55 protein-coding genes, 3 tRNA genes, 1 other RNA gene and 1 other annotated feature (2 of these 60 running past the window's edge) are annotated in these 55,945 nt (G+C 57.3%); of the genes, 29 read left to right on the top strand and 30 right to left on the bottom strand.

Features of this window, described 5'->3' with window-relative positions; translation table 11 throughout:
• The 5 genes from eptA to rnt all read left to right on the top strand — a co-directional run.
• Positions 1-937, top strand: the 3' portion of a protein-coding gene (eptA, locus tag K7H94_RS10295; protein WP_222951000.1) for a phosphoethanolamine transferase EptA. 701 nt of this gene lie to the left of the window's left edge; 937 of the gene's 1,638 nt are visible here — the last part of the coding sequence; its start codon lies off the left edge, out of view; the stop codon is at positions 935-937.
• Between the two features lie 39 nt (positions 938-976).
• A complete protein-coding gene (locus K7H94_RS10300) occupies positions 977-1,573 on the top strand; it encodes a TetR/AcrR family transcriptional regulator (RefSeq protein ID WP_031279165.1) in 597 nt (198 codons plus the stop codon).
• 49 nt (positions 1,574-1,622) lie between these two features.
• Positions 1,623-2,720: an alkene reductase gene (gene nemA, locus K7H94_RS10305; RefSeq protein WP_222951001.1), complete on the top strand. Its 1,098-nt coding sequence runs from the start codon at positions 1,623-1,625 to the stop codon at positions 2,718-2,720.
• A gap of 101 nt (positions 2,721-2,821) precedes the next feature.
• The gene (gene gloA, locus K7H94_RS10310; RefSeq protein WP_021314698.1) at positions 2,822-3,229 is read left to right on the top strand and encodes a lactoylglutathione lyase; all 408 of its coding nucleotides are present in this window, start codon (positions 2,822-2,824) and stop codon (positions 3,227-3,229) included.
• 108 nt (positions 3,230-3,337) lie between these two features.
• Positions 3,338-4,006, top strand: coding sequence for a ribonuclease T (gene rnt / locus K7H94_RS10315; RefSeq protein ID WP_021506216.1), 669 nt, complete (start codon positions 3,338-3,340; stop codon positions 4,004-4,006).
• A 53-nt stretch (positions 4,007-4,059) separates the two neighbouring features.
• Here rnt and K7H94_RS10320 read toward each other — a convergent pair whose 3' ends face one another.
• Positions 4,060-4,392, bottom strand: a complete 333-nt coding sequence (locus K7H94_RS10320; RefSeq protein WP_021506217.1) for a Grx4 family monothiol glutaredoxin — start codon at positions 4,390-4,392, stop codon at positions 4,060-4,062.
• Positions 4,393-4,758: 366 nt separating this feature from the next.
• Between K7H94_RS10320 and K7H94_RS10325 the strand changes: the two genes are divergently transcribed.
• Positions 4,759-5,550 carry a C40 family peptidase gene (locus K7H94_RS10325; protein WP_058757687.1) on the top strand — a complete coding sequence of 264 codons (792 nt, stop codon included), beginning with the start codon at positions 4,759-4,761 and terminating at the stop codon, positions 5,548-5,550.
• A 56-nt stretch (positions 5,551-5,606) separates the two neighbouring features.
• On the opposite strand, the gene cydH is transcribed toward K7H94_RS10325, so the two are convergent.
• Entirely contained in the window at positions 5,607-5,696 is a 90-nt protein-coding gene (cydH, locus tag K7H94_RS10330) for a cytochrome bd-I oxidase subunit CydH (RefSeq protein ID WP_021506219.1), read from the bottom strand.
• A 273-nt stretch (positions 5,697-5,969) separates the two neighbouring features.
• Here cydH and purR point away from each other — a divergent pair, with 273 nt between their 5' ends.
• The gene (purR, locus tag K7H94_RS10335) at positions 5,970-6,995 is read left to right on the top strand and encodes an HTH-type transcriptional repressor PurR (RefSeq protein ID WP_021506220.1); all 1,026 of its coding nucleotides are present in this window, start codon (positions 5,970-5,972) and stop codon (positions 6,993-6,995) included.
• Here purR and punR read toward each other — a convergent pair.
• The gene (gene punR, locus K7H94_RS10340) at positions 6,992-7,903 is read right to left on the bottom strand and encodes a DNA-binding transcriptional activator PunR (RefSeq protein ID WP_059011034.1); all 912 of its coding nucleotides are present in this window, start codon (positions 7,901-7,903) and stop codon (positions 6,992-6,994) included. The genes purR and punR overlap by 4 nt on opposite strands.
• Positions 7,904-8,012: 109 nt before the next feature.
• On the opposite strand from punR, the gene punC reads away from it, so the two are divergent.
• Together punC and cfa are read left to right on the top strand one after the other, a co-directional pair.
• The gene (punC, locus tag K7H94_RS10345) at positions 8,013-9,215 is read left to right on the top strand and encodes a purine nucleoside transporter PunC (protein WP_222951002.1); all 1,203 of its coding nucleotides are present in this window, start codon (positions 8,013-8,015) and stop codon (positions 9,213-9,215) included.
• Between the two features lie 310 nt (positions 9,216-9,525).
• Positions 9,526-10,674: a cyclopropane fatty acyl phospholipid synthase gene (gene cfa / locus K7H94_RS10350; RefSeq protein ID WP_088515859.1), complete on the top strand. Its 1,149-nt coding sequence runs from the start codon at positions 9,526-9,528 to the stop codon at positions 10,672-10,674.
• Between the two features lie 48 nt (positions 10,675-10,722).
• On the opposite strand, the gene K7H94_RS10355 is transcribed toward cfa, so the two are convergent.
• On the bottom strand, positions 10,723-11,376 hold the full coding sequence (locus K7H94_RS10355; RefSeq protein ID WP_222951003.1) for a riboflavin synthase subunit alpha: 654 nt from the start codon (positions 11,374-11,376) through the stop codon (positions 10,723-10,725).
• A 198-nt stretch (positions 11,377-11,574) separates the two neighbouring features.
• Here K7H94_RS10355 and K7H94_RS10360 point away from each other — a divergent pair, with 198 nt between their 5' ends.
• The 6 genes from K7H94_RS10360 to K7H94_RS10385 all read left to right on the top strand — a co-directional run bounded on the left by K7H94_RS10360 (position 11,575) and on the right by K7H94_RS10385 (position 15,646).
• Positions 11,575-12,948 carry an MATE family efflux transporter gene (locus K7H94_RS10360; RefSeq protein ID WP_222951004.1) on the top strand — a complete coding sequence of 458 codons (1,374 nt, stop codon included), beginning with the start codon at positions 11,575-11,577 and terminating at the stop codon, positions 12,946-12,948.
• A gap of 153 nt (positions 12,949-13,101) precedes the next feature.
• Positions 13,102-13,178 (top strand) — tRNA-Val (locus K7H94_RS10365).
• Between the two features lie 3 nt (positions 13,179-13,181).
• Positions 13,182-13,258 (top strand) — tRNA-Val (locus tag K7H94_RS10370).
• Positions 13,259-13,270: 12 nt separating this feature from the next.
• Positions 13,271-13,347: transfer RNA gene (locus tag K7H94_RS10375), tRNA-Val, on the top strand.
• 344 nt (positions 13,348-13,691) lie between these two features.
• A complete protein-coding gene (pykF, locus tag K7H94_RS10380; protein WP_215800176.1) occupies positions 13,692-15,104 on the top strand; it encodes a pyruvate kinase PykF in 1,413 nt (470 codons plus the stop codon).
• A 305-nt stretch (positions 15,105-15,409) separates the two neighbouring features.
• On the top strand, positions 15,410-15,646 hold the full coding sequence (locus tag K7H94_RS10385; RefSeq protein ID WP_007374746.1) for a major outer membrane lipoprotein: 237 nt from the start codon (positions 15,410-15,412) through the stop codon (positions 15,644-15,646).
• A gap of 75 nt (positions 15,647-15,721) precedes the next feature.
• Here K7H94_RS10385 and K7H94_RS10390 read toward each other — a convergent pair whose 3' ends face one another.
• The 7 genes from K7H94_RS10390 to sufA all read right to left on the bottom strand — a co-directional run bounded on the left by K7H94_RS10390 (position 15,722) and on the right by sufA (position 22,392).
• The gene (locus K7H94_RS10390) at positions 15,722-16,759 is read right to left on the bottom strand and encodes a L,D-transpeptidase family protein (RefSeq protein ID WP_058780649.1); all 1,038 of its coding nucleotides are present in this window, start codon (positions 16,757-16,759) and stop codon (positions 15,722-15,724) included.
• A 62-nt stretch (positions 16,760-16,821) separates the two neighbouring features.
• Positions 16,822-17,238, bottom strand: a complete 417-nt coding sequence (sufE, locus tag K7H94_RS10395; protein ID WP_021506228.1) for a cysteine desulfuration protein SufE — start codon at positions 17,236-17,238, stop codon at positions 16,822-16,824.
• 20 nt (positions 17,239-17,258) lie between these two features.
• Positions 17,259-18,482 (bottom strand): cysteine desulfurase SufS, encoded by a 1,224-nt coding sequence (sufS, locus tag K7H94_RS10400; protein WP_058769697.1) that lies wholly within the window; start codon positions 18,480-18,482, stop codon positions 17,259-17,261.
• Positions 18,479-19,756, bottom strand: coding sequence for a Fe-S cluster assembly protein SufD (gene sufD / locus K7H94_RS10405; protein ID WP_059012320.1), 1,278 nt, complete (start codon positions 19,754-19,756; stop codon positions 18,479-18,481). The genes sufS and sufD overlap by 4 nt, the downstream gene beginning before the upstream one ends.
• Entirely contained in the window at positions 19,731-20,477 is a 747-nt protein-coding gene (sufC, locus tag K7H94_RS10410; protein ID WP_021506231.1) for a Fe-S cluster assembly ATPase SufC, read from the bottom strand. The genes sufD and sufC overlap by 26 nt, the downstream gene beginning before the upstream one ends.
• A 39-nt stretch (positions 20,478-20,516) precedes the next feature.
• Positions 20,517-22,010, bottom strand: coding sequence for a Fe-S cluster assembly protein SufB (sufB, locus tag K7H94_RS10415; RefSeq protein WP_222951005.1), 1,494 nt, complete (start codon positions 22,008-22,010; stop codon positions 20,517-20,519).
• A 7-nt stretch (positions 22,011-22,017) separates the two neighbouring features.
• On the bottom strand, positions 22,018-22,392 hold the full coding sequence (sufA, locus tag K7H94_RS10420) for a Fe-S cluster assembly scaffold SufA (RefSeq protein WP_010616252.1): 375 nt from the start codon (positions 22,390-22,392) through the stop codon (positions 22,018-22,020).
• Positions 22,393-22,782: 390 nt separating this feature from the next.
• On the opposite strand from sufA, the gene K7H94_RS10425 reads away from it, so the two are divergent.
• A complete protein-coding gene (locus tag K7H94_RS10425) occupies positions 22,783-23,187 on the top strand; it encodes a hypothetical protein (RefSeq protein ID WP_021506233.1) in 405 nt (134 codons plus the stop codon).
• Between the two features lie 30 nt (positions 23,188-23,217).
• On the opposite strand, the gene ydiJ is transcribed toward K7H94_RS10425, so the two are convergent.
• Positions 23,218-26,271: a D-2-hydroxyglutarate dehydrogenase YdiJ gene (gene ydiJ, locus K7H94_RS10430; protein WP_222951006.1), complete on the bottom strand. Its 3,054-nt coding sequence runs from the start codon at positions 26,269-26,271 to the stop codon at positions 23,218-23,220.
• Positions 26,272-26,475: 204 nt separating this feature from the next.
• Between ydiJ and ydiK the strand changes: the two genes are divergently transcribed.
• Together ydiK and rprA are read left to right on the top strand one after the other, a co-directional pair.
• Positions 26,476-27,588 carry an AI-2E family transporter YdiK gene (gene ydiK, locus K7H94_RS10435; RefSeq protein ID WP_021506235.1) on the top strand — a complete coding sequence of 371 codons (1,113 nt, stop codon included), beginning with the start codon at positions 26,476-26,478 and terminating at the stop codon, positions 27,586-27,588.
• Positions 27,589-27,918: 330 nt separating this feature from the next.
• Positions 27,919-28,026: antisense sRNA RprA (rprA, locus tag K7H94_RS10440), an RNA gene on the top strand.
• A gap of 140 nt (positions 28,027-28,166) precedes the next feature.
• On the opposite strand, the gene ppsA is transcribed toward rprA, so the two are convergent.
• Complete coding sequence (gene ppsA / locus K7H94_RS10445; protein ID WP_058757679.1) at positions 28,167-30,554, bottom strand: phosphoenolpyruvate synthase; 2,388 nt, start codon at positions 30,552-30,554, stop codon at positions 28,167-28,169.
• A 447-nt stretch (positions 30,555-31,001) separates the two neighbouring features.
• Here ppsA and ppsR point away from each other — a divergent pair, with 447 nt between their 5' ends.
• The gene (gene ppsR / locus K7H94_RS10450; RefSeq protein ID WP_021506237.1) at positions 31,002-31,829 is read left to right on the top strand and encodes a posphoenolpyruvate synthetase regulatory kinase/phosphorylase PpsR; all 828 of its coding nucleotides are present in this window, start codon (positions 31,002-31,004) and stop codon (positions 31,827-31,829) included.
• Positions 31,830-31,978: 149 nt separating this feature from the next.
• Positions 31,979-33,025, top strand: coding sequence for a 3-deoxy-7-phosphoheptulonate synthase (locus K7H94_RS10455; protein WP_222951007.1), 1,047 nt, complete (start codon positions 31,979-31,981; stop codon positions 33,023-33,025).
• 6 nt (positions 33,026-33,031) lie between these two features.
• On the opposite strand, the gene K7H94_RS10460 is transcribed toward K7H94_RS10455, so the two are convergent.
• The 15 genes from K7H94_RS10460 to K7H94_RS10530 all read right to left on the bottom strand — a co-directional run bounded on the left by K7H94_RS10460 (position 33,032) and on the right by K7H94_RS10530 (position 46,910).
• Positions 33,032-34,471: a protein adenylyltransferase SelO gene (locus K7H94_RS10460; RefSeq protein WP_058776256.1), complete on the bottom strand. Its 1,440-nt coding sequence runs from the start codon at positions 34,469-34,471 to the stop codon at positions 33,032-33,034.
• Positions 34,472-34,568: 97 nt separating this feature from the next.
• The gene (locus tag K7H94_RS10465) at positions 34,569-35,312 is read right to left on the bottom strand and encodes an EAL domain-containing protein (protein WP_222951008.1); all 744 of its coding nucleotides are present in this window, start codon (positions 35,310-35,312) and stop codon (positions 34,569-34,571) included.
• Positions 35,313-35,628: 316 nt separating this feature from the next.
• Entirely contained in the window at positions 35,629-36,087 is a 459-nt protein-coding gene (locus K7H94_RS10470; RefSeq protein ID WP_021506241.1) for an NlpC/P60 family protein, read from the bottom strand.
• A 64-nt stretch (positions 36,088-36,151) separates the two neighbouring features.
• On the bottom strand, positions 36,152-36,898 hold the full coding sequence (gene btuD / locus K7H94_RS10475; RefSeq protein ID WP_222951009.1) for a vitamin B12 ABC transporter ATP-binding protein BtuD: 747 nt from the start codon (positions 36,896-36,898) through the stop codon (positions 36,152-36,154).
• On the bottom strand, positions 36,898-37,443 hold the full coding sequence (locus K7H94_RS10480; protein ID WP_021506243.1) for a glutathione peroxidase: 546 nt from the start codon (positions 37,441-37,443) through the stop codon (positions 36,898-36,900). Before K7H94_RS10480 ends, btuD begins: the two co-directional genes overlap by 1 nt.
• 39 nt (positions 37,444-37,482) lie before the next feature.
• Entirely contained in the window at positions 37,483-38,466 is a 984-nt protein-coding gene (gene btuC / locus K7H94_RS10485; RefSeq protein ID WP_222951010.1) for a vitamin B12 ABC transporter permease BtuC, read from the bottom strand.
• A 133-nt stretch (positions 38,467-38,599) separates the two neighbouring features.
• Positions 38,600-38,902, bottom strand: a complete 303-nt coding sequence (ihfA, locus tag K7H94_RS10490; RefSeq protein ID WP_021506246.1) for an integration host factor subunit alpha — start codon at positions 38,900-38,902, stop codon at positions 38,600-38,602.
• 4 nt (positions 38,903-38,906) lie between these two features.
• Complete coding sequence (pheT, locus tag K7H94_RS10495) at positions 38,907-41,294, bottom strand: phenylalanine--tRNA ligase subunit beta (RefSeq protein WP_222951011.1); 2,388 nt, start codon at positions 41,292-41,294, stop codon at positions 38,907-38,909.
• Positions 41,295-41,308: 14 nt separating this feature from the next.
• Positions 41,309-42,292, bottom strand: coding sequence for a phenylalanine--tRNA ligase subunit alpha (gene pheS / locus K7H94_RS10500; protein ID WP_021506248.1), 984 nt, complete (start codon positions 42,290-42,292; stop codon positions 41,309-41,311).
• A 71-nt stretch (positions 42,293-42,363) separates the two neighbouring features.
• Positions 42,364-42,489: a sequence feature (Phe leader region), on the bottom strand.
• Positions 42,440-42,484 (bottom strand): pheST operon leader peptide PheM, encoded by a 45-nt coding sequence (pheM, locus tag K7H94_RS10505; protein ID WP_121626058.1) that lies wholly within the window; start codon positions 42,482-42,484, stop codon positions 42,440-42,442. (Overlaps the previous feature by 45 nt.)
• Positions 42,490-42,604: 115 nt before the next feature.
• Entirely contained in the window at positions 42,605-42,961 is a 357-nt protein-coding gene (rplT, locus tag K7H94_RS10510; RefSeq protein ID WP_010616241.1) for a 50S ribosomal protein L20, read from the bottom strand.
• Between the two features lie 168 nt (positions 42,962-43,129).
• Positions 43,130-43,327, bottom strand: a complete 198-nt coding sequence (gene rpmI, locus K7H94_RS10515; protein WP_006118955.1) for a 50S ribosomal protein L35 — start codon at positions 43,325-43,327, stop codon at positions 43,130-43,132.
• Positions 43,328-43,426: 99 nt separating this feature from the next.
• Positions 43,427-43,969, bottom strand: coding sequence for a translation initiation factor IF-3 (infC, locus tag K7H94_RS10520; protein WP_058757673.1), 543 nt, complete (start codon positions 43,967-43,969; stop codon positions 43,427-43,429).
• A 4-nt stretch (positions 43,970-43,973) separates the two neighbouring features.
• Positions 43,974-45,902, bottom strand: coding sequence for a threonine--tRNA ligase (thrS, locus tag K7H94_RS10525; protein WP_021506250.1), 1,929 nt, complete (start codon positions 45,900-45,902; stop codon positions 43,974-43,976).
• A gap of 246 nt (positions 45,903-46,148) precedes the next feature.
• Entirely contained in the window at positions 46,149-46,910 is a 762-nt protein-coding gene (locus K7H94_RS10530; RefSeq protein WP_031279185.1) for a DUF481 domain-containing protein, read from the bottom strand.
• A gap of 332 nt (positions 46,911-47,242) precedes the next feature.
• Between K7H94_RS10530 and ghoS the strand changes: the two genes are divergently transcribed.
• Positions 47,243-47,533 carry a type V toxin-antitoxin system endoribonuclease antitoxin GhoS gene (gene ghoS / locus K7H94_RS10535; RefSeq protein ID WP_058757672.1) on the top strand — a complete coding sequence of 97 codons (291 nt, stop codon included), beginning with the start codon at positions 47,243-47,245 and terminating at the stop codon, positions 47,531-47,533.
• A gap of 90 nt (positions 47,534-47,623) precedes the next feature.
• Entirely contained in the window at positions 47,624-48,517 is an 894-nt protein-coding gene (locus tag K7H94_RS10540) for a fructosamine kinase family protein (RefSeq protein WP_058769688.1), read from the top strand.
• Positions 48,518-48,521: 4 nt separating this feature from the next.
• Here the strand turns inward: K7H94_RS10540 and K7H94_RS10545 are convergent, their stop codons facing one another.
• Entirely contained in the window at positions 48,522-49,058 is a 537-nt protein-coding gene (locus K7H94_RS10545) for a YniB family protein (RefSeq protein WP_021506254.1), read from the bottom strand.
• Between the two features lie 144 nt (positions 49,059-49,202).
• On the opposite strand from K7H94_RS10545, the gene hxpB reads away from it, so the two are divergent.
• The 4 genes from hxpB (at position 49,203) to K7H94_RS10565 (ending at position 52,820) form a co-directional block, all read left to right on the top strand.
• The gene (gene hxpB, locus K7H94_RS10550; RefSeq protein ID WP_127833963.1) at positions 49,203-49,871 is read left to right on the top strand and encodes a hexitol phosphatase HxpB; all 669 of its coding nucleotides are present in this window, start codon (positions 49,203-49,205) and stop codon (positions 49,869-49,871) included.
• Between the two features lie 200 nt (positions 49,872-50,071).
• The gene (locus K7H94_RS10555; RefSeq protein WP_021506256.1) at positions 50,072-50,659 is read left to right on the top strand and encodes a metal-dependent hydrolase; all 588 of its coding nucleotides are present in this window, start codon (positions 50,072-50,074) and stop codon (positions 50,657-50,659) included.
• A 186-nt stretch (positions 50,660-50,845) separates the two neighbouring features.
• Complete coding sequence (locus K7H94_RS10560; protein ID WP_021506257.1) at positions 50,846-52,237, top strand: L-cystine transporter; 1,392 nt, start codon at positions 50,846-50,848, stop codon at positions 52,235-52,237.
• Between the two features lie 196 nt (positions 52,238-52,433).
• Positions 52,434-52,820: a DUF6515 family protein gene (locus K7H94_RS10565; protein WP_031279187.1), complete on the top strand. Its 387-nt coding sequence runs from the start codon at positions 52,434-52,436 to the stop codon at positions 52,818-52,820.
• Positions 52,821-52,874: 54 nt separating this feature from the next.
• Here the strand turns inward: K7H94_RS10565 and osmE are convergent, their stop codons facing one another.
• Entirely contained in the window at positions 52,875-53,210 is a 336-nt protein-coding gene (osmE, locus tag K7H94_RS10570; protein ID WP_021506259.1) for an osmotically-inducible lipoprotein OsmE, read from the bottom strand.
• Positions 53,211-53,402: 192 nt separating this feature from the next.
• Here osmE and K7H94_RS10575 point away from each other — a divergent pair, with 192 nt between their 5' ends.
• The 3 genes from K7H94_RS10575 to cho all read left to right on the top strand — a co-directional run.
• On the top strand, positions 53,403-54,593 hold the full coding sequence (locus K7H94_RS10575; RefSeq protein WP_222951012.1) for a multidrug effflux MFS transporter: 1,191 nt from the start codon (positions 53,403-53,405) through the stop codon (positions 54,591-54,593).
• Positions 54,594-54,710: 117 nt separating this feature from the next.
• Positions 54,711-55,538, top strand: coding sequence for an ammonia-dependent NAD(+) synthetase (gene nadE, locus K7H94_RS10580; RefSeq protein ID WP_021506261.1), 828 nt, complete (start codon positions 54,711-54,713; stop codon positions 55,536-55,538).
• A gap of 111 nt (positions 55,539-55,649) precedes the next feature.
• Positions 55,650-55,945: the 5' end (the start) of an excinuclease Cho gene (cho, locus tag K7H94_RS10585; RefSeq protein WP_058757668.1), read on the top strand. The gene runs 565 nt beyond the window's last position; 296 of the gene's 861 nt are visible here — the first part of the coding sequence; its start codon is at positions 55,650-55,652; the stop codon falls past the right edge of the window.

The raw sequence follows: 55,945 nt of genomic DNA on the forward strand, positions 1-55,945 counted from the left end.
GACGCTGGTGGTGCTGGTGGTGGGCGAAACTGCGCGCGCGGAGAACTTCTCCCTCGGCGGCTATGCGCGCGACACCAACCCACAGCTGAAAAAGCAGCAGGTGATTTATTATCCCAACGCCAGCTCCTGCGGCACGGAAACCGCCATTTCGGTGCCGTGCATGTTCTCGAATATGCCGCGCGAGCATTATGACGCGAACCTCGCCCATCATCAGGAAGGCGTGCTGGATGTGCTGGCCCATGCCGGAGTCAGCGTGCTGTGGCGCGAAAACGACGGCGGCTGCAAGGGTGCCTGCGACCGCGTGCCGCATACCGATATGACGCAGTGGCAGCTGCCACAGTACTGCCACGATGGCTTCTGCCTCGATGACGTCCTGCTGCATCGCTTTGATAACTATGTCGACAGCCTGCACAATGACGGCATCATCGTACTGCACCAGATGGGCAGCCACGGTCCGGCTTACTTTAAGCGCTATCCGGCCGCGTTCCAGCGCTTTACGCCCACCTGCGACAGCAATCAGATACAGGATTGCGATCACCAGGCGCTGGTCAACACCTACGATAACTCGCTGCTGTATACCGACGATATGCTGAGTCGCACCATCGATAAGCTGAAGGGCCTGAGCGATCGCTTTAACGTGGCGCTGGTATACCTGTCCGACCATGGCGAATCGCTGGGCGAACACGGCATGTATCTGCACGGTGCGCCGTACCTGTTTGCGCCGTCGCAGCAGACGCACATCCCGCTGCTGCTGTGGATGTCGCCGGGCTACGCCGCGGCGTATCACATTGATCAGGCCTGTCTGCGCCAGCAGGCGGCAGAGACAGCGGTGTCGCAGGATAATCTGTTCCACACGGTGCTCGGCCTGTTCAACATCCAGACGCAGCAGTATCAGCCGCAGCTGGATATGATCAAATCGTGCCAGAATCGTGTCTGAGGATTGCATTAGACCGACTGGTCTAATACTCTGCCTGCCATGAACAAGACAGTGCAACGCAACGAAACCCGTGAACATCTGCTCGCCACCGGCGAGCAGGTCTGCCTGCAGCGCGGTTTCACCGGCATGGGGTTGAGCGAAATGCTGGCGCTGGCGGAAGTGCCGAAAGGCTCGTTTTACCACTACTTCCGCTCAAAAGAAGCGTTTGGTGTGGCGCTGCTTGAGCGCTACTTCGTCAATTATCAGCAGCAGGTTGAACAGCAGCTGACCCAGCCCGGCGTTACTGCGCGCGAACGCTTACTGCAGCATTTTCGCTACGCGGAACGGCTGTTTATCGAGCAGGGTCACATCGTCGGCTGTCTGGGCGTTAAGCTTTCCGGCGAAGTGTGCGATCTGTCAGAACCGATGCGCGATGCGCTGCAGCGCGGTGCCACGGCCATTACGGCGGCTTACGCACGCTGTCTGACGGAGGTCGCAGCCGAACAGCCGCTGCCCTATGGACAAAGCCCGCAGCAGCTGGCGCAACGCTGTTATCTGCTGTGGCTGGGTGCCAGCCTGCAGAGCAAGATTTCACGTGAGCCCGGGCCGATTAGCCTGGCGCTCGACACCATCGAACAGTGGCTTAATCACCGCTGATTTTTAAAAACGGCAATTTCTAGACGACCGGTCTATTACAGGAGTCATCATGGCGAGTAAACAGCTGTTCACCCCGCTGAAAGTGGGCGCGATTACCGTACCTAACCGTGTCTTTATGGCGCCGCTGACGCGTCTGCGCAGCATTGAACCGGGCGATATTCCTACCCCGCTGATGGCGGAGTATTATCAGCAGCGCGCCAGCGCCGGTCTGATCATTACCGAAGCCACCCAGGTTTCGTTCCAGGCGAAAGGCTACGCTGGTGCGCCGGGTTTGCACACCGCGGAGCAGATTGCTGCGTGGAAAATGATTAACGAAGGCATTCACGCCGCGCACGGTCATAGCGCCGTTCAGCTGTGGCACACCGGCCGCATCTCGCATAATAGCGTGCAGCCGGATGGCAAAGCGCCGGTCGCACCGTCCGCGATCGCCGCTGGCACCCGCACCTCGCTGCGCGCCGCCGACGGCAGCGTGTATCGCGAAGATACCTCCATGCCGCGTGAACTGAGCGTGGCAGAAATTCAGCAGATCGTTAAAGACTTCGGTCAGGCGGCAGCCAATGCGCGTGAAGCAGATTTTGATCTGCTGGAACTGCACTCTGCGCACGGCTATCTGATGCATCAGTTCCTCGCACCGGGTTCTAACCAGCGTACCGATGAATACGGCGGTTCGATTGAGAAGCGCGGCCGTTTCGCGCTGGAAGTGGTCGATGCGGCAATTGCTAACTGGTCAGCCGATCGCATCGGTATCCGCATCTCGCCAATCGGCGCCTTCCAGAATCTGGAAAACGGTCCGGATGAAGAAGAAGCGGCACTGTGGTATATCAGCGAACTGGGCAAGCGCGGCCTCGCCTACCTGCACCTGTCTGAGCCAGACTGGGCGGGCGGTAAGCCTTACACCGATGAGTTCCGCCAGAAAGTGCGTGCCGCCTTCCCGGGCGTGATTATCGGTGCCGGTGCCTACACCGTGGAAAAAGCGGACGATCTGATTGCGCGTGGCCTGATTGACGCGGTGGCCTTTGGCCGTGACTTCATCGCCAACCCGGACCTGGTAGCGCGCCTGCAGCAGGATGCACCGCTTAACTCGCAGCGTCCGGAGAGCTTCTACGGCGGCGGCGCGGAAGGTTACACCGACTACCCGACACTGTAAGTCAAACGCGGCCGCAGCGGATGTGCGGTCGCGTGCTTTCTTCAGGGCATTCCCTCGCTATACTAAGCGGGTTCCCTGATGACTTTTAAAAAGAGGATGTTATGCGTTTACTTCACACTATGTTACGCGTTGGCGATCTGCAGCGCTCCATCGATTTTTACACCCGCGTGCTGGGCATGCGCGTGCTGCGTCAGAGCGAAAACACCGAATACAAATACACCCTGGCTTTCGTGGGTTACACCGAAGAGAGCGAAGGTGCGGTCATTGAGCTGACCTACAACTGGGGCGTGGATAAATACGACCTCGGCAATGCCTACGGCCACATCGCGCTGGGCGTGGATGATGTCGCGGCGACCTGCGACCGCATCCGTCAGGCGGGCGGTAACGTCACGCGTGAAGCCGGCCCGGTCAAAGGCGGCAGCACCATCATCGCTTTCGTGGAAGATCCGGACGGCTACAAAATCGAGCTGATCGAAAACAAACACGCCGGTCACGGCCTCGGCAACTAATGCCGTTAGTCAGCCTGCTAATTTGCGGGCTGACTTCCCTCTCCTGCTGCACCCTGCGCCGATTTTTGCCATAATGCGCGCTGCCCCATTTCCTGCAATGAGATCCTGATGTCTGAATCGAACGCCTTAAACGCTCTCCATCAACGCTTCCGTGGTTTTTATCCTGTGGTGATTGACGTTGAAACCGCCGGTTTTAATGCGCAAACCGATGCGCTGCTGGAAATCGCCGCCACCACGTTAAAAATGGATGAGGATGGCTGGCTGCACCGCGATGAAACCCTGCATTTCCACGTGGAGCCGTTCGAAGGGGCGATTCTCAATCCCGAAGCGCTGGCGTTTACCGGCATCGACCCCAGCAATCCGCTGCGCGGCGCGGTGAGTGAATATGAGGCGCTGCACGCCATTTTCAAAATGGTGCGCAAAGGTACCAAAGACAGTGGCTGTAACCGGGCGATTATCGTGGCGCACAATGCCACCTTTGATCATAATTTTCTGATGGCGGCAGCAGAGCGCACCGGCATGAAGCGTAACCCGTTCCACCCGTTCGCCACCTTTGACACCGCCGCGCTGAGCGGGCTGGTGCTGGGACAAACGGTGCTGGCGAAGGCCTGTAAAGCGGCGGGAATAGATTTTGACAGCACTCAGGCGCACTCGGCACTGTACGATACCGAACAGACCGCCACGCTGTTTTGCGAACTGGTGAATCGCTGGAAACGCCTCGGCGGCTGGCCGCTGGCGGTGAGTGAAGAGCCGGCCGAAGACGATGCCTCAGCCTGAGGCCCGTCAGACCGCAGCCAAAAAAAAGGCCGACACTGCTGTCGGCCTTTTTCTTATTCTGCTTCTTTGTGCTTCTCAGCGGTCTCTTTGATCAGCGGTTGCAGTTCGCCGCGCTGGAACATCTCAACGATGATGTCACAGCCGCCGACCAGCTCGCCATCCACCCACAGCTGCGGGAAAGTTGGCCAGTTGGCGTATTTAGGTAACTCAGCGCGGATATCCGGATTTTGCAGAATGTCTACGTACGCAAAGCGCTCCCCACAGGCAGACAGCGCCTGTACCGCCTGCGCAGAGAAACCGCAGCTTGGCAGTTTCGGCGAACCTTTCATGTACAGCAGGATCGGGTTTTCTGCGATCTGGCGCTGAATTTTTTCAACAGTACTCATTTTTGCCTTCCTTAATCCTTCACTTCGTGTTTGTTTATTGTAGCGACTTCGCCCCGCGACTGAAAACGGGATTTTGCCTTAGCCGGCGCATATCGCCATGTTTGTTAAGTTCGCGCGCCACGAATAACATTTTCATATCATCAATAAGCATTAATCAATTAATAATTAGCAATAATTCCGCTGGGTTAAACAGCTGAAATCGCTCATTTTTGCCCCACTTTCAGTACCGTGACAGATTAATGGAAAAAGACCTTACCTTTTGCAAAAAAAGTGGATTAGAATTGCCCCGGTGCTGATCGTCGATCAGATTTTTCTAACTTTACCGCGGTCTGGCTTCCTGCCGACGGCTTAACCTGTAACCGGACTATGCGTTTACTGATTACGCTTTTCATACTGGCTTTTGCCCAACTGTTCTTTAATGTGGCGGCGGCTTCTCCGCATGCGCCGGTTAATGCCAGTTTGCAGAAAGCGGAGAAAAAGAACGCGCGTGAAGATGAGCGTCGCAAACGACGCCCGGTGAAAACCACCAGCAAAAAGTCACGCCTGACGTCGGTACAGAAGTTCAGGCTGAAAAAACAGCAGAAAAGCGAAACGGTACTTCAGCACACCACCCAGCGCAAATCCTCACTTAAGCTCAGTGCGAAAAAATATGGTCATCAGCGGCTGGCGAAAAAATCGCGTGACGTTGCCGTTGATGATGAAGTGCAGCAGCTGAGCGGCATTAAAATGAGCAAAGCCCACCGCCTGCGCTATCAAAAAGCACGTGAAACCGCGATGACGAAACTGATGGGCCAGCTGGGTAAACCGTATCAGTGGGGAGGCACCTCACCGCACACCGGTTTCGACTGCAGTGGTTTAGTGTGGTACGCCTACAAAGATCTGGTGAAGTTTAAATTTCCCCGTACCGCTAATGAGATGTATCACCTGCGCGACGCCGCGCCGATCAAGCGCGAGATGCTGGAGAAAGGCGATCTGGTGTTCTTCCGCATCAACAACCGCGGCACCGCCGACCATGTCGGGGTTTATCTGGGCAATGGTAAATTCATTCAGTCTCCGCGCACCGGGAAGGATATCCAGATTAGCGCGCTGGGCGAGGATTACTGGCAGAAGCATTACGTTGGCGCACGCCGTATGATGACGCCGAAAACCGTGCGCTAATCTCAGTGTTGCGCAACAAAAAAGCCGGTGGCTGTTCAGCAGCACCGGCTTTTTTATTAATGCAGAATGGCGGTAAAGCTAAAGGCAATAATCATCAGCAGAGCAGCGGCGGTGGTGGTCAATGCCAGTTTTAAATCGGTACTCATCACAACTCCTTAGTCACACAGTTTGCATGGTTAAATAATTTTCGCACAGTGATGGGCAAAAATCTCGTGTTATCCGCCCCGGCTTGCTAGAATCGCCGCCTTTCGTTGCGCAACAGATTTAGCGCATGCTGCATTGACAGCCTGCTGAAGGATGTTTCCCTGCCCGATTAAGCAGATTAGCCCTGATATTCAGGGCGCAAAACCATTAGCAGACGCAAACGTTTAACAATATACTTATCAGTAAGTTGCGATAAGCCCAGGAGTACCATTTTCATGGCAACCATTAAAGATGTGGCGAAACGCGCCGGGGTCTCAACCACCACGGTTTCGCATGTCATCAACAAAACGCGTTTCGTCGCGGAAGAGACGCGTAACGCCGTATGGGAAGCGATTAAAGCGCTGCACTATTCACCGAGCGCGGTGGCCCGCAGCCTAAAGGTGAATCACACCAAGACGCTGGGCCTGCTGGCGACCTCCAGCGAAGCGCCCTACTTCGCCGAAATTATTGAAGCCGTGGAGAATCACTGCTTTGAGCGTGGTTACACGCTGATTCTCGGCAACGCGCATAACGATCTGCAAAAACAGCGTGCCTATTTGTCAATGATGGCGCAAAAGCGCGTCGATGGCCTGCTGGTCATGTGCTCCGAATATCCCGACGATCTGCTGCAGATGCTGGAAGAGAACCGCAATATCCCGATGGTGGTCATGGACTGGGGCGAATCGCGCGGAGACTTTACCGATACCGTGCAGGACAATGCGTTCCACGGCGGTTACCTCGCCGGGCGATACCTGATTGAGCGCGGCCATCGCGATATCGGTGCTATCCCTGGCCAGATGGAGCGCAACACCGGTGGCGGTCGTCATGCGGGTTTTCTGCAGGCGATGCAGGAAGCGGGCATCAGCGTCCGTCCCGAGTGGATTGTGCAGGGTGACTTCGAACCGGAGTCAGGTTATCAGGCAATGCAGCAGATCCTGAACCAGAAACAGCGCCCGACGGCGGTATTCTGCGGCGGCGATATCATGGCGATGGGCGCGATTTGCGCGGCCGACGAGATGGGACTGCGCGTGCCGCAGGATATTTCGGTAATTGGCTATGACAATGTGCGCAACGCGCGCTACTTCACCCCGGCGCTGACAACCGTGCACCAGCCGAAAGCCCAGCTGGGGGAAAAGGCACTGGAGATGCTGCTGGACCGCATCACCAGCAAACGCGAAGAACCGCAGACCATTGAAGTGCAGCCCACGCTGATTGAGCGCCGCTCCGTGGCCGATGGCCCGTTCCGCGATTACCGCCGTTAAGCCGCCTTCTCGCTGAGCCACTCGTGGTTCAGCGTCTCCGCATCGCCCAGATATTCCAGCAACCACGCCAGCGCCGGTGACGCGCGCTGCTCAGACCAGCTGACGCAACACGGGCTGTCCGGAAACGGCTGCGGCAACGCCAGCTCCACCAGCGCGCCGCTGTCCAGCAGCGGGCGCGCCAGGTGGCCCGGCACCATGCCCACGCACAATCCGGCCTGCAGGCAATCCAGCCCGGTTTCCCACTCCGGCACCACCAGCCGCCGCTGGTTATCCAGCGTCCACGTCATGCGGCGCGGCAGCGCGCGCGACGTATCTTCCAGCACCAGCGACGGCCAGGCGCGCAGGGTTTCGTCGTCCAGCTGCGGACTGTGAGCCAGCGCATGCTGCGGACTCACCACGCAGCGCCAGTTGAGCGCGCCCATATCCTGAAAGGCGAAGCGGCCGCCGACCGGAATAGCCTGGGTGGCACCAATCGCCACATCGACACGACCATCAGCCAGTGCGTCCCACACGCCGTTAAATACTTCGTAGCTGATGATCAGCTCCATATCGGGGAAATGACGGTAAAAATCCTTTACCAGCTGGCGGGTGCGCTGCGGTTTGACGATGCAATCTACCGCGATACTGAGCTGACCGCGCCAGCCGTTGGCCAGCTGCTGACACTGACGGCGCGTGGCCAGCATTTTTTTGATAACAGAACGCCCTTCACGCACAAAATGCTCGCCTGCTGCCGTCAGCACCACTTCGCGATGCTGCCGCTCAAACAGCGGTACCGCCAGCCAGCCTTCCAGCTGGCGCACGGTATAGCTGATGGCAGAGGGCACGCGGTGCAACTCCTGCGCCGCCGCGCTAAAACTGCCGGTGCGCGCTACCGCGTCCACCACCTCAAGTGCATATTCCGACCACATAGTTTTCCCATCAAAAATTTTAACAGCACCCTGCAAATATTAGCGTTTCACAAAGCCCGCTGCACCCTTTTACACTCCCCGCCGTTCAACCTGCCGAATGAGAAAAACCATGCTGTCATCCAAAGGATTTCTGCCTTACCTTGCCGTGCTGAGCATGCTCGGCTTTCTGGCCACCGATATGTATTTACCCGCCTTCGGCGCCATGCAGCGCGACTTTGCTTCCGCACCGGGCACCATCAGCGCCAGCCTGAGCCTGTTTCTGGGCGGCTTTGCCTGTGCGCAGGTGCTGTGGGGCGTGCTGTCGGACCGCTTCGGCCGCAAGCCGATTTTACTGGCTGGCCTGAGCGTGTTTGCGCTGAGCTGTCTCGCCATGCTGTGGGTGACTAACGTCTGGCTGATGCTGGCGCTGCGCTTTGTGCAGGCGGTAGGCGTGTGCGCCGCAGCGGTGAGCTGGCAGGCGCTGGTGGTTGATCGCTATCCGCAGGCCAAAGCCAACAAAGTGTTTGCCACGATTATGCCGCTGGTGGCGCTGTCGCCGGCGCTGGCACCGCTGCTCGGTGCCTGGCTGATGGCCCATTTTCACTGGCGCGCCATCTTCCTCGCGCTCACGCTGGTGACGCTGGTGCTGCTGTTCGGCACGCTGAAGCTGACCAGCGCGCCGCGTGCGCGCCACGACAGCGCGCCACAGCCGGGCTGGCTGACGCTGCTGGCGACGCGTGTTTACAGCGGTAACGTACTGATTTATGCCGCCTGCTCCGCCAGTTTCTTCGCCTGGCTGACCGGCTCGCCGTTTATCCTCGCCGCCGCGGGTCTGAGCCCGGCGGACATTGGCCTGAGCTATATTCCGCAGACCATCGCCTTCCTGCTGGGCGGATTTGGCTGTCGCGCACTGCTGAATCGCTTTCAGGGTGCGCAGCTGCTGCCGTGGTTGCTGATGATTTACAGCCTGAGCATTCTGGGCCTGTTTGCGGTGGCGCTGATGACTACGCCGCCGCTGGTGGCTCTGCTGCTGCCGTTCTGCGGCATGGCGCTGGCCAATGGCGCGATTTACCCGATTGTGGTGTCCACCGCCCTCGCCCCGTTCCCGCAGGCCACCGGCAAAGCGGCCGGCCTGCAGAATCTGCTGCAGCTGGGCTTATGCTTCCTCGCCAGCCTTATTGTATCCGCCGGTCTGCAGCAGGCGCTGTTACATACCACGCTGGTCATGGTGGCGACAGTGATCCTCGCGTGGGCCGGTTTCCTGTGGCAGCGCAGCGCCAGCGCACAAAGTGATATTGCTCACGCTTCCCGTCCCTGCGAAGATAATTGCTAAGGCAACGATTATCGTTAGCAAACTAACGATAAGCCATTGAATACTGACCTGCGTGAGCATATACTCAGTAGGTCAGCATTTCTGCAACAAATCAATAACATAATGAGCGTATTTTTTAGCGACACTGTCGCTGGGATGGCGTCTGCACGATATTCACCTCCGGAGTTGTGGCAGACATTTCTATTCAGATTCATACCTCTGTAATACGTCGGCTATCTGGCGCACGGATTTTCCGTGAGTTCTCTCACAGGCCTGAGGAATTTGACTATTCTTTTTCTCAGGTTCAAATCGGAAAGGTGATGGAGAAGCTATGAGTTCATCGTGTATAGAAGAAGTGAGCCTTGAAGAAAACCAATGGTTTCGTATCGCCCATGAATTACTGGAGCGGGCGGACATTCACATCAACGGCACACGCCCCTGGGATATTCAGGTCAGACATGCGGATTTTTTCAAACGGGTCCTGCAGGAGGGATCGCTGGGCCTCGGTGAAAGCTACATGGACGGCTGGTGGGAGTGTGAACGTCTGGATATGTTCTTCCACCGCGTGCTGAAACATCATCTGGATAAGCAGTTACCGCACCATTTTAAAGATACGCTGCGCATTGCCGCGGCGCGCCTCACCAATCTGCAGTCAAAGAAACGCGCCTGGATTGTTGGTAAAGAGCACTACGATCTTGGCAACGACCTGTTTTCACTGATGCTCGATCCGTTTATGCAGTACTCCTGCGGCTACTGGAAAAGCGCGGAAACGCTGGAGCAGGCACAGCAGGACAAGCTGGATATGATCTGCCGCAAGCTGCAGCTTGAGCCGGGCATGACGCTGCTGGATATCGGCTGCGGCTGGGGCGGACTGGCGGAATTCGCCGCGCGTCATTACGGGGTGAAAGTGCATGGCGTGACTATCTCTGCCGAGCAGCAGAAAATGGCGCAGCAGCGCTGTGCCGGTCTGGATGTGACCATTCTGCTGCAGGATTACCGTGATTTGAACCAGCAGTTTGACCGCATCGTGTCGGTGGGCATGTTCGAACACGTCGGGCCGAAAAACTATGCCACCTACTTCGATGTGGTTGATCGTAACCTGAAACCGGAAGGCCTGTTTTTGCTGCACACCATTGGGGCGATCAGAACCGACATGAACGTCGACCCGTGGATCGATAAATACATTTTCCCGAACGGCTGTTTACCGTCGGTACGGCAGATCGCCGATGCCAGCGAATCTCACTTCATCATGGAAGACTGGCACAACTTTGGCGCGGATTATGACACCACGCTAATGGCCTGGTACGAGCGATTTCAGGCGGCATGGCCGCAGCTGGCGGAGAAGTATGGCGAGCGTTTCAAACGGATGTTCAGCTATTACCTCAACGCCTGCGCCGGTGCGTTTCGCGCGCGCGATATTCAGCTGTGGCAGGTAGTTTTCAGCCGCGGCGCTGAAGGCGGTTTGCGCGTGGCGCGTTGATTTCCGTGCAATGCTAAAAGGCGCTTACCGCGCCTTTTTTATTCGCGATTACTCCGCGTCCGGCAGCGTTTGTGCCACCAGCGCGGCCGCGGCATCACGCTGCGCCAGCACACGTTCGACGGTGTCGACAATCGCCTGGGTATGCGGATCGATTTCGATATTGACCCGGTGCCCCAGCTTCTTCGCGCCCAGCGTGGTGCGCTCCAGCGTTTCCGGGATCAGGTGCACGCAGAACTTACTTTTGGTGACATCACCAACCGTCAGGCTGATACCATCGATGCCGACGAATCCTTTATGCAGAATATATTTGATCTGCTCAGCGTCCTGTAATTTAAACCACACTTCGCGGTTATTCTCTGACTGGATAATTTTACAGATTTCGGCGGTGGTCATAATATGGCCGGACATCAGGTGTCCGCCAATTTCATCGCTGAATTTCGCGGCGCGCTCAATATTCACGATGTCACCAACCTGTAATTCACCAAGGTTGGTGATGCGCAGCGTCTCTTTGATAAGATCGAAGCTGACGCGATCGCCGTCAATGGCGGTCACCGTCAGGCAGCACCCGTTGTGCGCTACCGAGGCGCCCAGCGCCAGGCCGGGCAGCAGCTCAGCAGGCAAGCGCACGTTGTGGGTGCGGAACAACTCTTTTTCTTCAATGGCGACAATTTCTGCCGTGCCCTGCACAATTCCGGTAAACATAATTTCAGCCTCTGCGAAGTTTGTGGCAGTTTATCACAGCTTGCGCCGCAAGGTTTAATTTGCCGGCGCGCAAACTTTACACAAATGGCGCAACCAATTGCGATCAATGTTTGGCGGAAGTGCGGGCTACCGCTACACTAGGTCGCGCATTCTTTGGGGATTCCGCCCCGCTCTCTTCTTAAATAACGCAGGTGATACGTGCAGAAGTATTTAACAGAAGCGCGTCAATTGCTGGCCCTCGCGATCCCGGTCATCCTTGCTCAGGTGGCACAGACCGCGATGGGATTTGTGGATACCATAATGGCCGGTGCGGTGAGCGCCACGGATATGGCCGCCGTTGCTGTCGGCACCTCTATCTGGCTTCCCGCCATTTTGTTTGGTCATGGTCTGCTGCTGGCATTGACGCCAACCGTTGCGCAACTCAACGGATCCGGGCGACGCGAACGCATCGCAGAACAGGTGCGCCAGGGTTACTGGCTGGCGGCGGGCGTGGCGCTGCTGATTATGGTGGTGCTGTGGAACGCCGGCTACCTGATTCACACCATGCATGACATTGATCCTCAGCTGGCGGCCAAAGCAGAAGGTTATCTGCACGCGCTGCTGTGGGGCGCACCGGGCTACCTGTTTTTCCAGGTGGCACGTAATCAGTGTGAAGGGCTGTCGAAGACTAAGCCGGCGATGCTGCTGGGTTTCCTCGGCCTGCTGACCAACATTCCGCTGAACTATGTGTTTATTTACGGCCATTTCGGTATGCCTGCGCTGGGCGGCGTGGGCTGTGGCGTCGCCACCGCGTCGGTTTACTGGGTGATGTATCTGGTGATGCGCTTCTGGCTGAAGCGCATGCCGGCCATGCGCGATATTCGCATGCATAACCGCTGGTCGCCACCGTCGCGCGCCATCCTGACGCGCCTGTTCACGCTGGGATTACCGGTCGCGCTGGCGCTGTTTTTCGAGGTCACGCTGTTTGCCGTGGTGGCGCTGCTGGTGTCGCCGCTCGGCATTGTGAAAGTTGCTGGTCATCAGATCGCGCTCAACTTCAGCTCGCTGATGTTTGTGCTGCCGCTGTCGCTCGGCGTCGCCACCACCATTCGTGTCGGCTACCGTCTGGGCCAGGGCTCGGCCGAACAGGCCCGCATCGCCGCGTGGACCGGTCAGTGCGTGGGTATCACCATGGCGGCGATCACCGCGCTGTTTACCGTGACCTTCCGCCACGATATTGCCGCGCTCTATACCGCGAATCCGGAAGTGATTACCCTGGCGGCGCAGCTGATGCTGCTGGCGGCCATCTACCAGTTCTCGGATTCGATTCAGGTGATCGGCAGCGGTATCCTGCGCGGCTATAAGGATACGCGCTCGATCTTCTTTATTACCCTGATCGCCTACTGGGTGCTGGGGCTGCCGGTGGGTTACGTGCTGGCGCTGACCGACTGGGTGGTGGCACCGCTGGGGCCGGCCGGTTTCTGGTGCGGATTTATCGTCGGTCTGACATCGGCGGCGGTGATGATGATCTGGCGCATCCGCCGTCTGCAGCGTTTACCGGCGCAGGTGATTCTGGCGCGCGCCGCGCGCTAAGTGGCTGAGCGGGCGTTTATTTGGCCCGTAATGGCGAAAAAAACGACGCATAGCACAGTTGCTGGTCAGTCGTCAGGAAAAATCACTTTTCCGCTTGCCAGCATCACGGCCTGCCGTTAATATTCGTCCCCGCTGTCGCCCTGACAGCGTGTTGCGCTCTTAGCTCAGTTGGTTAGAGCACCACCTTGACATGGTGGGGGTCGATGGTTCGAGTCCATTAGAGCGCACCAAGTGCGTCCGTAGCTCAGTTGGTTAGAGCACCACCTTGACATGGTGGGGGTCGGTGGTTCGAGTCCACTCGGACGCACCAGATTTCTGAAATGCGCTCTTAGCTCAGTTGGTTAGAGCACCACCTTGACATGGTGGGGGTCGATGGTTCGAGTCCATTAGAGCGCACCACTTTTGCTGTTATCTCCCTTGCGCAACTCGCCTTTCCTTGATCTGAGTCGGTTTTCTCCCTCTGCTTTTATATTGGTTTTCGCATACTTAGCGACTATACTATGCCGCGTTGTTCCACCTGAAAGGTTTCAGCGCTAACGTGCCTATGCCAGCCACTTACATCATTTGCGCAACGCCGTCGCTACGGTCTCTCCGCCCGGCGCATAACTTCTCTGCACGCTTAGCCGTCGTCACCTATTCTTACTTCTGTGTCAAACGTACCAACACCAAACAGATTTTTACTTCGGTGCCAGGCGCATCGAACCCCGACCTTTATCATCCATCACAACTTACAGAAATCTGACATGAAAAAGACCAAGATCGTTTGTACTATCGGTCCGAAAACCGAATCCGAAGAGATGCTGACTCAACTGCTGGAAGCGGGCATGAACGTCATGCGCCTGAACTTCTCTCACGGGGATTATGCCGAACATGGTCAGCGCATCACCAATATGCGTGCCGTCATGGAAAAAACCGGTCGCCAGGCCGCGATTCTGCTGGACACCAAAGGCCCGGAAATCCGTACCATGAAACTGGACGGTGGCAACGATGTGTCCCTGAAAGCTGGCCAGACCTTCATCTTCACCACCGATCAGTCAGTGATTGGTAACAGCGAGCGCGTTGCCGTTACTTACGCCGGTTTCACCGAAGACCTGAAAATTGGTAACACCGTGCTGGTCGACGATGGTCTGATCGGCATGGAAGTCACCGAAGTCACGGAAAACACCGTGGTGTGTAAAGTGCTGAACAATGGCGACCTTGGCGAAAACAAAGGCGTCAACCTGCCGGGCGTGTCCATTCAGCTGCCGGCGCTGGCGGAAAAAGACAAACGCGATCTGATCTTCGGCTGCGAGCAAGGCGTGGATTTCGTTGCGGCTTCCTTCATCCGTAAACGTTCTGACGTGCTGGAAATCCGTGAGCACCTGAAAGCCCACGGCGGTGAGCACATTCAGATCATCTCCAAGATCGAAAACCAGGAAGGCCTGAACAACTTCGACGAGATCCTGGAAGCCTCTGACGGCATCATGGTCGCGCGTGGTGACCTCGGTGTGGAAATCCCGGTTGAAGAAGTGATCTTCGCGCAGAAGATGATGATCAAGAAGTGTAATAAAGCGCGCAAAGTGGTAATCACCGCGACGCAGATGCTGGATTCCATGATCAAGAACCCGCGCCCTACCCGTGCTGAAGCCGGCGACGTGGCCAACGCCATCCTCGACGGTACCGACGCGGTGATGCTGTCCGGTGAGAGCGCCAAGGGTAAATACCCGCTGGAGTCGGTCACCATCATGGCGACCATCTGCGAGCGTACCGATCGCGTGATGAAATCGCGCATCGATTCCCTGCAGGATTCGCGCAAGCTGCGTATCACTGAAGCAGTGTGCCGTGGCGCCGTTGAGACCGCTGAGAAACTGGAAGCGCCGGTGATTGTGGTGGCGACCGAAGGCGGTAAGTCGGCTAAATCCGTGCGTAAATACTTCCCGGATGCCACCATTCTGGCCCTGACCACTAACCAGACCACTGCGCGTCAGCTGATCCTCAGCAAAGGGATTGAAACGCGTCTGGTGAGCGAAATCGCCTCGACCGATGATTTCTACCGCATCGGCAAAGAGATGGCGCTGCAGAGCGGCTACGCGCAGAAAGGCGATGTCGTGGTGATGGTTTCGGGTGCGCTGGTACCGAGCGGAACCACCAACACCGCGTCGGTGCACGTACTCTGATCGAGCCGATGATGTTTATTTAAAAGAGCGCCTTTCGGGGCGCTTTTTTTATTCCGCGCCTAAGACAGAAAGCGGAAAATTCCAATCGATAATAACTATTCAATATCCCGCAGAATTAAGGTTAATCCGATTAAATCTCTCTGTTTTCGCTAAATATTTTCATCATGTTCTGCGAAACGCTGCTTCTTTGAGCGAACGATCAAATTTAAGCATGTTCTCATCAAAAATTTATTCTCAACTTAAAAAGCTTTGTGTAATACTTGTAACGCTACATGGAGATTAACTCAATCTAGAGGGTATAAATAATGAATCGTACTAAACTGGTACTGGGCGCGGTAATCCTGGGTTCAACTCTGCTGGCTGGTTGCTCAAGCAACGCTAAAATCGACCAGCTGTCTTCAGACGTTCAGACTCTGAACGCTAAAGTTGACCAGCTGAGCAACGACGTGAACGCAATCCGTTCTGACGTTCAGGCTGCTAAAGACGACGCAGCTCGCGCTAACCAGCGTCTGGACAACCAGGCTCACTCTTACCGTAAGTAAGAGTTCTGGTTTGAAAAATGGTGCCCTTGTGGCACCATTTTTTTTGTCCGGATTCTGCCGTCCGCTGGCCCTGGATCACGGTGTCGCAGCGGCTTCGCCCTGCGCCTGACTGATGGTGGCTTGCGCACCGCCTGTTGCCCCCTGCTGCGTCTGCAGCACTGCCGGCAGCGGCGTCGCCTCATTCACCGGTTCCCCACTGCTCACCAGCACCGGCATGCCTGAACGACGTTCAATCGCCGCCTTTATCAGCGCACTGTCGCTCTTCGCACTCTTTATAAAGGCTTTCAGAGGCGCGCTCAGCGCAATTGGCATGGTCTGCGGATCGTCCTGTTCATTACGCGACAGCGGCTGGTGTACCTCGATGTAGCGTTTGCCGTCCGGTTCGATGGCATATTTGATCGGCTGGTTAATCACCTGTACGCGTGTACCCTGCGGCACGCTATTGAACAGCGCTTCGATATCGTCCGGGCGCAAACGAATACAGCCGGAGCTGACGCGCATCCCGATGCCGAAGTCGGCGTTGGTGCCGTGAATCAGATACTGGCCGCTGCCGCGCGCCAGACGCAGCGCAAACAGCCCCATCGGGTTATCCGGCCCGGCAGGCACCATCGCGGGCAGCGTGATGCCCTCTTTGGCGTAGCGTTTGCGGATATTGACGGTGGGCGTCCAGGTGGGGTTAGGGATTTTCTGGCTGATACTTGTCACCATGCTCGGCGTGGCAGCACCCAACTGGCCGATGCCGATTGGATAAACCACGACGCGATTTTCCCCTTTGGGATAATAGTAGAGACGCAGTTCGGCCAGGTTGATCACGATGCCTTCACGCGGCGCATCCGGCAGCAGCATCTGCAGCGGCACGGTAAGCTGCGTTCCGGCTTTCGGCAGCCAGGGGTCGACGCCCGGGTTGGCTTCCAGCATGCCAAGCATGCCTATCTTATAACGCGCGGCAATGCTCTCCAGCGGCCGTTTGTCATCCGGGACGGTGGTCAGGGTGTTTTCGCCAATCAAACGGCTATCAGCGGCTGGCAGGGGGTATTCCGTAGCAAACGCAGGTGCAGACAGTCCGAAACAGGACAACAGCAATGCACCGGCTAAACGAAGCGCAGGTTTCATGCAATTTTCTCTTTGTCGGATGGAACAGACCCCGGTCATGGCCGGGGTCTGGAGAGTGTAACTTAGCTGAGAGACTGTGCGTTATGCCGGATCGCGCGAATCATCGCTTCCAGCCCCTGCGAACGCGAAGGGGTGAGGTGTTGCGTCAGGGCCAGTTCGCCAAACCAGTGGGCGACATCCAGTGCCAGAATCTCTGGCGCTTTCAGACCCTGATACAGGCTAAATACCACGGCAATCAAGCCCTTAACGATGGCGGCATCGCTGTCACCTTCAAAAGCAATGGTGCCGTCAGCCTGTGGGGTCATGCGAATCCATACCTGACTCTGACAGCCGGAAATGACGTACTGCGGCTGATGCAAGCTTTCAGAGGATTCTGGTAATTTTGCCCCGAGTTCAATGATGTAGAGGTACTTCTCTTCCCAGTTGGCGCAACGATTGAAGTTGCGCACCAGTTTCTCTTTTTCTGGCAGGTTTGCCATGCATAACTCCTGAAATCTGCTCAACCGCCCAGCAGACGATGAATACGCGTCAGGCCAGCCGCCAGGCGATCGGCTTCCTCTTCGCTGTTATAGAGCGCGAAAGAGGCGCGACACATCGCGGGCACCGCATAATGACGCATTAGCGGCATGGCACAGTGGTGGCCGGTGCGGATGGCAATGCCGTACTGGTCGAGGAAGCTGCCAACGTCAAACGCGTGGTGCTTACCGAGATTAAACGCTACCACGCCGCTGCGCTCGGCCGGGCCGTAAATAACCAGGTCCGGTACCGACGCCAGCTTGTCCAGCGCGTAACGCATCAGCTGGCTCTCGCGCTGATGGATGGTCTCCAGACCGAGTTCGCTGATCCACGTCAGCGCCGCGCCGAGACCAATGATGCCGCCGGTGTTCGGCGTGCCGGCCTCAAAGCGCCACGGTGCGCCATTCCAGGTGGTGCCGGTAGGCAGCATGACCTGATCGATCATCGAACCGCCGCCTTCCCACGGTGGCATGATCTCCTGCAGCGCCTTACGCGCGTACAGCACGCCAATCCCGGTCGGCCCATAGATTTTATGGCCGGAGAACACGTAGAAATCGCAGCCGATATCCTGCACGTCAACAGGGTGGTGCATCACAGCCTGAGCGCCGTCTACCAGCGTCACCACGCCCGCGGCTTTCGCCTGCGCCACGATGGCTTTCACCGGGTTAACCGTGCCGAGCACGTTGGAAACGTGCGTCACGGCCAGCAGGCGCGTACGGCTGTCGATCAGCCCCGCCAGCTGTTCCAGCGCCAGCTCGCCGTTGTCGTTAAGCGGCAGCACACGGATTTCCGCACCGGTACGCTGGGCCACCATCTGCCACGGCACGATGTTGGCATGGTGCTCCATCTCAGTGACGATCAGGTTATCGCCCGGCTGCAGCTGACTGCCGCCCCAGCTGTTGGCCACCAGATTGATGCCTTCGGTGGTGCCTTTAACAAAGATGATCTCTTCGGCTGCCGCGGCATGCAGAAAACGCGCCGCCTGGGCGCGCACGTTTTCCATATCGCTGGTCGCCTGCGCGCTCAGCGAGTGAATGCCACGGTGCACGGCCGCATAGCCGTGCTGATAGAAGTGACTCTCCGCGTTGATCACCGCGAGCGGGCGCTGTGCGCTGGCCGCGCTGTCAAGGTAGGCCAGCGGATGTCCGTTGACCTCACGACTCAGAATCGGAAACTCCGCTCTGACTCGTTCGAGATCGAAACTCATGACTCAACTCCCGGGAAACGGTCGGTAATACGTTGCAGTACCACCTGGCGCAGCGCGTCATCTTCCAGCGCTTCCGTCAGTTCAGCGGCGAAAGCATGGATGATCATCTGCTGCGCCGCGTCTTCGGCGATGCCGCGCGAGCGCAGGTAGAACATCTGCTCATCGTCGATGCGACCGATAGTCGCGCCGTGGCTGCACTTGACGTCATCGGCGTAGATTTCCAGCTGCGGCTTGGTGTCCACTTCCGCCAGGCGACCGAGCAACAGGTTGTTGTTGGTCATCTGGCCATCAGTTTTCAGCGCGTGCTGTGCCACTTTGATGTGGCCGTTAAACACCGAGCGCCCTTTGTCACGCGAAATGGTTTTGTGCAGCTGGCGACTCAGGCAGTGGCCTTTGTTGTGCTCCAGATAGCTGCGCGTATCCGCCACTTCGCTGCCTACCGGCAGCACCAGGCTGTTCAGCGACAGCTGGGTGTTCTCACCGTTCAGCTGCACGCTGGTGTTGTGACGCGACAAACCGGCACCCAGCAGGAAGCTGGTGCTGCTCACCTGCGCGTCACGGCCAATCACGATGTCGTTGTGCGCAAAGTGATAGCTGCTGCTCTCTTCAAACGCCAGCTTGGTATGCTTCAGCTGCGCATTGTCGCCCACCGCAAAGGTAAAGCGCGCGCCGGTGAAGTGGGCGCTGCCATTCAGCGTCACGTAATGCTCGATCACCTGCGCTTCCGCGCCGGACTCCAGCTCCAGATGGTGACGATGATGCACCGTGTTAAGCGCATCCGCCTGGCCGCTGGTAATGTGCAGCAGATAGAGCGGCTGCGCCGCAGCTTTGCCGCGCGGCAGACGAATCGAGGTCACCTCTTCCGCCAGACTTTCCGTCAGGTGCAGGAACACCTCCGGCTGTACCGCAGCCGGTAACGGACGTCGCTCAGCGGCACGGCTGTGCTGCACGTCAAACAGACCGGTGTCACGCGCGCTCAGCTCAGGCTGGAAGCGGCCGTCGACGAACACCAGGCAAATCGCGTCCAGCGGCAGCGCCAGCGCAGCCACCTGCTCAGCGCTCACGCCTGGCGCTTCCGCCTGCACGAACTGCTGTGCCAGCAGGCTGTCCAGCGCGGTGTATTTCCAGTTTTCATGCTTGCGCGTCGGCAGGCCAACACGCATCAGTTGCTGCCAGTGCTGCTGTGCCTGCAGCGAACGCTGTTCGCCGCGTGACTCAAACAGGTGATGCCACTGCTGCAGCGCGTTATCACTCCTGGTCGGTAAGCCAGCCATAGCCTTGCTCCTCCAGCTGTTTCACCAGCGTAAAGTCGCCAGACTTCACGATTTTGCCCTGATACAGCACGTGCACGTGATCTGGCTTGATGTAATCCAGGATGCGCTGGTAGTGCGTTACGATGATGAATGAGCGCTTGCCGTCGCGCAGGCTGTTAACGCCTTCAGCAACGATTTTCAGCGCATCGATATCCAGACCGGAGTCGGTTTCATCGAGGATGCACAGCTCAGGCTCCAGCGCCGCCATCTGCAGGATGTCGTTACGCTTCTTCTCACCGCCGGAGAAGCCGACGTTGACGGAACGGGTCAGCAGATCTTCCGGCATCTTCAGCAGCTTGATCTTGTCTTCGATGAAGTCCTGGAAGTCGAAACGGTCCAGCTCTTCCTGCTCACGGTATTTACGTACCGCATTGACCGAAGTCTGCAGGAAAAACTGGTTACTGACGCCCGGGATCTCGACCGGGTACTGAAACGCCATGAAGATGCCCTCACCGGCACGCTCTTCCGGCTCCAGCTCCAGCAGGTCTTTGCCTTTAAAGGTCACGGAACCGCCGGTGATTTCATAATCTTCACGACCGGCCAGCGTGGCAGACAGGGTGCTCTTGCCGGAACCGTTCGGGCCCATGATGGCATGCACTTCGCCCGGCTTAACCTCGAGGTTCAGACCGCGCAAAATCTCTTTGTCTTCAACGCTAACCTGTAAATCTTTAATGCTTAACATACTCTTTCCTTCACATTGCTTCCGGCAACGCGTGTGGCATCAGCCGACACTGTGCTCAAGGCTGATCGCTAACAGTTTTTGCGCTTCCACGGCGAATTCCAGTGGCAGCTCGGAGAAAACGTCTTTACAGAAGCCGTTGACGATCATCGAGATCGCATCTTCTTCGCTAATGCCGCGCTGCAGGCAGTAGAACATCTGATCTTCACCGATGCGCGACGTCGTGGCTTCGTGCTCAAGCTGCGCGCTGTTGTTGCGCGTTTCCACGTACGGGAAGGTGTGCGCACCGCAGTCCGGCCCAATCAGCATCGAGTCACACTGGGTGAAGTTACGCGCGTTAGTCGCAGTCGGCATGATTTTCACCAGGCCGCGGTAGGTGTTCTGGCTCTTACCGGCGGAGATACCTTTCGAGATGATGGTCGATTTGGTGTTTTTACCAATGTGAATCATCTTGGTACCGGTATCGGCCTGCTGGCGACCGCTGGTCAGCGCGACGGAGTAGAATTCGCCCACTGAGTAATCACCGCGCAGGATGCAGCTCGGGTATTTCCAGGTAATGGCTGAGCCGGTCTCGGACTGCGTCCACGACATTTTGCTATGCTCGCCTTCACACAGCGCACGCTTGGTCACGAAGTTGAGGATACCGCCCTCGCCTTCTCCGCCCGGGAACCAGTTCTGCACCGTGGAGTATTTCACTTCGGCGTTTTTGTGGATGATCACTTCGACGACCGCTGCGTGCAGCTGGTAGGTGTCGCGCACCGGCGCTGAACAGCCTTCGATGTAACTGACGTAGCTGTCTTCATCAGCAATCAGAATGGTACGTTCGAACTGGCCGGTTTTCGCCGCGTTGATGCGGAAATAAGTCGACAGCTCCATCGGGCAACGCACGCCTTTCGGGATGTAGACGAAGGTACCGTCGGACGCCACCGCCGAGTTAAGCGCAGCAAAGAAGTTATCGTTGTACGGCACCACGGTGCCAAGATACTTCTGTACCAGCTCCGGATGATCGTGGATCGCTTCACCGAAGGAGCAGAAAATAATGCCCTGCTCAGCCAGCTTGTCACGATAAGTGGTCGACACGGACACCGAGTCGAAAATGGCGTCCACCGCCACTTCTCTGCCTTCACGCACCGGCACGCCCAGCTGGTTAAACGCGTCTTCCACTTCTTTGGTCAGGTAATCGCTGGAGGCGACGCTGCCGGACGTCTGGGTGGCACCCGGTTCAGAGGCACAGCTGTCATCGCAATTGCCGCAGGACGGCGCGGAATAGTAGCTGTAATCCTGATAATCGAGTTTGTCGTAGTGCGCTTTCAGCCAGTGTGGCTCTTCCATCTCCAGCCAGGCGCGAAACGCCTTGAGACGGAACTCCAGCATCCACTCGGGTTCGTTACGTTTGGCCGAAATGGCACGCACCACATCTTCATTGATGCCGTGTGCCAGTTCGTCGGTTTGCAGCTGGGTGAAGAAGCCTTCTTTATAGTTCAGGCTGCCTTCCCAGGTTTGTACATCGTCAGATGCTTCGCTGTGTCGTGACATATTTCACTTACTCGACGCCAAAGCTTTCACCGCACCCGCAGGCGTGCTGAGCTTTAGGGTTGTTGAATTTAAAAATCTGGTTCAGGCCTTCGCGGACATAATCCAGCTCGGTACCGTCAACAAACGGCATCGCCTGAAGCGGCACAAACAGTTTTGCGCCATATTGCTCGAACTGCAGGTCGTCATCGGCAGGCGCTTTCACCAGGTCCATAACGTACCCAAAACCGGCACAGCCGGACTGTTTCACACCCAGTTTCAGGCCCTTAACTTCCGGGTCCTGTTCCACCAGGCTGAGAATCTGTTTCGCTGCCGACTCGGTCAGCGTGAGCCCTTTCCAGACGAATTCGTCAGGTGAAAAAGACGCTGCATTTACTGATGACATAGTGCTACCTCGTAAGTCTGGGCCTTTTCAGGCTATCCCCCTATGGTAGTGATATCAGATATCACTTCAACCTCTTGTTTTGCAGGGATAATCATCTCGTGCTGTTTTTTACTGCTGCTTTATTAAGCATAGTCCCTTCCCACCAGCTTGTGCGCGCCATTCCCGCGCGCGCCGTCAGAACGTAACCTGTTCATAAGCCGTAAATTTTCCAGTTCGCTTTTTACGTTTATGCTCTGATTGATAGGTTACGCCTTTGCTGAATGTAAAGAGATTGTTATTGCCGATTTTTGTAACAGGCAAAGGAAATCAATAAAATTTCACGGCGGGAATTGCATTCCTGGCGCGGTTTAATATGATAATGATTATCATTAACCTACTTTGGGTGGCGACATGACGCTTTCCGTCTCAGCCTGGTTACAACACAAAATCGACGAATATAAGTTTTCGGTCCGTGATATCACCGTCGACTTCTATCTGGCTCAGGCAAAGCTCAACCGCACCGATTGTTCCATTGAACAACTGCGTCGTTTTAACGATACCTGTCTCGACATGGCCGAAATCTGCCAGCTGAACGGCGACGATCACAGCTACCTGCACGCGATGGGCAAGCTGCACCACCGCTTAGTACAGGAGATGGGCAATGCCGATCGCGATCGCCTGTTCCGTATTCAGGCTTACCAACTGGCGCGCCTGTCGCTGACCCGTTTGTGTCATCAACTGGCGCTCAGCGGCGACTGGGACCAGGCGACCCGCCTGCAAAGTGATTTCGTCCGCCACGCAGGCTGGATATTCTAATCCAGCTTTGTGACGGCTCCTACAATTTGTTTACATCAATTCCAGCAAAGCCTGTAGCGGATGGCGCATACCGTTGCCCTCGGCGCGTTTCACCTGGCTGCGGCAGGAGAAGCCGGTCGCCAGACAGCGCTGACGCGGCAGCTTCTGCAGTTGGGGATGCCACGACAGTTCATAAATGCCCAGCGAGTTGGCCAGGTTTTTACTCTCGTGACCATAAGTGCCGGCCATGCCACAGCAGCCCACGTTGATATTCTCCAGCTTCGCGCCAAAACGGGCAAAAATAGCCTGCCACTGATTAGGCGTTGACGGCAGCGCCGTGACCTCAGTGCAGTGGGCAAACAGATACCAGGCTTCGCCGCTGGCGATCTGCGCGTCGCGCCCGGCCAGCGCGCCGTGCAGCCATTCATGCACCAGCTGCACACTGAACGTGCCGCGCTGCTCGCCCAGCACCTGCTGATATTCGTCGCGATAGCACAATACCGTGGCCGGATCGACACCGACCATCGGCACACCGAGCTGCGCCACCCGGTTGAGGAACTCAGCGGTTTTGCCGGCGGTGCGGGCAAAGCGCTGCAGAAAACCTTTCACGTGCTGCGCTTTCCCGTTAGGTGAGAACGGCAGCAGCACCGGCCGGTAGCCGAGTTTTTCAATCAGCCGGATGAAATCGGTCACCAGCTGCGCTTCGTAATAGCTGGTAAAGGGATCCTGCACCACCAGCACGTGCTGTTCGCGCTGGGCCGCATCCATGGCTTCCAGCTGCTCAAGCGTGACCCGCATCGCCGGGTGGCCGCTCAGCTGCTGCTTCAGGCTGGGCGAGGAGAGCAGCGGCAGATCCACCATGCCGATGTGGCGCTGGCTGAGGTCGCGCATCCACGGCTGTTTCAGGAAGAAGTTGAACACCCGCGGTGCTTTCGCCATCAGCGGCGCATAGCTTTCAACCGACGCCACCAGATGGTCGCTGACCGGGCGCAGATAGCGGGTGTGATAAAGCTGCAGGAAGCGCGATCGGAAGTTCGGCACATCAATTTTAATCGGGCACTGCGTCGAACAGGCTTTACACGCCAGGCAGCCGGACATCGCCTCTTTCACTTCATGCGAGAAGTCATATTCGCCCTGCTTCGCATGCCACGAATTGCGCGTGCGCTGAATCAGACTGCGCAGGCTGGCGCCCTGTGCTGGCAAGGCCTGCTCCAGCTTAAGCGGGTCAACGCCCTGCTCCGCCAGCAGGCGCAGCCACTCACGCGTTAGCGTGGCGCGTCCTTTTGGCGAATGGATACGATTGCGAGTGATTTTCATCGACGGGCACATCGGGCTGCGCACGTCAAAGTTAAAGCACAGTCCGTTGCCGTTACACTCCATCGCGCCGCGCCAGTCATTGCGTACCGTCAGCGGAATCTGGCGATCCCAGCTGCCGCGCGTGGCCGCATCGACCTGCATCATGGGTTCGTCGTTACCCAGCGGCGTACAGATTTTGCCGGGGTTGAGACGGTTATCCGGATCGAACGCCGCTTTGATGCGACGCAGCTCATTAAACAGCGTTTCGCCAAAGAACGCCGGACTGTACTGGGCGCGGAAGCCTTTGCCGTGCTCGCCCCACAGCAGACCGCCGTAGCGCGCGGTAAGCGCCACCACTTCGTCCGAGATCTGCTTCATCAGCATCTCCTGCTGCGGATCGCACATGTCCAGCGCCGGACGCACGTGCAGCACGCCGGCATCCACGTGACCAAACATGCCATAGCTCAGGCCGTGGCTGTCGAGCAGCGCACGAAAATCCACAATGTAATCCGCCAGATGCTCCGGCGGCACGGCGGTATCTTCCACGAACGGAATCGGTTTGGCGCGCCCTTTGGCGTTGCCGAGCAGCCCCACCGCTTTTTTACGCATGTTATAGATGCGCTCAATGCCCGCCAGATCATCACACAGCTGATAGCCCATCACGCCACCCTGCTGCTGCGCCATCAGCTCATCCAGCCGCGCGCACAGCGTGGTCACCTGCTGCGCAATCAGCGCCGCATCGTCGCCGGCAAACTCGACAATATTCAGGCCGAGCATCTCTTTGCCTGGTACATCGGTGATCAGCTCGCTGACCGAATGCCAGACAATATCCTCGCGCGCCAGGTTCAGCACTTTCGAATCCACCGTCTCCACCGACAGGGCCTGCGCCTCGACCATAAAAGGTGCATTGCGCAGTGCGGAATCGAACGAATCGTACTTAATGTTCACCAGCCGGCGCACCTTGGGAATGGGTGTGATATCCAGCCGGGCTTCGGTGATAAAGGCCAGCGTGCCTTCGGCGCCGCACAACAGGCGCGTCAGGTCGAAAGTTTGCAAATCATCACTGAACACATGGCGCAGGTCATAACCGGTGAGGAAGCGATTCAGTTTGGGGAATTTTGCCAGAATCAGTTCACGCTGCTCGCGGCAGCGGTTAAGCACTGCTTTATAGATGCGCCCTTCAGCGGTCGGCGTCGTGGCCAGCTGTTCCGCCAGCGCGGTGGGCATGGCGCGCGTATCAAGAATTTCGCCGCCCAGCAGAACGGCACGCAGGCCTTCGACGTGATCGGAGGTTTTGCCATACACCAGCGATCCCTGACCGGAGGCATCGGTATTGATCATGCCGCCCAGCGTGGCGCGGTTACTGGTCGACAGCTCCGGAGAGAAGAAAAAGCCGTACGGCCTGAGCCAGGCGTTGAGCTGGTCCTTCACCACGCCGGCTTCAACCCGCACCCAGCCCTGCTCGGTGTTGATCTCGAGGATGCGGTTCATGTAGCGCGACATGTCGACCACAATGCCCTGATTGAGCGACTGCCCGTTAGTGCCGGTACCGCCGCCGCGCGGGGTAAACACCAGGCTGTTGAAACGCGGCTCTCCGGCCAGTCGGGCGATCAGCGCCACGTCCGCCGTTGAACGCGGAAACAGCGCCGCATCGGGCAGGAGCTGATAGATGCTGTTATCGGTGGAGAGCGTGAGGCGGTCGGCATAGCTGGTCGCGGTGTCGCCGGTAAAACCTTGTTCTTTCAGCGACTGCAGGAATGTCAGCACCAGTTGAACGAGGCCTGGCGCCTGAGAAATCTGTGGGATCATTATTTCGTGACCGGGATGTTGTAAACGTTTGCGTGGTTAATTTTTTTCAGCTCTTGGTTGTATCACATTTTTTTGCCGCCCGCTGTTTTTTCAGGAAAACGGCCGCGTCGCGCTGCTTTTTCTGTTTAATTTTCAGGAAATAGATCATCATTGTGAAGGCGCCGCGGAGCGCCCTCCTGAAGGATTACTGAGGTCTGTGTTGTGATGAAAAGCCTGCAACGCGGTGTGGATCTACCGCAAATGTTGTTCTCGCTGATGTTTATTTTGCTGATGATCATTGCCTGTCTGTGGGTGGTGCAGCCGTTCATTCTCGGCTTCGCCTGGGCCAGCATGGTGGTGATTGCCACCTGGCCGCTGATGATTCGTCTGCAGCAACTGCTGTGGGGTCGCCGTTCGCTGGCGGTGATCGCCATGACGATTCTGCTGTTGCTGCTGTTTATTATTCCTATCGCGCTGCTGGTCAGCAGCCTGATTGATAACAGCGCGCCGGTGATCGCCTGGGCGACCCAGCGCCATCTGGTGCTGCCGGATCTCGCCTGGCTGCGCGATATTCCCTATGCCGGACGCAAACTCTATTCCAGCTACCATAAACTGATCGACGGCGGCGGCGCGGCGATCATGAGCCAGGTGCAGCCTTATATTGGTCGCACCACCGGCTTTTTTGTCGCCCAGGCCGGACACTTTGGCCGTTTCATGCTGCACCTTGCCCTGATGCTGCTGTTCAGCGTGCTGCTGTACTGGCGCGGTGAGCAGGTTGGTCTCGGCATCCGTCACTTTGCCTACCGCATGGGCGGACGGCGCGGTGACGCCGCCGTGCTGCTGGCCGGTCAGGCGATCCGCGCCGTGGCGCTCGGCGTGGTGGTGACCGCGCTGGTGCAGGGCGTGCTGGGCGGCATCGGTCTGGCGATTTCCGGCATTCCGTATGCCACGCTGCTGACCGTATTAATGATTCTTACCTGCCTGGTGCAGCTTGGACCGTTGATTGTGCTGGTGCCGGCAATTATCTGGCTCTACTGGAGCGGCGACACCACCTGGGGCACGGTGCTGCTGGTGTGGAGCTGCGTGGTCGGCACGCTGGATAACGTGCTGCGTCCGATGCTGATTCGCATGGGCGCCGATTTACCGATGATTCTGATACTTTCCGGCGTCATCGGCGGGCTGATCGCCTTCGGTATGATTGGACTGTTTATCGGTCCGGTCGTACTGGCGGTCTCTTACCGGCTGGTTTCGGTGTGGATGCATGAAGCGCCGGCGCCGGATGACGATCCGGAAACGGCCATCGAAGCACTGGCCGAACACGAAGAGCCGCAGCCGTAACGCGCTTCCGGCGCATAACCGGGCCCCAGGCCCGGTTTGCTTATCCGCTTTTCCCTCTCCGCACCCATCGCGATTTGCATTAGTCAGCCGTGGTTAACACTCATTAATCCGTACCACTTAATTTCGCGACACAATAATTTTTTCCATTAGTGATTTTTAAGAAAAAACGCACTTTTCAGCGTTTAAGCCCGATCGCACCGATAAAATGATTATTTTTCGCACTGATTCCTGTGCCGGATGGGTCATAAAACGTAATGAAAGATTATCAGCTTTAAACTAATAAGAGGATTCTTAAAGACGCCAGCGGCGGCGGTGAATAACATGTTCACTATGTTTTAAATCAAGCCACTGATTTTTAAACAACCTTTTTCCCCTGAGTAAAGTGAAGAATTGCTGTGTGTAGTCTTTGCCCATCCCCTGTGATGGGCTTTTTTTTGCCTGCAATTCAGCGATAAACAGAGCGGACCGGCGGCGAACGCCGTCAGCGCTGGGTTTATGGCAATCTCAGGTGATGAAAAGTAGGATGAGATAACAGACAGGTGCCCGACGGTTGCCGGGCACCAGGCAGGTATAACAGATTACGCTTTGGCCGCGTCCAGCTCAGCCAGGCTCAGCCAGGTTTCCACCACGGTATCCGGATTGAGCGACAGGCTGTCGATGCCCTGCTCCATCAGCCAGGCAGCAAAGTCCTGATGATCGGAAGGCCCCTGGCCGCAGATGCCGACGTATTTGCCCTGCTTCTTCGCTGCCTGAATCGACATCGACAGCAATGCCTTCACCGCATCGTTACGCTCATCAAACAGCGCCGACACCACGCCGGAGTCGCGATCCAGCCCCAGCGCCAGCTGCGTCATGTCGTTGGAGCCGATAGAGAAGCCGTCAAAGTGCTGCAGGAACTGTTCTGCCAGCAGCGCGTTGGACGGGATCTCGCACATCATGATCACCTTCAGTCCGTTCTCGCCGCGTTTCAGGCCCTGCTTCGCCAGCTCGGCTACCACGGCTTCGGCCTGATCGACGGTGCGTACAAACGGCACCATGATCTCAACGTTGGTCAGCCCCATGTCGTTGCGCACACGCTTCACGGCTTCACACTCCAGCGCAAAGCAGTCGCGGAAGCTGTCCGCCACGTAGCGTCCGGCGCCGCGGAAGCCCAGCATCGGGTTTTCCTCTTCCGGCTCGTAACGCTCGCCGCCGACCAGGTTGGCATACTCGTTGGTTTTGAAATCCGACAACCGCACAATCACCCGCTTCGGCGCAAATGCCGCACCCAGCGTGGCGATCCCTTCGGTCAGCCGCGCGATGTAGAACTCCACCGGATCGTCAAAACCTTTCATCATCTGACCAATCTGCGCCTGCAGTTCCGGCGTCTGCTGATCAAACTCCAGCAGGGCTTTCGGGTGCACGCCAATCATGCGGTTGATGATGAACTCCAGCCGCGCCAGACCGACGCCCTCGTTGGGCAGACAGGCAAAGTCAAACGCGCGATCCGGGTTACCGACGTTCATCATAATTTTCAGCGGCAGATCCGGCATGGTATCAACCTGCGAACTGGTGACTTCAAAGTCCAGCAGATCGTTATACACATAGCCGGTATCGCCTTCAGCGCATGACACCGTGACCTTATGACCGTCCTTCAGGTGCTCGGTGGCGTCACCACAGCCCACCACTGCCGGAATGCCCAGCTCGCGCGCAATGATTGCCGCGTGACAGGTCCGGCCGCCGCGGTTGGTGACGATCGCCGACGCCTTCTTCATGATCGGTTCCCAGTCCGGGTCGGTCATGTCGGTGACCAGCACATCGCCTTTTTCGATGCGGTGCATCTCGCTGATGTCGTGAATCACCTTCACTTCACCCGCACCGATGCGATGGCCGATGGCCCGGCCTTCCACCAGCACGCTGCCTTTGCCCTGCAGGCTGTAGCGTTCCATCACCTGTCCGTTGGAACGCACCGTTTCCGGCCGCGCCTGCACGATGAACAGTTTGCCGGTGTGGCCATCTTTGGCCCACTCAATATCCATCGGACGCTTATAGTGCTGCTCAATCAGCACCGCCTGGCGCGCCAGTGCCTGCACTTCGTCATCGGTCAGGCTAAAGCGGTCTCGCTGTTCCTGTTCCACGTCCTCAATGCGCACCTGTTCGCCGTGCTCCTGCGAATCGGCATACACCATGCGGATCTTCTTCGAGCCCAGGGTACGGCGCACAATCGCCGGGCGATTAGCAGCCAGCGTCGGTTTGTGCACGTAAAACTCATCCGGGTTGACCGCGCCCTGCACCACCATTTCGCCAAGACCGAACGCCGAGGTGATAAACACCACCTGGTCGAAGCCGGATTCGGTATCAATGGTGAACATCACGCCGGAGGAGGCGAGATCGGAACGTACCATGCGCTGCACACCGGCCGAGAGCGCCACGCCACGGTGGTCGTAGCCCTGATGCACGCGGTATGAAATGGCGCGATCGTTAAACAACGAGGCGAATACGTGCTTCACGGCCACCAGCACCGCGTCGAAGCCCTGCACGTTAAGGAACGTTTCCTGCTGGCCGGCAAACGAGGCATCGGGCATATCCTCGGCGGTGGCCGAAGAGCGCACCGCAAAGGAGGCTTCGGCGTCGTCAGCAGAAAGTTGTTCATAGGCGCTGCGGATCGCCGCTTCCAGCTCTGGCTGGAAAGGCGTATCCACCACCCATTGACGAATCTGTTTGCCGGCCTGCGCCAGCGCTGCAACATCATCAATATCCGTGTTGTCCAGCAATGCATAAATACGCTGGTTCAGTCCGCTTTGGTCGAGAAACTGATTAAAAGCGTAAGATGTCGTCGCGTAGCCGTTTGGCACGGATACCCCGAGCGACGACAAATTGGTAATCATTTCTCCCAGGGAAGCATTCTTGCCCCCTACCCGATCAACATCATGCATGCCAAGCTGGTTGTACCAGAGCACTAGCGACTGTTGGTCTTGATTGGACATTGAGATTATCCTTTTAAATGATTGGAGCACATGGAACATTTTGCTATTCGCCAAATCAGCCTGGCACAATCAATTAATAAAGACTAAGTGTTGAATCGTTAAAGCAGAAAATCAGCGTTAAAATCGGATTACTCCCCGAAAAGCGCCTTGTTGCGCAACGTAGCTATTTTTGCCAACCTATTGGCAATGCGATATTTTTCACTTTTTCATGAGGTTAGCCGCGTTTTTTGTTGCGCAACGCTTGCCGTTTTTATTTTGCGCCCGCGCGGGCAAAAGCGAGAAATTAGCGCTGAACAACCCGGTTTTTCATCTATGATGGGTAATCAGCGCAGCGTAAAAATAGATTATTCGCCGGCCAGATATGGATATTTCATTTTACCCTTAGTGAAAATGAAATATTTTAGGTGATAATGTTACGCAAAAGTAAACAAAAGCATGAGGTCAACCATGAGCACTGAACGCAGCGTATTCTATATCTCTGACGGCACCGCCATCACCGCGGAAGTGCTGGGCCACGCGGTGCTGTCGCAGTTTCCGGTGAATACCAACAGCGTGACGCTGCCGTTCGTGGAGAATGTGCAGCGCGCCCAGGCGGTGAAAGCCCAGATCAATGCGCTCTACCAGCAGAGCGGCGTGCGTCCGCTGGTGTTTTTCTCGATTGTCACACCAGAGGTGCGCGACATCATTCTGGAGAGCGAAGGCTTCTGCCAGGACATCGTGCAGGCGCTGGTGGCACCGCTGCAGAGCGAACTGGGCGTGGCCTCGATGCCGGTGGCGCACCGTACCCACGGCCTGACCGCCAGTAACTTAGGCAAATACGATGCCCGCATCGCCGCGATTGATTACACCCTGGCGCACGATGACGGTATTTCGCTGCGCGGGCTGGAAGATGCGCAGGTGATTCTGCTGGGGGTATCGCGCTGCGGCAAAACCCCGACCAGCCTGTACCTGGCGATGCAGTTTGGTGTACGCGCGGCTAACTATCCGTTCATCGCTGATGACATGGATAACCTAAAGCTGCCGCCTGCGCTGCGCGCCCATCAGCACAAGCTGTTTGGCCTGACCATCGATCCGGAACGGCTGGCGGCGATTCGTCAGGAGCGCGCTGAAAATACCCGTTATGCGTCGATGCGTCAGTGCCGGCTGGAGGTCGGTGAAGTGGAGGCGCTGTTCCGCACCCATCAGATTCGCTATCTCAACAGCACCAATTACTCTGTCGAAGAGATCGCCACCAAAATCCTCGACATCATGGGCCTGCGCCGCAGCATGTACTGACCTCACCTGCCAGGTTGTAAAGCCTGGCTGCCGTCAGTAATGAATAGCCTTTTGATTTAGCTGGTTGAATTCACGGGCTAATGGTTTATTGTGATCATCATCACTTCCCGGTATTTCACCGCTGCGAAGAACAGATTTTGAGAATCCCAATGAACAAAACTGATGAACTGCGCACCGCGCGCATCGGCACGCTGCTGACGCCGGCCGCGCTGGCGCAACAACACCCCATTTCGGCGGCGATTGCCGCTAACGTTACCGCCGCGCGTCAGCGCATCGCGCGCATCCTGACCGGTGAAGATCCACGCCTGCTGGTGATTATCGGCCCCTGCTCGCTGCACGATCCCAAGGCTGCGCTGGAGTACGCAGAGCGTCTCAATCTGCTGCGTGAACAGCACAAGGACCGGCTGGAAATTGTGATGCGCGCCTACTTTGAGAAGCCGCGCACCGTGGTGGGCTGGAAAGGCCTGATTTCCGATCCGGATCTCGATGGCAGCTTCGACGTCAACCGCGGCATCGCTATCGCGCGCCAGCTGCTGCTGGATATCAACGCCATCGGCATGCCAACCGCCACGGAATTTCTCGATATGGTGATCGGCCAGTTTATTGCCGACCTGATCAGCTGGGGCGCGATTGGCGCGCGCACCACCGAGAGCCAGATTCACCGTGAAATGGCCTCGGCGCTCTCCTGCCCGGTGGGCTTCAAGAATGGCACCGACGGCAACGTGCAGATCGCGGTTGATGCGATTCGCGCCGCGCGTGTCAGCCATATGTTCCTGTCACCCGACAAAACCGGGCAGATGACGATTTATCAGACCAGCGGCAATCCGCACGGTCACGTGATCCTGCGCGGCGGGCGTCAGCCGAACTACCACGCTGAAGATGTCGCCGCTGCGGCCGCCAACCTGCGCGACTTCAACCTGCCGGAACAGCTGGTGATCGACTTTAGCCACGGCAACTGCCTGAAGCAGCATCGCCGCCAGCGCGATGTGGCGCAGGACGTGGCGGCGCAGATCCGTGCCGGTTCGCGGGCAGTGGCGGGGGTGATGATTGAGAGTTTCCTGCAGGAGGGTAATCAGAAAGTGGTGAGCGGCCAGCCGCTGACCTACGGCCAGTCGATTACCGATCCGTGCCTCAGCTGGGATGACAGCGCGGAGGTGCTGGCGCTGCTGGCGGCTGCCGTGGACAACCGCTTCTGATGCCTGCTAGCTGGAGCAGCTTACCTCCAGCGTTTTTCCCCACTCCGGCGGCCGCTGGCGCAGTTCCGGGCTGATGGCCGCCTCGTTAAACGGCTGCTGCAGCGCCAGATGTAATCTGGCCAGCGCCGCCGTTTCCCCCTGCTCAACCTCATCGATCACCTGCTGGGCCAGATAGTTGCGCAACACCAGCGCCGGGTTAGCCGCTTTCATGACTGCCTGACGCTGCGCATCACTGACGCCGTCCTGCAGCAGGCGCTGACGATAGCCGTGATACCAGCGGTCAAAGGCGTCACGGTCGATAAACTCGTCGCGCAGCGGTGAACGCGTCTCTGCCTGCTGCGTCTCGCTCAGCAGGCGGAACGTCAGGGTGTAATCGCTGTGCTCTGCGGTCATCAGCGCCAGCAGGTCAGTGAGAATGGCGTTATCCCCCGCATCGGCGGTCAGCAGCCCGAGCTTCGCGCGCATTTTCTCGCCCCACACCCGCATCAGCTCGCTCTCGTAATGGCTGAGAGCTTGTTTCAACTGCTCAGTGCTCAGCAAACCGGACAGCGCGTGCGCCAGGCGGTTGAGATTCCACAAGCCGATCATCGGCTGGTTGCTGAAGGCGTAGCGCCCCTGATAATCGCTGTGATTACAGATGAAATCCGCATCGTAGTCATCAAGGAAACCGTAAGGCCCGTAATCGAGCGTCAGGCCGAGGATCGACATATTATCGGTGTTCATCACGCCATGCGCGAAGCCGACGCTCTGCCACTGGGCAATCAGGCTGGCGGTGCGTTTGACGATATCGGTAAACCACAACAGGTAGCGATCGGCCTCCTGCTCCAGCTGCGGCCAGTGATGATGAATCGCGTAGTCCGCCAGCTGGCGCACTTTCTCCGGCTCGCCGCCGTAATAGAAATGCTCGAAGTGACCAAAGCGCAGATGGCTGTCGGCGATGCGCATCAGCATCGCGCCGCGCTCGCGGGTTTCACGCTGGACCGGTTCGTCGCCAATGGCCAGCGCCAGCGCGCGCGTGGTCGGGATGCCAAGATGGTGCAGCGCTTCCGAGGCGAGAAACTCGCGCACGCTGGAACGGATCACCGCGCGGCCATCGCCCATGCGTGAATAGGGGGTCAGGCCCGCGCCTTTCAGATGCCAGTCAAGTTTGCGGCCGTCGGCCAGTTGCTGTTCGCCCAGCAGCAGACCACGTCCGTCGCCCAGCTGGCCAGCCCACACGCCAAACTGGTGCCCGCTGTAGACCTGCGCCAGCGGCGACATGCCGGGAAGTAACGCTGCGCCATACCACACGCCGTGGCCTTTGCCAGCAAACAGCGCGGCATCCAGACCCATCTCCTGCGCCAGCGCGGCATTGTGATAACACAGCCGCCCGCCGGCAAGCGGCGTTGGGTCCAGCGCGGTGTAGAATCCCGGCAACGTCTGCTGCCAGCTATTAATAAATTGCATCGACACTCCGGAAGGTGCGCAACGATGCGCCACCCGCATTGCGTTTAAAGATAAAGCGTAGTCTACCGTCGGGGTGACGGAGAAGACAGATGAAAGGTTACTGCTGTGAAGGCGTGATGAGCGTGACGTGCGGATAGATGAGATCGCTTAACCGTTCCGCTTTAACCACCGGGAACAGGCTGCCCTGCAGCTGTGCGCCGCTCAGGGAACTGACTTTCTCCAGCAGGGCATTATCGTCAACGCCACAAATAATTATTTGCGGGGCGTAAGCGGAAAAATTATCGATAACAGTCTGAATAAATGGCGTAAATGAGGCACGTTTCGCCAGCGCATGAATAAACGCTTTGTCCATTTTTAACACGCTAAACAGATTTTCGTATACTGCCGTAGCCGGTGCTTTTCCTGCCCCAAATTGAGAAAGCGATAAGCGAAATTCCTGTTGCAGGCGTGCTAACAGCGGCTGCTTTTTGCCAGCAGATAATTGCGGAAACGTTTCACTGATATCCAAAACAATAAAGGGAAGTTGTTTAAATTTCCTTAAGAGAAACTCACTGGCCAATAGCGTCGTGGCCATAGATTCATCAATACGAACCAGCGCGATAATTTGATGTAACTCAAAAAAGTCACGGTACTTTTCCAGCAGCACTAACTGGCTCTGCAGCAAACGTAATTGCTGGGCATCGTCAAGCTGCGGCAACAGCAAGTCCTGCGGCAGCGTAATCGGCGCACTGTCATGAACAAACTGGGTGACCAGCTCAACCGCAGTCAGCTGGCCCGCCAGAGAATAGGCAGGATAAAACCAGGTTTCCGACTGATAGTCGGCAGATAAATGGACTTTCATTTTTTACAGCCAGATGCAGTGGCAATTGGCGCATCGTATATCAATGAAAACGGTCAGGCAATAGGACCAAACGTTAGAAGAGACGCCGTTTTCTGTCTAATTACCGACTTTTCTGCATCAAATAATACTTAAGCCAAATGATCCAGGTTAATGTCCATACTGATTAAATTCACTGACGTCTATTTTTAGTCGCAAACCCGATTGCGGTAAAGTGCCATTTTAAATGAGAGTTATATCTGGCGGAAAAAAACAAATAAATCGGATCAAAACCCATCTGTTTATTACGCCTTTTTTTAACACTAATGGGTTAAGCGGATTAGATGCGACGCGCCTGCCAGAATACTTTGCGCCAGTAAACATTATCCAGCGAGGAGCGGATCACGCCCTGGCTGGTGGAGGCGTGAATGAAGGTATTGTCGGTGTCATAGATGCCCACGTGCAGGCCATTTTCACCGCTGCCGGTTTTGAAAAATACCAGATCACCGGGCAGCAGATCGCTTTTATCGATGCGCGTGCCGATATCAGTCTGATCAATCGTTGAGCGCGGCAGCTGCAGGTCAAAGCGGTCACGAAAGGTCAGGTAGACAAAACCCGAGCAATCCACGCCACCGCGGCTTAACCCGCCATAGCGATAAGGTGTACCGCGCCAGCGGCTGAGCTGATCGTTAAGTTGCGCAATCACGGTGATGGAGTCAGACAGACGGCCATTGGGCGGCGGCGCATGATGGCTACAGCCCGCCAGCAGCAACACGAGGAGAAACAGGGTCAGCCGCATCAGAATAGTCCTTAAAAACGTCGTCCGGCTGACACTGTAGCGACAAAGCGGCGCGGCGCGCAAGTCAGGGAAGATAAAGCAGCGGCCCCTGTGGCGTCTCCAGCTGCACGAATTCGGCCTGATAAAGCGGTGCCAGCCGCTCGGCGGTCAGCACCTCGCGCGGCCTGCCCTGACTGACTACGCGGCTCTGATGCATCAGCCAGACGCGATCGGCATGGCGCAGACTGTGGTTGAGATCGTGTCCGCTGGCGATAATGGCGATGCCGGCCTCGCTGAGCTGCAACAGCAGCTTATCCACCGCGCGCTGCTGTGCGATGTCGAGCGCGGTGAGCGGCTCATCCAGAATCAGTAACGCACCGCGCGGATTAATTGCCGGATGGATCTGCAGCACCACCGCTGCCAGGCGCACCCGCTGCCACTCACCGCCGGAGAGCTGCGCCAGCGGTCGCGTCAGCTTATCCTGCAAGCCAAGCTGCAGCAGCAGGTCAGTGAGCGTCGCCTGCGCGTTATCGCCGCCCGGCGGGCTGTGCAGCCGCAGATAGTGCCACACCGGCAGCGCCGCAGGTGCCGGCTGCTGCTGCGGGAGCCAGGCGCGCTGCTGCGCCAGTGCGGCACCCGACCAGCTTCGCAGCGGCTGGCCGGCCAGCGTCAGCTGCCCTTCGGCGTCGAGCAGGCCAGCGAGCGCGGTCAGCAGCGTGCTCTTGCCGGCGCCGTTAGGGCCGACCACGTGCACGCGCTCACCGCGGCGGAGCTTCAGCTCCCCCGCGCTCAGCCGTCCGGGCACGCGCAGGTCGTGGCACTGCAGCAGCATTACGCCGCCAGCGCCTGCTCAATGCGCTTCAGAATGATCGGATCGTCCGGCGTCATGTCCGGCGAGAAGCGCGCGATCACCTCACCCTGTTTGTTGATGAGGAACTTTTCGAAATTCCACAGGATATCGCCCGGCGCTTTCGGCGCGCGGCCTTTGCTCTCCATGCGCTCAAGGAAACCGCTGCCTGCCGGGCGTTCGGCTTCCGGCTGCGCGGCGACCAGCTGACGGTACAGCGGATGCCGCTGCTCGCCGTTGACGTCCGTTTTGTCGAACAGCGGGAAGGTTACGCCGTACGTGGTGCTGCAGAAGGTTTTGATCTCTTCATTGCTGCCCGGTTCCTGCTCGAGAAACTGATTGCAGGGGAAGCCCAGCACGCTGAAATCTTTGTCCTGCCAGGCCTTCTGCAGCGACTCCAGCTGTTCATACTGCGGCGTCAGGCCGCATTTTGATGCTACGTTAACCACCAGCAGCACCTTGCCCTGATACTGTGCCAGCGTGGTTTTTTCACCGTCCAGCGTAACCAGTTCTGTCTGATAAAGGCTCATCGTCGATTCCCGTTGTTGATTGCACTGTGCCAGCCGCAGCTAGCGCGAAGACTTCACTATTAACATGATAAACAGCGGCGCGCCGAGCGTGGCAGTGACCACCCCAATCGGCAGCTCGGCCGAGGTGAGCACCAGCCGTGCCAGAATGTCCGCCGCCAGCAGTACCGCCGCGCCCGCCAGCGCCGCGGCCGGCAGCAGGTAGCGATGATCGCTCAGGCCGCTGAGGCGCAGCAGATGGGGGATAACCAGTCCGACAAATCCAATCGCACCGGCCATCGCCACGCTGACGCCCACCAGCCAGCCCATCGCCAGCACCAGCAGATTACGCCACAGCAGCAGTGGCAGGCCGAGCTGCCGCGCCGACACCTCCCCCAGCGCCAGCAGATTAAGCGTCCGGGCGCTGGCCAGCAGCGCCAGCGTCACCGGCAGCAGGGCCAGCATCATCCAGCTGTAGCGCCAGTCGATACCGCTAAATCCACCCATCATCCAGTACATCAGCTGGCGCAGATCGAGGCTGGTGCTAAAGTACACCGCCCACGTCATGATGGCGCTACAGATAATGCCGAGCGCCACGCCGGTCAGCAGCAGACGGCTGGCCGACAGCTGGCGATGGGCAAAATGCAGCAGGATCAGCGTGATCAGCAGCGCGCCCGCCATCGCTGCCAGCGCCAGGCTCCACAGTGCGCCGTTACCCAGCAGCACCGCCAGCACCAGGCCAATGCCGGCACCGTTCGATACGCCCAGCAACCCGGGCTCCGCCAGCGGATTGTTGAACAGCGCCTGCATCACCACGCCGCAGACTGCCAGCGCCGCGCCCACCAGCAGCACCGCCAGGGTGCGCGGCAGGCGAAGCTGCCAGACGAACAGATCGCCGCTGGCAGAAAACCATTGCAGCGGAGATATCCAGCTGTCGCCCGTGCACAGACTGAGCACCAGCAGCAGCAGCACTGCGGCAGTAAGCGCGCCGAGCCAGCGCCGGCTGCGACGGTCGGCCTGTTGGGCCAGCTGATCCAGCAGAGTCATAAGTAAGATTGGCAGAGAAAACAGAGATTTGATTGTAGAGAGATTACGCTAAAAAGAAAGCCGCGCCTGCAGCGTGCTGCCGGGATTGCGCGCATAAAAAAGGCCGCTGAGCGGCCTTTTTGTCATACTGAAATCAGTCAGCATCCTTGGGTGACGCGTTCTCCACGCGACTTTTCAACTTCTGCCCCGGACGGAATGTCACCACGCGGCGGGCGGTGATTGGAATATCTTCCCCCGTCTTCGGGTTACGGCCCGGACGCTGGTTTTTGTCACGCAGATCAAAATTACCAAATCCGGACAGTTTTACCTGTTCTCCGTTTTCCAACGCGCGGCGAACTTCTTCGAAAAAAAGCTCTACCAACTCTTTGGCATCGCGTTTGCTCAACCCGAGTTTTTCAAACAGGTACTCTGACATTTCAGCTTTTGTAAGCGCCATAGGTTCAATCCCTCAAGGTTGCCTGGAATCGCTCTTTTAATGCTGCAACGCATTTGGCAACGGTCGCAGCAATCTCCTCTTCTTCGAGTGTCCGGCTGGTATCCTGCAAAATCAGGCTAATCGCGAGGCTCTTTTCACCCTCGTTTACGCCCTTACCACGGTACACGTCAAACAAGTTTACGCCAACTACCTGATTTACGCCAACTTTCTTACACTCCGCGATGATATCTGCTGCGGGCACATTTTCAGCCACTACCACAGCGATGTCACGGCGGTTTGCCGGGAAGCGTGAGATCTCGCGCGCGTCAGGCAGGACGCGGTCTGCGACCTTATTCCAAAGCAGTTCAAACACTAAGGTGCGGCTGTTAAGATCCAGCTTACGTTCCAGCTCCGGATGAACCACCCCGATAAATCCGATTCGTTCGCCGGCTAAATAAATGCCTGCACTCTGTCCCGGATGCAGCGCCGGATTGGCTTCTGCACGGAACGAAATCGCGTCGAGTTTACCGGTCAAATCCAGCAGCGACTCTAAATCGCCTTTCAAATCATAGAAGTCAACCGTCTGGCGCGCCAGATCCCAGTGCTCTTCGTAGCGGTTACCGCTCAGCACGCCCGCCAGCATAAGATCCTGACGGATGCCGAGATCGGCCTGCGTATCAGGCACAAAGCGTAAACCGCTCTCAAACAGGCGCACGCGGCTCTGCTGACGGTTCTGGTTATACACCACGGCGCCGAGCAGACCGGTCCACAGCGACAGGCGCATCGCCGACATATCGCTGGAAATCGGGCTGGGCAGAATCAGCGCTTCTTCGCCCGGATGCAGCAGCTGCTGCACTTTCGGATCGACAAAGCTGTAGGTAATCGCTTCCTGATAGCCTTTATCCACCAGCAGGTTTTTGGCACGCTTCAGCGACAGATCGGCTTCACGGTGCTGGGTCATCAGCAGGCTGGCTTTCACCGGCACATCCGGAATGTTGTTGTAGCCGTAAACGCGCGCCACTTCTTCGACCAGGTCTTCTTCGATGGCCATATCGAAGCGCCAGCTCGGGGCGACGGCCTGCCATTCGCCGTTGCCGACGGTGACGTCACAGCCGAGACGGGTCAGGATATCGGTCACCTGCTCATCCGCAATGACGTGGCCAATCAGGCGGTCCAGCTTCTCACGGCGCAGCGTAATGGTGGCGCGCGCCGGCAGTTTGCTGGCATCGGTCTGATCGATAACCGGGCCGGCTTCGCCGCCGCAAATCGCCAGCAGCAGCTGAGTGGCGCGCTCCAGCGCCTTATGCTGCAGCGCCGGATCGACACCGCGCTCGTAGCGGTGGGAAGCATCGGTATGCAGACCATGACGACGCGCACGACCGGTGATCGCCAGCGGATCGAAGAACGCGCACTCAAACAGTACGTTCTGCGTCGCTTCGTTGACGCCGGAGTGCTCACCGCCGAAGATGCCACCCATCGCCAGCGCTTTGTGGTGATCAGCAATCACCAGCGTATCGCTGTGGAGGGTCGCTTCGCTGCCGTCGAGCAGCGTCAGGGTTTCCCCCTCTTTCGCCATGCGCACCACGATACCGCCGTCAATGCGGTCGAGATCAAAGGCGTGCATCGGCTGGCCGAGCTCCAGCAGCACGTAGTTAGTGATATCCACCACCGGATCGATCGAGCGAATACCGCAGCGGCGCAGTTTTTCGCGCATCCACAGCGGCGTTTCAGCTTTCACGTTTACGCCTTTTACCACGCGGCCCAGGTAGCGCGGACAGGCATCGGTGGCGTCAACGCGAATCGGGAAGGTGTCGCTAATGGTGGCTTTAACCGGCTCGATGACCGGCGCCTGCAGCGGCAGGCCATTGATCACCGCCACGTCACGCGCGATACCGATGATGCCCAGACAGTCGGCACGGTTTGGCGTCACGCTGATTTCGATGGTGTTGTCATCCAGCTGCAGGTACTGGCGAATATCGGTGCCCACCGGCGCATCGGCTGGCAGCTCGATAATACCGTTGTGATCGTCAGAAATCCCCAGCTCGGAGAACGAGCACAGCATACCTTCTGACGGCTCACCGCGCAGTTTTGCCGCTTTGATTTTGAAATCGCCTGGCAGCACGGCACCAACAGTCGCCACCGCCACTTTCAGGCCCTGACGGCAGTTTGGCGCGCCGCAGACGATATCCAGCAGGCGATCGCCACCGACGTTGATTTTGGTGACGCGCAGTTTGTCGGCGTTCGGGTGCTGGCCGCACTCCACCACTTCACCCACCACAACGCCATGAAACGCGCCTGCCACCGGGTCGACGCCGTCGACTTCCAGACCGGCCATGGTGATTTGCTCAGACAGCGCGGCGCTGTCCAGGGCTGGATTTACCCATTCGCGTAACCAGAGTTCACTGAATTTCATTGGATAACCTGCCCTTATTTAAATTGTTTGAGGAAACGTAAATCGTTTTCGAAGAAGGCGCGCAGATCGGTCACACCATAGCGCAGCATGGTCAGACGCTCCATGCCCATCCCGAAGGCGAAGCCGGAGTAGATTTCCGGATCGATGCCCACGTTGCGCAGTACGTTTGGATGCACCATGCCGCAGCCCAGCACTTCCAGCCATTTGCCGTTTTTACCCATCACGTCCACTTCCGCTGACGGTTCGGTGAACGGGAAATAGGACGGACGGAAGCGAATCTGCAGGTTCTCTTCGAAGAAGTTGTTCAGGAAGTCATGCAGCGTGCCTTTCAGATTGGTGAAGCTGATGTCTTTATCGACAATCAGACCTTCCATCTGATGGAACATCGGGGTGTGCGTCTGATCGTAATCGTTACGGTAAACGCGGCCCGGCGCGATGATACGAATCGGCGGCTGCTGATTTTTCATGGTGCGGATCTGCACGCCGGAGGTCTGGGTGCGCAGCAGGCGCGTGGCATCGAACCAGAAGGTGTCGTGATCGGCACGCGCCGGGTGATGGCCCGGAATATTCAGCGCATCAAAGTTGTGATAATCGTCTTCAATTTCCGGACCGGTCGCCACCGCGAAACCCAACTCGCCGAAAAAGGTTTCGATACGATCGATGGTGCGGGTCACCGGATGCAGACCGCCGTTCTCGATACGGCGTCCCGGCAGCGACACGTCGATAGTCTCTGCCGCCAGGCGGGCATTCAGCGCCGCGCTTTCCAGCGTATCTTTACGCGCGTTGAGACGGTCCTGTACCTGCTGTTTGGCGTCGTTGATGACCGCACCGGCCGCCGGGCGCTCTTCCGCCGGCAGTTCACGCAGGGTGGTCATTTGCAGCGTCAGGTGCCCTTTTTTACCCAGAAATTCGACGCGCACGGCGTCCAGGGCGGCGATATCCGACGCCTCGTCGATGGCGGCCGTGGCACGGGCCACCAGGTCTGCGAGTTGGGACATGATTTCCTCTTCTTCCAGCCGGGCTGGTCAGTTCTCGTTGGGATCGTGCGATCCGATTAAGTGTCGCCGGAAACAAAAAAGCCTCCACGAGGGAGGCTTTCAGCGCGATTTTTCGTTTCTTTTCTTATGCGCAAAAGCCCCTGACGATCAGGCGCTAAAGTAAAAAAAGAAACGGAAAATAGCAGCGTGCATGCTTGCGTTACCTTGTCTTGATAGAAACCGCACTATTGAAATGCCCTGCGGCTAAAATGTCAATCATTTGCGTGGGTTGCAGGCAATAAAAAAGGGAGCAAGCTCCCTTTTTTACCTGACTTACGCCAGAGCTGATTTTGCTTTTTCAACCAGTGCAGTGAATGCCACTTTGTCGAATACAGCGATGTCAGCGAGGATTTTACGGTCGATTTCAATGGACGCTTTTTTCAGGCCATTGATGAAACGGCTGTAAGAGATACCGTTCTGACGCGCCGCAGCGTTGATACGTGCGATCCACAGCTGACGGAACTGACGCTTACGCTGACGACGGTCGCGGTAAGCATACTGACCAGCTTTGATAACAGCCTGGAAGGCAACGCGGTAAACACGTGAACGTGCACCATAGTAGCCTTTAGCTTGTTTTAAGATTTTCTTGTGACGTGCGCGAGCAATTACACCACGTTTTACGCGAGCCATGTGAGCTCTCCTATATCATATTCTGTGATTTCCCCATCATCTCTCGTGCCGCAGTGGCGTTGGCTGCCTTCATTCATCCCAGTCACTTACTGATGTAAGCTCCAGGATTCATTCCGTTGCCGCCTGACTGCAACCCGAAATCTATCGGGGAATTAAAAAAGGGTTAACTTATGCGTACGGCAGGCAGGCAACAACCAGACCCAGATCGCCTTTAGACACCATGCCTTTTGGACGCAGGTGACGTTTACGCTTAGTAGACTTTTTAGTCAGAATATGACGCAGGTTTGCGTGCTTACGCTTGAAGCCGCCAGAAGCGGTCTTCTTGAAGCGCTTTGCGGCGCCACGTACAGTTTTAATCTTTGGCATTTTTACAAATATCCACTTCGCATTGTTAATAAAATGAACCAGACAGGCGAATAAAAATCCGCGCAGCGCGAACGCTACGCGGCATTATTACTTGAAAGCCTACTGTTTCTTCTTAGGTGCGAGCACCATAATCATCTGGCGGCCTTCGATCTTCGTCGGGAAGGATTCGACCACTGCCAGTTCATTCAGATCTTCTTTCACGCGGTTAAGCACTTCCATACCGATCTGTTGGTGCGCCATCTCACGACCACGGAAACGCAGCGTGATTTTGGCTTTATCGCCCTCTTCCAGAAAACGAATCAGGCTGCGGAGTTTTACCTGATAGTCGCCTTCATCGGTACCAGGACGGAATTTGATTTCCTTAACCTGGATAACTTTTTGCTTCTTCTTCTGTTCCTTAGAAGATTTGCTCTTTTCATAAAGGAACTTGCCGTAATCCATAATGCGGCAAACCGGCGGTTCGGCGTTCGGGCTAATTTCAACTAAATCTACGCCAGCTTCTTCTGCTTTCTCAATCGCTTCGCGCAGTGAGACAATGCCAAGTTGCTCGCCGTCTACGCCAGTTAAGCGCACTTCGGTGGCACGGATTTCGCCGTTGATACGGTTCGGACGCGTCGGTTGTACTCGTTTTCCGCCTTTAATAACCTTATTCCTCTAATTGGTGAAGATGTCGGCTGCGAATCTCTTGTTGCAGCTTCTCAACAAACACATCTACGTCCATGCTCCCGAGGTCTTTACCACGGCGGGTGCGCACGGCAACTTTGCCTGCTTCCACCTCTTTCTCACCGCAGACCAGCATGTAAGGGACGCGACGTAATGTGTGCTCGCGGATTTTAAAGCCTATCTTCTCGTTTCTCAAGTCTGCTTTGACACGAATGCCAGCATTCTGCAATTTCTTCGTCAATTCACTGACATATTCTGCCTGGCCGTCGGTGATATTCATCACCACTGCCTGTACCGGCGCCAGCCAGCTCGGGAAGAAACCGGCGAACTCTTCGGTCAGAATCCCGATGAAGCGCTCCATCGAACCCAGAATCGCACGGTGAATCATCACTGGCGTCTGACGATCGTTGGTTTCGCCCACGTAGGTGGCGTCCAGACGTTTCGGCAGGGAGAAGTCTAGCTGAACGGTGCCGCACTGCCAGGCGCGGTCGAGACAATCGTGCAGCGTAAACTCAATTTTCGGGCCGTAGAAGGCGCCTTCACCCGGCTGATATTCGAACGGAATGTTGTTCTCTTTCAGCGCTTCGGCGAGGTCCACTTCGGCACGATCCCACATCTCATCGCTGCCAATGCGCTTCTCAGGGCGCGTCGACAGTTTCACCACGATTTTTTCAAAACCGAAGGTGCTGTACATGTCATAGACCATGCGGATGCAGCTGTTCACTTCATCACGCACCTGATCTTCAGTACAGAAGATGTGGGCGTCATCCTGGGTAAAGCCGCGCACGCGCATCAGACCGTGCAGCGCACCTGACGGTTCGTTACGGTGACAGCTACCGAACTCCGCCATACGCAGCGGCAGGTCGCGGTACGATTTCAGACCCTGGTTAAAGATCTGCACGTGACCCGGACAGTTCATCGGTTTGATGCAGTACTCACGGTTCTCGGAAGAGGTGGTGAACATCGCTTCTTTGTAGTTGTCCCAGTGCCCGGTTTTTTCCCACAGCACGCGGTCCATCATGAACGGACCTTTCACTTCCTGGTAGTCGTACTCTTTCAGCTTGGTGCGCACAAACACTTCCAGCTCGCGGAAGATAGTCCAGCCGTCATTGTGCCAGAATACCATACCCGGTGCTTCTTCCTGCATATGGTAGAGATCGAGCTGCTTACCGATTTTACGGTGATCGCGCTTCGCGGCCTCTTCCAGGCGCTGCAGATACGCCGCCAGCTGTTTCTTGTCTGCCCAGGCCGTACCGTAAATACGCTGCAGCATTTTGTTGTCGCTGTTGCCGCGCCAGTAGGCTCCGGAGATTTTCTGCAGTTTAAAATGATGGCAGAAACGCATATTCGGCACGTGCGGACCGCGGCACATGTCGATGTATTCTTCATGGTGATACAGGCCAGGACGATCGTCATGGCTGATGTTTTCGTCGAGAATAGTGGTTTTGTAGCTTTCGCCCCGCGCGGCAAACACGTCACGCGCTTCCTGCCAGCTCACCTTCTTCTTCACGACGTCGTAATTGGTCTCAGCCAGCTGGTGCATGCGCTTTTCCAGCAGCTCAAGATCTTCCTGGGTCAGCGTATGGTCGAGATCGACATCATAATAGAAGCCGTTATCGATAACCGGACCGATGGCCATTTTGGTATTCGGCCACAGCTGTTTGATCGCATGCCCTAACAGGTGCGCACAGGAGTGACGAATAATTTCCAGACCGGCTTCATCTTTCGCGGTGATGATGGCGACCTGCGCATCGCTGGTGATCGGATCAACCGCATCCACCAGTTCGCCATTGACGCGACCGGCAATGCAGGCTTTCGCCAGACCCGGACCGATATCCAGCGCAATGTCCATCACGCTGACCGGACGGTCAAATACGCGCTGGCTGCCATCAGGAAGAGTAATTACTGGCATTTCATATCCTTAATTGCAGTGGTAAGCCACACGAAAGCCTACATGCAACACTGAGTTTTGTTTGGTTAACCTGGCGCGATGTCAGACCCACACTGTCGGAATGACGCCAGGCGCGTAAAGCGGCAACGATGATAACAGCTTTCCGCAGTGAGCAAAACCCGCGAAGAAATGCGCTAAGCCAAAGAGAGATCAAAAAAAACCGCCGCGCGGCACAGGCCGGGCGACGGTGTAACAATGCGCTCTGGTTTACATCGCGTAAGAGAGCTGGACCGTGGTTTTGGTGTCGGTACGGTCTGGCGCAGATTCTGGTGGATTGTTATTCCAGGTGACGTTGTAGCCCAGTTTCAGCGCGAAGTGGTCGTTGATCGCCACCTGCAGTGCGGTTTCGGAGTTCAGCGTGGTGTCTTCACCAAAGCTGCTCAGCACCGACACACCCTGGATGAATTTGGTGGTGTCAGTCAGCTGCCACTGATAGCTCAGCGCGCCGTAGCCCAGTGCTTTGGTTTCGTGGCCGCCATCGTGGAAGTCATCGTAACGTACACCCGGACCGAATTCAGCACGCAGCGAGTGCACCGGACCGTTGAGGATCTGACGACCGTAACCGGCGGTCAGGACATCGCGTGAATCATAACCGTTCAGGCGGTCGCTCAGCCAGCTCGCCTGACCGAACAGGTAGTCAGCGCTGTTGAGGTTGTAACGGCTACGGCCACCGATGTTATAGGTTTCCGACGAGCGCTCATCGTTGGATGAGGTATTCGCGGCGTTACCCCACAGGCTGTACGCCGTTGAGGTCTGATACCAGGTCATGCTGGTTGACGCGGTCAGCGATGAGCTGGTGGTGTTACCGGTCTGTGCCAGGTAACCGGCTGACGCGGTGCCTTCAAACGGTTTTTTTGCCGTAGAAGGGTCATCCATTGAGGTGAAGACAGCGTTATCTGCAAAGGCCTGGTGACAAAATGCTCCGGCGGAGAGCAACAAAACAGCGGACAGCTTATTGAAGGCTTTCATTAAAAGGTAACCCGTACGACAGTTGAAAAAGAGATGAGTCTGGAGAATTTTCCCGGGCAATCAATGCAATTTACGGTAAGTTTTGTAAAAAAGTATGAAAGCACCAGAATCGCCAGGTTTTGCGCTGGCACCGCGTGTGGATTGGGAATCTTCCCATTTCCGGCGCGCATTATAGGCGGCAAATAACCAAATAACAGCTTAAATGCTACAAGAATTTTCTGCCGACCCTGACAGGACTTTACGCTGTGCGCCGCCGGGAGATTGTGCAGAATTCGCTCTATCGCAGGCGCTGGTCTACGCTGAAATCTGTTCGATAACAATGAGGTGAAAAGATGAGCGATCATGATCTCAAGCGTTACGTTGTCACCTTCCGTTATCAGGAAAGGGGTCTTGGCGATCTGCAGGCGCTGAATAGCGCGATGGTTAACGGTGGTTACAGCACCACGTTACACGATGCGGACGGCCATCCGCACGAGCTGGGCACCAACAGCTTTGGCATTGTCAGTGCGCTGGAGGAGCAGGCGCTGGCGGAACACGCCGCCGGGCTGGCGGCAGTGGCGCTTGATCAGCAGCCGGACGCTGACGTCACCACGCTGGAGGCGTTTCTCAAAGCGCAAGCCTGACGCAATCCGCAAATTGCGCATTGCCGCTGGAGTTGTGCAAGTTTTGCGCGTTACAATCGACCTTACGCAGCGAATAAAGAGGATTACCCGATGTGGTCAGCCATTAGTCGTCTGTTAAGCGAGTACGCCGGCGATGCCGAAATCACCGAACGTCATGAGTTGCCCGGTGGCGATATTCATCCGGCGTGGCGCCTGCGCTACGGTGAGCTGGAGGTGTTCGTCAAATGCAACACGCGCGACATGCTGACGCTGTTCAGCTGGGAAGCCGACCAGCTTGATCTGCTGGCGCGTACCCACACGGTGCGCGTGCCGAAGGTCTACGGCGTCGGTAACGATCGTGACACCAGCTTCCTGCTACTGGAATACATTCCCCCGCAGCCACTCAACGCCCAAAGCGCATTCCAGCTCGGCCAGCAGCTGGCCCATCTGCACCAGTGGAGCGAGCAACCGCAGTTTGGTCTCGACTTCGACAACAACATTACCACCACGCCGCAACCCAACAGTTGGTTACGCAAATGGTCGGTGTTTTTCGCCGAACAGCGCATTGGCTGGCAGCTGCAGCTGGCGGCGGAGAAAGGCGTGCACTACGGTGACATGGAGTTGATCGTGGATTGCGTGCAGCGCAGCCTCGCTAATCACCATCCGCAACCGTCGTTACTGCATGGTGATTTGTGGCCGGCCAACTGCGCCGGCAGCGCCAGTGGCCCGTGGCTGTTCGATCCCGCCTGCTACTGGGGCGATCGCGAATGCGACCTGGCGATGCTCAGCTATTACGCCGATCTGCCGCGCCAGATTTATGAAGGGTATCATGCGGTGTGGCCGCTGCCGGAAGGCTTCTCGCAGCGTCAGCCGGTATATCAACTCTACTATCTGCTCAACCGCGCCAACGTCTTTGGCGGCAACTGGGCCGGCGAAGCGCAGTTCGCTATCGGCCAGTTGCTGGAGGAGGATGCGCTGGGCCAGCGCCAGGTCAGACCGGCCTGACGCTTTACAGCATACCGAGCAGTTTCAACACGAAGTAACCGGCCACGGCGATGATCACCGGCAGAATATACAGCGGAAAAATCTGCAGCAAAATGGTGTGGCGCGGCACATGGATTTTCTCTTCCAGCTGCGCCCGCGTGCGCCCTTCGCTGCCCTTTGCCTGTTCCAGAATCATCTGGTCTTCAATGCCTTCTTTAATATGGCGCGCCTGACGCCACATGCGTGCGCCCGAGGCCTGCAAAGCGATGCCCACGAATATCAGGATATAGATCAGCCAGAAGCCAATATTGGCCCCGCCGTTGAATTCCGGCACCGGCGAATTGTTCCAGAACACATTGAGAAACGGCGTGTTGAACTTAATCATATCCACCATCACATGCACGAAGTCAAGCATCACGGCGTCAATGCCGGGCTGCTTTTCGCTGTGTTTAAACATGAAGCCTAAGATGGAGATAAGGGTGGATAACAGCGCCGGAATAAAAATCACCCAGCCAGCCACTCGCTTGAGGATGGCGATGCGGCCAGCCTGTTGATACGTCATGGTGTCTTCCCTTCACAAACAGTAGTTTTGCCCTAAGTCTACCTGCACTACAGCAAATTTTCCTGAAAAATGCGTAACCTGCCGTAAGTCGGTTTTCGTCGCCGCCCATGTTAAGGTAGGGCAAACTGTCAATGGAGCTGTTGTATGACCTATCGTCGCCCTGTGCTGGCCGCTATTTTTGATATGGATGGCTTACTGATTGATTCTGAACCGCTATGGGATCGCGCCGAGCTGGAGGTGTTTGCCAGCCTGAATGTGGATATTAGCCGCCGCCACGAGCTGCCGGATACACTCGGCCTGCGCATCGATCAAACCGTACGCATGTGGTACGAGGCGCTGCCGTGGAACGGACCGGATCAGGCCGAAGTCACTCAGCGTATTATTGCCCGTGCGCTGGCGCTGGTCGAAGAGACCCGGCCGCTGTTGCCCGGCGTAGAGCAGGCGCTGCAGCTGTGTCAGCAACAGGGCCTGGGGATTGCGCTGGCCTCGGCGTCCCCGCTGGCGATGCTGGAACGCGTGCTGGAGATGTTCAACCTGCGTCACTACTTTAGCGCCCTCGCCTCGGCTGAAGCGCTGCCTTATAGCAAACCGCATCCGCAGGTGTATCTGGATGCTGCGGCAAAGCTGGGGGTTGATCCGCTCAACTGCGTGGCGCTGGAAGACTCGTTCAACGGCATGATCGCCAGCAAAGCCGCGCGTATGCGGTCCATCGTGGTGCCTGCCGCCGAACATCGCCACGATGCGCGCTGGGCACTGGCCAATGTGCAACTGGAAAACCTGACGCAGCTGCAGGCGGAACATCTGTTTAACTGATCGGTGTGCATCGCGCGTTACGCCTGGCGGATGTTTCGCCCGGTTGCAGGTGCAAAAGTAAGCCAGACCGTTAATTTCCCGCGCTTTTTTCAGGCGCGGGTCAGCAAAAAATTCACTCTTCGTTACAGCGTCACCGTTCTCATTTACTGGATAAATCCCTATACTGGATGCATCGACAGTTTTTGCAGCCAGGTTCCATCATGACGGCCGAAGGCCATATCATTTTTGCCATCGCCAGTGCGATATTTGCCAAACGCGCCGAACTGACGCCGGTGATGGCCAGTGCCGACTGGTGGCATCTGGTGCCGGCTGCGCTGCTGACTTGCCTGCTGCCGGATATCGATCACCCTAAATCGGTGCTGGGCCAGCGGCTAAAATGGCTGTCGCAGCCGATAGCCCGCGCTTTTGGCCATCGCGGCTTTACCCATAGCCTGCTGGCGGTGGCGGTCAGCCTGTGGCTGTTTCAGATTAACGTGCCGGCTGACTGGTTCCTGCCAGCGGATGTCCTGCAGGGCATGACGCTCGGCTATCTGAGCCACATTGTCGCCGATATGCTGACGCCCGCCGGCGTGCCGCTGCTGTGGCCGTGCCGCTGGCGCTTTCGCCTGCCTATCCTCAACAGCCAGCAAGGCAACCAGCTGGAGCGCGCGCTGTGCCTCGCCCTGGTGGGGTATGCGCTGTGGTTTCCGCCCGGTATGCCGTCGTTTGGCGCTAACGGCTGGCCGGAGCAGCTGTTCAACAACCTGCAGAACGGCATTGGCCGGCTGGTGAACGGCAGTACGCGCTGAAGTGTTTTTCCTTCTGCCAGCGATTGCTGAAATAATCGCCTTAAATTCCATTTAGTTATAACCCAGACGATTTAGATATATTGTTCCCGCAGAGCCAACTGGTACCATGCCGCGACAGTTACAGAGGATCCCTCTGCTATTTACGGTTACGCGGCGCGATCGCGTGGCGACCTTCAGGAGTTAACAATGAATATTCCTCTGATCATCAATATCGTGGCATTTGTCGCGCTGCTGATTGCGTTAAACCGCGTCGGCAACCAGAGCTGGAGCCTGTCGAAGCGTGTGCTGACCGGCCTGGTGCTGGGGGTGATCTTTGGCCTGGCACTGCAGGCCATTTATGGCGAAAACAGCCCGGTGGTGAAAGAGTCGATTGGCTGGTTTAACATCGTCGGCAACGGTTATGTTCAGCTGCTGCAGATGATTGTCATGCCACTGGTGTTTGCCTCAATCCTCAGTGCGGTGGCGCGGCTGCATAACGCCTCGTCGCTGGGCAAAATCAGCGTGCTGACCATCGGCGTGCTGCTGTTTACCACCGCCATTTCCGCGCTGGTGGGCGTGCTGGTGACCGGCCTGTTCCACCTCAGCGCCGAGGGACTGGTACAGGGCGCGCAGGAAACCGCGCGTCTGAGCGCCATTCAGAGCAACTACGTTGGTAAAGTCGCGGATCTCAGTACGCCGCAGCTGCTGCTCTCCTTTATCCCGAAAAACCCGTTTGCCGATCTGGCCGGTGCCAATCCAACGTCGATCATCAGCGTAGTGATTTTCGCCGCGTTCCTCGGCGTGGCGGCGCTGCAGCTGCTGAAAGATGACAAAGCCAAAGGCGAGCGCGTGCTGGTAGCGATTGACACCCTGCAATCCTGGGTGATGAAGCTGGTCCGTCTGATCATGAAGCTGACGCCGTACGGCGTGCTGGCGCTGATGACCAAAGTGGTTGCCGGTTCCAACCTGCAGGACATCATCAAGCTGGGCGGCTTTGTGGTGGCCTCGTATCTCGGCCTTGCAATCATGTTTGGCGTTCACGCGCTGCTGCTGTCAATCAACGGTATCAACCCGCTGCGCTTCTTCCGTAAAGTCTGGCCGGTGATTACCTTTGCCTTCACCAGCCGTTCCAGTGCCGCCAGTATTCCGCTGAACGTGGAGACACAGACGCGTCGTCTGGGCGTACCGGAATCCATCGCCAGCTTCTCGGCCTCATTTGGCGCGACCATCGGCCAGAACGGCTGTGCCGGCCTCTATCCCACCATGCTGGCGGTGATGGTAGCGCCGACCGTGGGTATCAACCCGTTTGACCCGGTATGGATCGCCACGCTGGTCGGTATTGTCACGCTGAGCTCAGCCGGTGTGGCGGGCGTCGGTGGCGGCGCGACCTTTGCCGCGCTGATCGTCCTGCCGGCGATGGGACTGCCGGTCACGCTGGTGGCATTGCTGATCTCCATCGAACCGCTGATTGATATGGGCCGTACCGCGCTCAACGTTAACGGCTCGATGACCGCCGGTTCACTGACCAGCCGCTGGCTGGGTATGACCGACAAAAAAGTGCTGGAGAGCGACGAACACGCGGAACTGGCGCACCGCTAATTAACCCGTTTTCCCGTAACGGCAGGCCGCAAAGCCTGCCGTTTTTTTTGCCGTTTTCTGCACTTTTTTCCGCAATCATGGCGCTAACGTCAGGAAAACGTTAAGCATGGTAAACGGAGGCAAAATCGACGGTTTTTTGCTTGAGTTTGCGCGCTGAAAGGCGAATGCTGCGGGGAGTTACCGCAGGAGAACCCTCATGAGAAACGTTATCGCCTCAATGCTGGCGTTAACCCTGATAGCGCCAACTGTAAGTTTTGCTCATCCGTATGGCTGGGGTCCGGGACCCGGCCCGCACTGGGGTGGTCCGGGACCCCGCTGGGGACATCCCGGACCGCTGCGTTTTCTGCCGGAGGCCGCGACCGCCGTGCTGATTGGCGGACTGACCTACTACCTGCTGAACGGTAGCTACTACCAGCGGCAGGGCGACACCTACGTGGTGGTCCAGCCACCGGATGGCCCACCGGCCAGCGCCATGCGCGTTCTGGATTACAACGGCAAACGCTATTACGTGCAGGATGGTCACTACTATCAGCGCGAGATCAGCGGCAGCTACATTGAGGTGCCGCGGCCGTATGGGCTGTAAGCGCACAAAGAAAAACGGCCCGTCTGAGACGGGCCGTTTGTTATTCTGCTACCGTTACTGCGCGGCTTGCGGATCGGTATCGTAATCCTTACAGCTCTGGAAGCCGTAGTTCATGACGCGACCGGTGTCGTTATAGCTCACAAAGTAAGTCTGCTGTTTACCATCACGCTCACCAATCACGTAGGTCTGGCAGGTACCCCGTGCGTGAACCATGGTGATCTCGGTTGACGCCGGTCCGGCAATCTGGCGCACCTGTTCACGCGTCATGCCTTTTTTCACATCCTTCACCACAGGCTTAGTCACGTAGCTTTCCGCACGATCGTAAGTTGTACAACCAGACAGGGCTGCCAGCGTCATAGCGGCAGCGATACATCCCAGCACTTTATTCATCTTGTTGTTCCTCATACTTTGTCCATGTCCCACTAAGCCTGGAACATAATTCCAGATTTATCAACTCAATGGCGGTGCTTTCGGTCAGTTCTGAAGCGTCAGGATTACGTAAAGATGCTGTGTTGCCGTCACCGGCTCCGTATAATCGCGGCGCAAGATACATCTTAAAGCCAAAAATAACACAGAGGATCAATGACACCTGCACACCCTAACCGGCTGGTTTATGCCATCACGCTCGGCCTGCTCGCCGCGCTCGGGCCGCTTTGTATCGATCTCTATCTGCCTGCCCTGCCTGAACTGGCGCGCGACCTCGGTAGCGAAACCGCCACCGCCCAGTTAAGTCTGACCGCCGGTCTGCTGGGGCTGGGCGCCGGACAGCTGCTGTTTGGTCCGATGAGTGATAAGTTTGGTCGTATTCGTCCGCTGCTGCTGTCGCTGGCGCTGCTGTTCATCGCCTCGATTGGCTGTGCGCTGGCGAAGGATATTCACGCTCTGCTGGTGGCGCGCCTGTTTGAAGGGCTGGCCGGTGCCGGCGGCGCGGTGCTGTCGCGTGCCATTGCCCGCGATATGTATAGCGGCCATGAGCTGACGCGCTTTTTTGCCCTGCTGATGCTGGTGAATGGCCTGGCGCCGATTGGTGCGCCAGTGCTGGGCGGTGCGCTGATGACGGTGCTGAATTGGCGCGGCATCTTTGTAGTGCTGGGCGCGATTGCCGTGCTGCTGATTCTGCTGGCGCGCTGGAAGCTGCGCGAAACCCTGCCGGCCGAACGCCGTAGCCAGGGATCGCTCCTCTCCGCCTGGGCGGCGCTCGGCCAGGTCATCACCCACCGGCCGTTTATGGGCTTCTGCCTGACGCAGGGCTTCATGATGTCCGGCATGTTTGCTTATATCGGCGCCTCGCCGTTTGTGCTGCAGCAGATTTACGGCCTGTCACCGCAGGCATTCAGCTTGTGCTTTGCGGCGAACGGTATTGGCCTGGTGATTGCTTCCCAGACCAGCGCCCGGCTCTGTCCGCTGTGGGGCGAATATCGCGTGCTGAAGGGCGGCCTGACGCTGGCGTTTGTCGCCTCCAGCTGCCTACTGCTGGCCGGCGTGAGCGGCGCGCCGCTGCCGCTGGTGCTGGTGGCGCTATTCTTCACCATCGCCAGTAACGGCGTGATCGCCACCACCGCATCATCGCTGGCGATGCAGAGCCAGGGCCACCGCGCCGGCAGTGCCTCGGCGGTGATCGGCGTTGCGATGTTCTCGCTCGGCGCGCTCAGCGTACCGATCACCGGCCTCGGCGGCACCTCGGTAATCAGCATGACGGCCACCATCTTTGGCTGCTTTATGCTGGCCATCGTGATGTTCATGCTGCTGGCGCAGAAACCAAAAAGCGCCTGAATTGCCAACAGAAACACCGGACAACAAGCCGTTCGGCTTGTTGTTTTTCTGCGGAGGCGTTAGCTTTAGCACATGATTCGCATTGTGCCGTCAGGCTACCGACTTGAGGAGAGGTTCATGTCACTGCAGCAGGAAATCATTCAGGCCCTGGGTGTTAAACCGGTTATCGACCCGCAGCAGGAGATCCGCGTCAGCGTCGATTTTCTGAAGTCCTATCTGAAAGCCCATCCGTTTATCAAAACCCTGGTGCTCGGCATCAGCGGCGGTCAGGACTCAACGCTGACCGGCAAGCTGGCGCAGACTGCCATTACTGAACTGCGTGAAGAGACCGGCGATCACGACTACAGCTTTATCGCCGTGCGCCTGCCATATGGCGTGCAGGCTGACGAGCAGGATTGCCAGGATGCGCTGGCATTTATCCAGCCGGATCGCACGCTGGTGGTCAACATCAAAGAAGCGGTACTGGCCAGCGAGCGCGCACTGCAGGAGGCGGGCATTGCCCTGTCGGATTTTGTGCGCGGTAACGAGAAAGCGCGCGAACGCATGAAAGCCCAGTACAGCATTGCCGGCATGACCAAAGGCGTCGTGGTCGGCACCGATCACGCCGCAGAAGCCGTGACCGGCTTCTTTACCAAGTACGGCGACGGCGGCAGCGACATCAACCCGATTTTCCGCCTCAATAAAGGCCAGGGCAAACAGCTGCTGAAAGCGCTCGGCTGCCCGGAACACCTCTATCTCAAACACCCCACCGCCGATCTGGAGGACGATCGTCCCGGTCTGCAGGATGAAGTGGCGCTGGGCGTGACCTATCAGCAGATTGATGATTTCCTCGAAGGCAAAACCATCGACGCCGACGCGGCGAAAATCATTGAAGGCTGGTATACCAAAACCGAGCATAAACGTCGTCCGCCGATCACCGTGTTCGACGATTTCTGGAAGAAGTAATCCCTGCGGCTTCCCGCTCCCCTTGCGGGAAGCCTGCCTCTTCACGTCCCCGCTGGCGAGAAAACGCGCACGCTGATATACTGTATGCACAACCAGTAAGCGGAGCGTTCTTTGGTCAGACGAGCAAACCGCCATCGCCTCGAATTTGATGCGGCGGCTATCTATCAATATCCCGAACATCTGCGTCAGTGGCTGGAAGGCTTGCCTAATCAGCCGGGCGTTTACACTTTCCACGGTGATAACGACAACCTGCCGCTGTACATCGGCAAGAGTATCAACCTGCGCAGCCGGGTGATGGCCCATTTTCGCACGGCGGATGAAGCCAGCATGCTGCGCCAGGCGCGACGCGTCAGCTGGATCCCCACCGCCGGGGACGTGGGCGCACAGCTGCTCGAAGCGCAGATGAT

Source organism: Pantoea dispersa, from assembly GCF_019890955.1.
Lineage (GTDB): Bacteria > Pseudomonadota > Gammaproteobacteria > Enterobacterales > Enterobacteriaceae > Pantoea > Pantoea dispersa.

What these genes read in the sequence shown, in the direction of transcription:
- K7H94_RS10390 (WP_058780649.1), bottom strand. Translation starts at nt 16,759, where the DNA reads ATGAAACCTGCGCTTCGTTTAGCCGGTGCATTGCTGTTGTCCTGTTTC.
- rnt (WP_021506216.1), top strand. Translation starts at nt 3,338, where the DNA reads ATGTCTGAATCGAACGCCTTAAACGCTCTCCATCAACGCTTCCGTGGT.
- K7H94_RS10565 (WP_031279187.1), top strand. Translation starts at nt 52,434, where the DNA reads ATGAGAAACGTTATCGCCTCAATGCTGGCGTTAACCCTGATAGCGCCA.
- sufD (WP_059012320.1), bottom strand. Translation starts at nt 19,756, where the DNA reads ATGGCTGGCTTACCGACCAGGAGTGATAACGCGCTGCAGCAGTGGCAT.
- ppsA (WP_058757679.1), bottom strand. Translation starts at nt 30,554, where the DNA reads ATGTCCAATCAAGACCAACAGTCGCTAGTGCTCTGGTACAACCAGCTT.
- sufC (WP_021506231.1), bottom strand. Translation starts at nt 20,477, where the DNA reads ATGTTAAGCATTAAAGATTTACAGGTTAGCGTTGAAGACAAAGAGATT.
- osmE (WP_021506259.1), bottom strand. Translation starts at nt 53,210, where the DNA reads ATGAATAAAGTGCTGGGATGTATCGCTGCCGCTATGACGCTGGCAGCC.
- nemA (WP_222951001.1), top strand. Translation starts at nt 1,623, where the DNA reads ATGGCGAGTAAACAGCTGTTCACCCCGCTGAAAGTGGGCGCGATTACC.
- pheS (WP_021506248.1), bottom strand. Translation starts at nt 42,292, where the DNA reads ATGTCCCAACTCGCAGACCTGGTGGCCCGTGCCACGGCCGCCATCGAC.
- K7H94_RS10455 (WP_222951007.1), top strand. Translation starts at nt 31,979, where the DNA reads ATGAACAAAACTGATGAACTGCGCACCGCGCGCATCGGCACGCTGCTG.
- btuC (WP_222951010.1), bottom strand. Translation starts at nt 38,466, where the DNA reads ATGACTCTGCTGGATCAGCTGGCCCAACAGGCCGACCGTCGCAGCCGG.
- cfa (WP_088515859.1), top strand. Translation starts at nt 9,526, where the DNA reads ATGAGTTCATCGTGTATAGAAGAAGTGAGCCTTGAAGAAAACCAATGG.
- K7H94_RS10480 (WP_021506243.1), bottom strand. Translation starts at nt 37,443, where the DNA reads ATGAGCCTTTATCAGACAGAACTGGTTACGCTGGACGGTGAAAAAACC.
- K7H94_RS10545 (WP_021506254.1), bottom strand. Translation starts at nt 49,058, where the DNA reads ATGACGTATCAACAGGCTGGCCGCATCGCCATCCTCAAGCGAGTGGCT.
- hxpB (WP_127833963.1), top strand. Translation starts at nt 49,203, where the DNA reads ATGACCTATCGTCGCCCTGTGCTGGCCGCTATTTTTGATATGGATGGC.
- ihfA (WP_021506246.1), bottom strand. Translation starts at nt 38,902, where the DNA reads ATGGCGCTTACAAAAGCTGAAATGTCAGAGTACCTGTTTGAAAAACTC.
- pheT (WP_222951011.1), bottom strand. Translation starts at nt 41,294, where the DNA reads ATGAAATTCAGTGAACTCTGGTTACGCGAATGGGTAAATCCAGCCCTG.
- cydH (WP_021506219.1), bottom strand. Translation starts at nt 5,696, where the DNA reads ATGAGTACCGATTTAAAACTGGCATTGACCACCACCGCCGCTGCTCTG.
- K7H94_RS10425 (WP_021506233.1), top strand. Translation starts at nt 22,783, where the DNA reads ATGACGCTTTCCGTCTCAGCCTGGTTACAACACAAAATCGACGAATAT.
- nadE (WP_021506261.1), top strand. Translation starts at nt 54,711, where the DNA reads ATGTCACTGCAGCAGGAAATCATTCAGGCCCTGGGTGTTAAACCGGTT.
- K7H94_RS10555 (WP_021506256.1), top strand. Translation starts at nt 50,072, where the DNA reads ATGACGGCCGAAGGCCATATCATTTTTGCCATCGCCAGTGCGATATTT.
- btuD (WP_222951009.1), bottom strand. Translation starts at nt 36,898, where the DNA reads ATGCTGCTGCAGTGCCACGACCTGCGCGTGCCCGGACGGCTGAGCGCG.
- purR (WP_021506220.1), top strand. Translation starts at nt 5,970, where the DNA reads ATGGCAACCATTAAAGATGTGGCGAAACGCGCCGGGGTCTCAACCACC.
- thrS (WP_021506250.1), bottom strand. Translation starts at nt 45,902, where the DNA reads ATGCCAGTAATTACTCTTCCTGATGGCAGCCAGCGCGTATTTGACCGT.
- pykF (WP_215800176.1), top strand. Translation starts at nt 13,692, where the DNA reads ATGAAAAAGACCAAGATCGTTTGTACTATCGGTCCGAAAACCGAATCC.
- K7H94_RS10540 (WP_058769688.1), top strand. Translation starts at nt 47,624, where the DNA reads ATGTGGTCAGCCATTAGTCGTCTGTTAAGCGAGTACGCCGGCGATGCC.
- punR (WP_059011034.1), bottom strand. Translation starts at nt 7,903, where the DNA reads ATGTGGTCGGAATATGCACTTGAGGTGGTGGACGCGGTAGCGCGCACC.
- K7H94_RS10530 (WP_031279185.1), bottom strand. Translation starts at nt 46,910, where the DNA reads ATGAAAGCCTTCAATAAGCTGTCCGCTGTTTTGTTGCTCTCCGCCGGA.
- sufS (WP_058769697.1), bottom strand. Translation starts at nt 18,482, where the DNA reads ATGAGTTTCGATCTCGAACGAGTCAGAGCGGAGTTTCCGATTCTGAGT.
- sufB (WP_222951005.1), bottom strand. Translation starts at nt 22,010, where the DNA reads ATGTCACGACACAGCGAAGCATCTGACGATGTACAAACCTGGGAAGGC.
- K7H94_RS10355 (WP_222951003.1), bottom strand. Translation starts at nt 11,376, where the DNA reads ATGTTTACCGGAATTGTGCAGGGCACGGCAGAAATTGTCGCCATTGAA.
- ydiK (WP_021506235.1), top strand. Translation starts at nt 26,476, where the DNA reads ATGAAAAGCCTGCAACGCGGTGTGGATCTACCGCAAATGTTGTTCTCG.
- sufA (WP_010616252.1), bottom strand. Translation starts at nt 22,392, where the DNA reads ATGTCATCAGTAAATGCAGCGTCTTTTTCACCTGACGAATTCGTCTGG.
- K7H94_RS10385 (WP_007374746.1), top strand. Translation starts at nt 15,410, where the DNA reads ATGAATCGTACTAAACTGGTACTGGGCGCGGTAATCCTGGGTTCAACT.
- K7H94_RS10325 (WP_058757687.1), top strand. Translation starts at nt 4,759, where the DNA reads ATGCGTTTACTGATTACGCTTTTCATACTGGCTTTTGCCCAACTGTTC.
- rplT (WP_010616241.1), bottom strand. Translation starts at nt 42,961, where the DNA reads ATGGCTCGCGTAAAACGTGGTGTAATTGCTCGCGCACGTCACAAGAAA.
- K7H94_RS10465 (WP_222951008.1), bottom strand. Translation starts at nt 35,312, where the DNA reads ATGAAAGTCCATTTATCTGCCGACTATCAGTCGGAAACCTGGTTTTAT.
- K7H94_RS10560 (WP_021506257.1), top strand. Translation starts at nt 50,846, where the DNA reads ATGAATATTCCTCTGATCATCAATATCGTGGCATTTGTCGCGCTGCTG.
- K7H94_RS10460 (WP_058776256.1), bottom strand. Translation starts at nt 34,471, where the DNA reads ATGCAATTTATTAATAGCTGGCAGCAGACGTTGCCGGGATTCTACACC.
- K7H94_RS10320 (WP_021506217.1), bottom strand. Translation starts at nt 4,392, where the DNA reads ATGAGTACTGTTGAAAAAATTCAGCGCCAGATCGCAGAAAACCCGATC.
- ppsR (WP_021506237.1), top strand. Translation starts at nt 31,002, where the DNA reads ATGAGCACTGAACGCAGCGTATTCTATATCTCTGACGGCACCGCCATC.
- sufE (WP_021506228.1), bottom strand. Translation starts at nt 17,238, where the DNA reads ATGGCAAACCTGCCAGAAAAAGAGAAACTGGTGCGCAACTTCAATCGT.
- punC (WP_222951002.1), top strand. Translation starts at nt 8,013, where the DNA reads ATGCTGTCATCCAAAGGATTTCTGCCTTACCTTGCCGTGCTGAGCATG.
- ghoS (WP_058757672.1), top strand. Translation starts at nt 47,243, where the DNA reads ATGAGCGATCATGATCTCAAGCGTTACGTTGTCACCTTCCGTTATCAG.
- rpmI (WP_006118955.1), bottom strand. Translation starts at nt 43,327, where the DNA reads ATGCCAAAGATTAAAACTGTACGTGGCGCCGCAAAGCGCTTCAAGAAG.
- gloA (WP_021314698.1), top strand. Translation starts at nt 2,822, where the DNA reads ATGCGTTTACTTCACACTATGTTACGCGTTGGCGATCTGCAGCGCTCC.
- K7H94_RS10575 (WP_222951012.1), top strand. Translation starts at nt 53,403, where the DNA reads ATGACACCTGCACACCCTAACCGGCTGGTTTATGCCATCACGCTCGGC.
- ydiJ (WP_222951006.1), bottom strand. Translation starts at nt 26,271, where the DNA reads ATGATCCCACAGATTTCTCAGGCGCCAGGCCTCGTTCAACTGGTGCTG.
- K7H94_RS10470 (WP_021506241.1), bottom strand. Translation starts at nt 36,087, where the DNA reads ATGCGGCTGACCCTGTTTCTCCTCGTGTTGCTGCTGGCGGGCTGTAGC.
- K7H94_RS10300 (WP_031279165.1), top strand. Translation starts at nt 977, where the DNA reads ATGAACAAGACAGTGCAACGCAACGAAACCCGTGAACATCTGCTCGCC.